Here is a 56,974-nt window from a genome sequence, read left to right as displayed (position 1 = left end):
ACCGGCCTTGATGAATGCCGGTTGTACCGCCAGCAGGCGCGCCTTGCCCTCCTTCACCGCGGTGAAGTCCAGGCCACGCTCATCGTGCTCGGCCTCGAACATGCGGCCCTTCATTTCGCCATCCAGCGCGGCGAACACCTGACGCAGGTTGGCGTCGCCGACCTTGACGTTGCCACGCCATTCATAGCCGTTGTAGAGGATCGCCGAACCGCTGCCATTGAACGGCGTGCCGTCGGCATAAGCGCCCTTGACCTCGACCTTGAAGGTGTCGCCCTGGTCAGGCGTGACGCTCATCACCCCGCGCACATCGCCCTTTGCCAGCATGTGGCCGCTGAATGCCCACTGGCCCGGCAGCGCATCGGCCTTGGGCCTGGCCTTCTGCCATTCGGCCCACGCCGCGCTTTCCAGCGGGTAGCGCTTGGCCAGGTCCGGCACCACCTGCTGCAGAGCGATCGGCAGCCAGTCGCGGTCACGCGCCTGGGCCTGGTATTCGAGGGACGGCCACTGGCCGAGATGGAAGTTGACCAGGTGTTCCCATTCCTTGGCCGGGCGCCGCTGCAAGGCGACGCGGGCACCGGAGTGGCAGCGGCCACAGGTTTCGCTGAGCTGGGTGTCGAACTGCTCGACGGTGTTCAGCCGGCGCTCCATGGCATAACGCACGCCATCGGTTTCGCTGGGCGCCAGGCCCTGCTTGTCGGCCAGGTACTTGACCAGGGTGCGGCGGTCGTCGTCGCTGATCTGCAACCCATGCATCACCTGCATGCGGGCGATGCTCATCAGCCAGCCTTCCGGCGTCTTGCGCTGGTGGCTGATACGGCTGTAGGTGTCGTTGCCTTCGGGGATATGGCACCCCATGCACTTGTTCTGCAACAGGCTCGGGCCCTGCTCGGCCGCCATGGCCTGGGTGCTCAGCAGCGCGGCGGCGACCAGCGCCAGTTTGCCCGCATGCCGCCGGAGTCGAGTCGTCTTCAAGGTCAGACCTCCACGGTTGTTGTTCTTATCGTTTTCGCACGCTTTGGTACAGCAGGTGTGCATGTGACGGTTGCGATACAGGAACTGTGCCAGGTNCTGTAAAAGCGTTTTCTTTCAACCTTTTAGCCGGTTTTCGGGCTTTGGCCAGCAGCAGGTATGGCCAATTGCAGCGTGCCATTTCGCGACAGGGTGTTTCATCCTGAGACAGGGCCTGCTGCGCAGGCCTTCGCGGGCTTGCCCGCTCCCACAGGAATTGCGCCGCCCCAGGGCCCAGCGCTGTACCTGTGGGAGCGGGCAAGCCCGCGAAGGGGCCGGAACAGCCACTGTTTCACCACCGTCTCACACCGTCTCAATGTGCAACAGCGCAACCCTGCAAGCCCAACCTTGCAGCAGGACAAAACCCAACCCGTTCAACGGCTTGCGGCCATCTACCCACCTTGGCACGCCCATTGCGCCTATGCCTGTCACATCCAATGACAAGAGGCACCGTCCCATGCTTTCCGAACTGCCCATCCTGCCCGCCACCCGCGCCTTTCTCGAACGCAAACTGAAGATGCGCATCGGCGCCGACTGGCAGGACGCCGCCAGCGGTCGCACCCTGTCGTTCCGCAACCCGGCCACTGGCCAGGTGCTGGGTGAAGTGCCCGCCGCCGAGGCCGAAGATGTCGACCGCGCCGTGCGCGCCGCACGCCAGGCCTTCGATGATTCGCCGTGGAGCCGCCTGCGCCCGCGCGAACGGCAGAACCTGCTGTGGCGCCTGGCCGACCTGATGGAGCGCGATGCCCGCCAGCTGGCCGAACTGGAATGCCTGAACAACGGCAAGAGTGCCGCCGTTGCCCAGGTAATGGACGTGCAACTGGCCATCGACTTCCTGCGCTACATGGCCGGCTGGGCCACCAAGATCGAGGGTAGCACCGTCGAAGCCTCGATGCCGTTGATGCCCAACGACCAGTTCCATGGTTTCGTGCGGCGCGAGGCAGTGGGCGTGGTCGGTGCCATCGTCGCCTGGAACTTCCCGTTGCTGCTGGCCTGCTGGAAGCTCGGCCCGGCCCTGGCTACCGGCTGCACCGTCGTGCTCAAGCCCGCCGACGAAACACCGCTGAGCGTGCTCAAGCTGGCTGAGCTGGTGGACGAAGCCGGCTACCCCGCCGGCGTGTTCAACGTGGTCACCGGCACCGGCCTGAACGCCGGCGCCGCGCTCAGCCGCCACCCAGGCGTGGACAAGCTGACCTTCACCGGCTCTACCGAGGTCGGCAAGCTGATCGGCAAGGCGGCCATGGACAACATGACCCGCGTCACCCTGGAACTCGGCGGCAAGTCGCCGACCATCGTCATGCCCGACGCCAACCTGCAGGAAGCCGCCGCCGGCGCCGCCACGGCGATCTTCTTCAACCAGGGGCAGGTGTGCTGCGCCGGGTCGCGCCTGTATGTGCACCGCAAGCACTTCGACAACGTGGTCGCCGACATCGCCGGCATCGCCAACGGCATGAAGCTGGGCAGCGGCCTGGACCCTGCGGTGCAGATGGGCCCGCTGATCTCGGCCAAGCAGCAGGACCGCGTCACCGGCTACATCGAGCTTGGCCGCGAACTGGGCGCAACCATCGCCTGCGGTGGCGAAGGCTTCGGGCCGGGCTACTTCGTCAAGCCGACAGTGATCGTCGATGTCGACCAGCGCCACCGCCTGGTGCAGGAAGAGATCTTCGGGCCGGTGCTGGTGGCAATGCCGTTCGATGACATCGACGAAGTGATCGGCATGGCCAACGACAACCCCTATGGCCTGGGTGCCAGCATCTGGTCCAACGACCTGGCTGCCGTGCACCGGATGATCCCGCGCATCAAGTCGGGGTCGGTGTGGGTCAACTGCCACAGCGCCCTCGACCCTGCCTTGCCTTTTGGTGGCTACAAAATGTCCGGCGTCGGCCGTGAGATGGGGGCGGCTGCCATAGAGCACTACACCGAGCTGAAGTCGGTGTTGATCAAGCTCTGACCTTCAGCCTGTACCGGCCCTTTCGCGGGTAAACCCGCTCCCACAGGATCACCACAGTTCTGAACATCGTGGGTTCCCTGTGGGAGCGGGTTCACCCGCGAAGAGGCCGGTACAGGCAACCCAAAAACAACAAAAACATGGAGCACACCATGAGGCACAAACTCGCCTGCACATTGGCCCTGCTGTTCGCCGCCCCGGTCACCCAGGCCTACGAGCTGTACAACCACGACGGCACCACCCTCAACGCCGACCTCGAAGCCCTGTTCGGCGCCTTCCACAGCGACGAAAGCTACAACCTGGCCGGCAACCGCAAGCCCGGCAGCAGCGCCTGGCAGGAGGGCTACATCAAGTATGGCCTCAGCGGCAGCCAGGCCCTGGCCGACAGCGGCGCGCTCTACGGCGCCTTCAACCTGCTCAGCTCCGCCACCTGGGGCGATGGCGATGCTGCCGGCCTGACCCTGGGTGACGAGCGCCGCACCGCCATCGAAGACCTGTACCTGGGCTGGCGCTCGGCCAACCTGTTCCCGGCCCTGGGCGAAGACGGCGTGGACATTTCCGGCGGCCGCCAGGTGGTGACCCTGGGCGACGGCTTCCTGATCCAGGGCGACCCGGTGAACTTGGGCAAGGTCGACCTTGGCGCCAACTTCGACCGCGGCGGTGCCTACTACCTGGCCGCACGCAAAGCCTTCGACCGCACGGCCGTGCTGCGTCTGGGCGGCAAGCAAGGCTGGCGCGGCGACCTGATGTGGCTGAAGTCCGACAACCACTACCAGGCCGACACCTCGCTGGCGGTGGCCAACCTGGAACACGTCGCCGACGCCGGTACCGTGGGCGTGAGCTGGATCCGCGGTCTCGATGTGGACCAGCGCTACGCACAGATCATGGGCCTGGAACACCGCGACGGCATGAACACCGCCAGCCTGCGCGGGCGTGGCAACCTGGGGGTGAAAAACCTGGAGCTGGCAGCCGAGTACGTGACCCAGGACAAAACCGGCGGGCGGGAGAACGCCTGGTATCTGGAGGGCAACTGGACCTTCTCCGAACTGCCCTGGTCACCCACCGCCACCTACCGCTACAGCCGCTTTTCCGAAGACTTCGACCCGCTGTTCTACGGCCTGAGCCGTGGCTATGGCACCTGGTTCCAGGGTGAAGTGGCGGCCAACTATGCCGGGCCGTTCAACAGCAACAGCCAGGTGCACCACGTGGCGCTGAAGGGCAAACCACGGGACAACCTGACTGTCGGGGCGCTGTACTTCGACTTCGATACGCTGGACACCGACCAAGGCAACCTGGGCGGGCGGGAGCTGGACCTGTATGTGGAATGGATGGTCAACGACCATCTGCTGATCAGCCCGCTGGTGGGGTTCTACAAGCCGGAGCGCAGTGCGGCCAATGGAGGGACGCAGCTCGGTGGCCGGGATACCGGGACCTACATGCAGTTGATCGTCGGGACTTTCTTCTGATTCGAGATCCCGGGGCTGCTGCGCAGCCCATCGCGACACAAGGCCGCTCCCACAGGTTCAGCATAAACCTTGAAGCTAGCGCTGTACCTGTGGGAGCGGCCTTGTGTCGCGAAAGGGCCGCACAGCGGCCCCGGCGATCTCAAACCAACCCCTGCTCCAACAGCCAACGCCGCACCATCATCTGCTGTTCACCCGCCAAGCCTGACAATACTGCCTCAACCGGCCTGCCACTACGCACTTCCCGCACCACCGGCGCCAGCTCCACCCCCTGCAAATGCCACACCCCCAGCGGCTGGTCCGCCGTCACTACAACTTCGGCCTCGTCCACCAGCCCGTCACGCAGTACAGGCCGCCGCTCGACCCGTACCGCGTGCCAATCCGCTGCCAGATGCAGTGGCTGCACATCCGGCCAGCCTTGGCGCTGATCCCAGAAAGGTTGACCCACGCGACCCTGCTCCTGACCATAGAAGTCCCGCCCAATCCTGGCAAAGCGCAAGAACAGCTGCTCAACCCGCTGCTGATGGAACTGCCGCGCCAACGCAGCCCGCTCGGGCTTGCGCAGCAACGTATTGATCACCACCGGCGCCTGCAACGCCGAAGACAGCGACTGGAAAATCCCGTTGCCCGAAAGCGGATCAACCGCCATCGCGGCATCACCCACGCGTATCCAGTCCTGCCCGACGCACTCACCGGCCAGAATCGCGGTACTGCTGCGCGCGTACACCTCAGCCGGCGCCAATGCCCTGGCATCGAACAGTTCGGCCACCAGCGCGCTGCCGGCTCGCCGCGCCGCGCAATAGTCCGCCAACCCGGCCTTGCCCGGCAGCCCGGCGGCGTCCAGGGTGACTTGCCAGTAGCAGCGGCCATCTTCCAGGCGCGCCATCCACGCCCAGCCATCCGCCAGGCTTTCCACCGCCGATGCTGGCGCCCCGGGGGCGGCCTGCCAGACATTCAGCAAGCTGACCGTTTCCGGCCCGCGCAGGCGGTCTGCAGCCAGCGGGGCCTGGCGGCCTCGGGCTTCGACCAGGAAATCGGCCTGCAGTACTTGCCCATCGTCCAGGCGGATACGATGGCCACCTTCGGGGACAACCTCACGCACCCGCCCCTCGACCACTCGCACACCCGCGAGTTGGAGGTCGTCGCGCAACGCCCGATCAAACCTTTGCCGATCCAGCAGAAACTCCTGGTTCAGGTGTAGCTGCTGGCCGTTCCAGTGCACTTGCCGAGTCGCCGGCATCGCCGCCTGGCGCAAGGCCCCACCAAGGCCGGCGTGGCGCAGACCATCCAGTACCCGTTGCGAAACCCCTTCGACCGCCGCGAACCGGCGCCACTCGGACACCACCGTGACCGCATAGCCCAGCCGCCGCAGGCCAATGGCCGTGGCCGCACCCGCAGGGCCTGCCCCCAACACGACAATGCGTGGTTCAGCCATGGCCGGCACCTCTTCGCTCAGGGCCGGTAAACGCCGCGTGTTGGCGCAACCAGTCATGAACCTGCTGGCGGCTCATGCCCGGCTTCTCACGCAGCAACGCGGCAATCCTGCCACTCAGGGCCGCGCAGCCGAGGCTCGCGCCCGCCCTGCCGCCCGCCCCCACATAACCGCCGAAGTCCGCCTGCCGGGTACCCAGCCAGGACCACTGGCCCGGCGCACACCGGGCATCGCCGGTGACCCGGATCACCCCGGGGTAGCTGGCCGGGTACACTGGCCCGCCCTGGGCCGGGCTGGAGGCGCACAACAGCACGCCCGCGGCCAAGGCCTCGGCGCAGGCCTGGGCCAGCACAGGCCGGTCCTGCTGCAAGCCAAGGCTGAGGTTGACCAGCGTAACCCCCGCCTCCACCAGCCACAGCAGCGCGGCCGCCACCTGCAGGGCGCTGGTGCTGGCCTGGGCGCCGAAAACCTGGGCCAGCAGCGCGGGCACCGGCCCGGCTTCCCGCTGCAAGCCGGCGAGCACCACACTGCCGTGCCCAAGCTGGTCGGGCAGCATTTCACCTTCGCGCAGCTGGCCGTCCTCCAGCCAGAAGCGACGCGCGCCCAGCAAGGCACTGGCCTGCTCCGGCGAGCAGCCACTGTCGATCACCCCAACGCGCAAGTCAGTGCCCATGCTTGCTCACCTCCTCGGGCAGCACCTGCAATTGGCCAGCGTGCAGCTGCAGGTGCAGGTCGGCATCGGCCAGGGTCGAAGCACGGTGGCTGATCAGGATGCGCGTGCGGCCGGCGAACAGCTGGTCGATGGCCGCGATCACTTCGCGCTCGGTGGCTTCGTCCACCGCCGATGTGGCCTCGTCCAGCACCAGGATCGCCGGTGCCTGCAGCACCGCGCGGGCGATGGCAATGCGTTGCTTCTGCCCGCCGGACAGCTGCTGACCACGCTCACCCAGCAGGCCGTCCAGGCCCAGCGGCAGGCTGTCGACCAGGCTGTCCAGCCGCGCCAGGCGCACCACCCGCTCCAGTTCCGCGCGGCTGGCCTCGGGCACGCCATAGGCCAGGTTCTGTGCCAGGGTGCCGCGGAACAGCACGATATCCTGGCTGACCACCGCAATGCGCCGGCGCAGCGCGGCCAGGTCCAGTTCGCGCAGGTCGGTGCCGTCCAGCAGGATGCGCCCGGCGTCCGGGTCGTAGAAGCGCTGCAGCAGGTCGATCAGGGTCGACTTGCCCACCCCCGAGGCACCGCTGATGGCCACCTTCAGGCCACCCGGCACGCACACCTGCACGTCGTTCAGCACCGCGCCCTGGCGCCCTTCATGGGCAAAGCTCACCCCCTCCAGGCGCAATTCACCCGGGCCGTCGGGCATCGGCTGCGGGTCGGCTGCCGGGCGCACGGCCACGGCCTCCTGCTTCAGCTCCATCACCCGCCCCAGGCTCACCGCCATGCGCTGCACCGCCACGTACAGGCCCAACAGGCTCTGCACCGGCCCTACCGCCATGCCCATATAGGTGGAAAAGGCGATCAGCGCACCCAACTGCCAGGTACCCTGAATCACCCACCAGCCGCCGACCAGGAACGCGCAGGCGCGGCACCAGGAGGTCAGCGTGCCGGGGATGGCCTGGGTGAAGAATTCGGTCACCTGCACCTTGAGCAACTGGCGCATGTAGCCCTGGCCCAGCTGGTCCAGGCGCCCCGCCTCGCGCCCTTGCTGGCCAGCCGCCTGGATGAACTTCATCGCCGGCAAAGTCTCGACCAAGAACGACGACACATCCGCCGAGCGTTCGCGCAGGTTGCGTACTTCGCGCTCCACCTTGCGCCGCATCCAGCGCAGCCACAGCACTTCGAGGGGCACCAGCAGCGCCAGCAGCAGCGACAGTTGCCACGACAGCATCAGCATCAACACCACCGCGCCCACCAAGCCGATCACTGCCGACACCGCCGAAAACAGCGAATCCACGGCAAAGCGCTGGATTTCCGCCACATCGCCGTCCAGCCGCGAAAGGATGTCGCCTATGCGCCGCCGCCCGTAGAACGTCGGCGACAGCTGCTGCAGGTGGCGGTAAAGGTCATCGCGCAGGGCAAACAGGATGCGCCCCGACAGGCGCGTGTGCAGGTAGCGGTTGACCCCGGCCAGCACGGTACCCAGCAGGCCCGCGCCGATCATGATCGCCGCCATGTGCCAGAGGGTCTGGTAATTCTTGGCCAGCAGCCCCTCGTCGATCAGCGTCTTGACCAGCCAGGGTTGCGCCAGGGCCAGCAACGAGGCGCCCAGCGACAAGCCGAGCAACAGGCCGATGGCGCGCCGGTGCGGGCGCACGAAACCATACAGCCAGGCCAGCGCCTGGCGCATGAGCACCGGGTCGCTGGATTCCACCAGCCGGGCGAACAGGCCGCCCACGTCAGCCGCGCAACTGCTTGAGCTTGCGGTACAGCGTCGCCCGGCTGATACCCAGCGCCTCGGCCGCTGCGGACACGTTGCCCTGATGGCGCGACAAGGCGCCACGGATCAGCTCCAGTTCGTTGTCCTTGAGGCTGCCGGAAGGCGTCGCGCTGCTGGCCAGTTCGTCCAGCAGGCAGTCGGTGAGGTGGTCGAGGGTCAGCACCTGCTCGCCGTCCTCGCGCATGGCTAGTGCAGTGCGTACCACCATTTCCAGCTGGCGGATGTTGCCCGGCCAGTCGAAGCCTTCGAGCAGCGCAGTCAGGGCCGGGTCCAGGGTCACGCCCCTGGCTTCGGACTTGTCCAGCAGGCCCTGGATGATCGTGGTCAGGTCATCCCGCTCGCGCAGCGCCGGCAAACGCAGCGACACGCCGTTGACCCGGTAGTACAAGTCTTCGCGGAAGTGTTGTTCGTGCACGAGGCGCTTGAGGTCCCGGTGGGTGGCGCAGATCAACGCCACGTCGATGTCTTGTTCGTCGCCTGCGCCCAGTGGCGCTACGCGGCGCTCCTGCAATACCCGCAACAGGCGCGCCTGCAAGGCCAGCGGCATGTCGCCGATTTCATCGAGGAACAGCGTGCCGCCGTGAGCCTGCATCAGCCGGCCGACCATGCCGCCCCGGCGTGAACCGGTGAAAGCGCCCTCGCGGTAGCCGAACAGCTCGGACTCGATCAGCCCTTCAGGGATGGCCGCGCAGTTGACCGCCACAAACGGTTTTTCAGCACGCGGGCTGGCCTGGTGCAGGGCCCGGGCGACCACTTCCTTGCCGGTACCGGTCTCACCCAGCAGCAATATCGGCAAGCCATTACCCAGCCCCTGGCGGGCCATACGCAGATTGCGCGCCAGGCGCGGGTCGCCCCCGGCCAGCGCATCGAGTGCAGGCGACTGCTTGCTCAGCGTCGGCTTACTGACCGGCGTGCTGCCATTGACCCGGCCATGGCGTGGCAGCTGCAAGGCGCGGAAGTAGAACTCGCCCTTGGCGGTCTGCACACTGCTCACCCCGCCCTGCCACAGGCGGGCGATGAAGGCCGGCGAACGTTCGCCCAGCAAGTCGCTGCTGCGCCGGCCCAACAGCTCATGGCGGGGGACCTGCAACAGCTGGCAGGCACTGTCGTTGGCAGCCAGCACTTCACCGTCCAGGCTCAGCGCCAGCAGGCCATGCCAGGCGCTGTTGAGGTATTGCGGGCGGCTGTGGAAGGCCAGCACCAATTGCTCCGGGTGACACAGGCCGAACATGCGGCTTTCGATGTTGCCGGCCGCCAGCATCAGTGTTGTCAGGCTGTCCTGTGGTTGCGCCATCACCCCTTCACGGGTGATGTCGAGCACGCCGATCACCTCGCCGCGCGGGTCGCGCAGGGGTACCGAAGTGCAGGAGAACGGGCTGAGGCGGTCGAGGTAATGTTCGCCGCAGTTGATCAAGGTCGGCCGGCCTTCCACCACTGCCGTGCCGATGGCGTTGGTGCCACGCAATGACTCGCTCCAGCAACTGCCCGGGTGCAGGTCGCGCAGGCCCTCGCGGCTGAGCACGTGGGTCTGGCCTTCGATGGCCAGCACGTTGGCCTGGGCATCGCCGAGGATGACGATGCCGGCCTTGCCCTGCCGCGTGACCAAGTAGTCCAGTTCGGGGGTAACGGCGTCGACCAGCAGGCGGTTGCGCTCCAGCAGCACACGCAGGTCGTGGCCCTGCTCCAGGCCCAGGCCGACTTGTTCGCCCTGCAGGCAGTCCAGGCCATGGCCCAGGCTGCGGCGCCAGGAGGCGTCGATCTCGTCGCGCAGCATGCCCAGCGGCAGCTCGCCTTCACTCGCCAGCTTGAGGCGGGCCTGGCGGGATTCGTGCAGCGGGTCGTGGGCGTTTGTTATGAGTTGTCGCGCCATTTTCTACTCCGGCTGTACCCCGCAAGATGGCGGGGAACGGGCTTGGGAATTTTCCGCAGTGTGCGGGAGAAATCCCTGGCCGTCATCAGGCTGCGGTAGAAGGTGGCATATGGTGACGTTTACGTAAAGGGACGCCCAGAAGCACTGTCTTGCTCAAGATCTGAAAGCTTGCGCAAGCTTTGTGGGAGCGGGCATGCCCGCGAACACCGGCAAAGCCGGTGCCATTCACCGCGTCCTCTGCTTCGCGGGCGCGCCCGCTCCCACAGGGACGGCGCGGGCTTCGAGTTGACGCAGAACCTATGGGAGCGGGTTCACCCGCGAAGAGGCCCTCAAGGTCAATCACGGCTTCCGCTTGATTTCAACAAAGCCCAGGTGCCCGCCAGACACTCGGCACCGGCCCATTCGCGGGTAAACCCGCTCCCATAGGGGCGGCGTCGTATTCGACATCCCACAGGTACTGCGCTGTCTTAGCCACCATAAAACGAAATAACCGGACATAAGGCCGCTCCTGCAGAAGCAGCGCACAACTTGCTCTCAACCAAATGGCCAACCCAACAACTAAGAAAAACACTAAGTTACAAGTTTCAGAAAGTTCCTACTTATATCCAAAAACAACGACACCCTGTTTATTTAAATCCCGCCGCAGCCCGCCTACCCTGCAACTCCCGCCATCGCCATCAACCTTACCCCAGGCCCTCTTTACACCAAGATTACGGCTGATACCGGAGCAATTCTTCACAAGGAAAAACACGCCATGTACCGACAATCTGATCTGCGCTTCAGCTTTCAACCCTTGGCTGGCGACATTCAGTTCGAGGTGCTTTCATTCGAACTCGACGAAGCCATCAGCGCACCATTCCAGTTGAAGCTGGAGCTGATCAGTCACGAAGATGAAGTTGACTTCGGTCAGTTGCTCGACAAGCCGGTACTGTTCACGATCTGGCAGCACGAACGCCCATTGCGCTACGTACACGGCGTGACAAGCAGCTTCAGCCAAGGTGAAACGGGCTTTTATCGCACCCGTTACCACGCCCTGGTCGAGCCCCTCCTGGCCCGCGGCAGGCTGCGTTCGAACTGGCGCATCTTCCAGCAGAAAACCGTGCCGCAGATTCTCGAAATCATGCTCAAGCGCCAGTGCATCCTTCATTTCGAGTTGCACATTTTTGGCGAGCACCAGGTGCGCGAGTTCTGCGTACAGGCCGGTGAAACGGACCTCGACTTCATCGCCCGCCTGGCGGGTGAAGAGGGTTTCGTCTATCGCTTCGAGCACACACCGAAACACCACCTGCTGGTCATCACCGACCGGGTGCTGGCGCTGGGGCAGATAAGCCGAGGAGCGATCAGGACCGAAGATTACGATGAAGGGCTTAATGAAGAGGACGACGTCGGCCCCGACCAGGTGCTGTACCGCGCCAACAGCGGTGGTGATCAGGCTAGGCCTTGCCTGCGGCGCCTGCGTTACAGCGAGCAGGTACGCACTGCTCGACAGGTACAGCGGGACTACACCTTCACCAACCCGCAGTACCGGCAAGAACACCGCGCAGATGAAAGTGGCATCACCCATCAGTCCCAGGACTATGAGCGCTTCGACTACCCCGGCCGCTACAAGCGCGATGTGGTCGGCGTGCCCTTCACCGCCACCCGCCTCACAGCCCTGCGCCATGACGCCCGTATTGCCGATGTCGAGGGTGACGATGTACGCCTGCAACCGGGGCTGAGCTTTACCCTAATCGAGCATCCGCGCAAAGACCTCAACGCCCATTGGCGCGTAATGCGTGTACATCATGAGGGTAGCCAGTTCACCAGCCTGCAAGAAGAAGCTGCCGGGGCCGAACAAGGAACGCGCTACTCGCAGGAAGCCGTGCTGGTGCCCGGCCGGATCGAATGGCGACCTGCGCCGCTGGACAAACCGCGCATCGATGGGCCGCACATGGCCACCGTCGTCGGTCCACCCGGCGAGGAGATCTATTGTGACGAATGGGGACGGGTCAAGGTCAGCTTCCCCTGGGATCGCGAGAGCAGAAACAACGAGTTCAGCTCCTGCTGGGTGCGTGTGTCGCAGGGCTGGGCAGGCGGCAGCTGGGGCTCGATGGCTATCCCACGCATCGGCCAGGACGTGATCATCCAGTACGTTAACGCCGACCCCGACCAGCCGATTATCACCGGGCGCACCTACTGCGGCGATCAACTGCCGCCCTACGAGCTGCCGGAACACAAGACGCGCATGACCATCAAGAGCCAGACCCACAAAGGCAATGGCTTCAACGAACTGCGTTTCGAAGATGAACTGGGTCGGCAGGAAGTGTACGTGCATGCCGAAAGGAACATGAATACCAAGGTCAAACACGACCAGACCCTGAACGTCGGCAATGATCGCGCCACTGCGACAGGCCGCGACCAAAACACCAGCATTGCGCGTGACGAGACTATCGATACGGGACGTGATCGCCGCGATCATGTGCACCAGGACCGATTCACCAGCATCGACCGCAACGATATCCACTCCATTGGCAACACAAGCCGCATCACCATTGCCGCCGACCACAGCCTGAGTATCGGCGGCAATCAGTCGCTCGTCATCGAAGGTACGCGCGCCATTGAAGCCCGTACCGCTCAGCGTCTGCTGACACGGTCCTACATGCTTCAGGGCACGGAACGTATTCACATCCGTGGCCCGAGCGGCAAGATCATCTTCGATGCCGACGGCATAACCATCGAAGCCCCCAACATCCGTTTCAAAGGCAATGTCACCTACCAAACACCTGTGCAGGCACAGGTCGAAGCCATCGAGGCCGCTATTCGAGAAGGCTCACCGCTGATCGAAGAATGCCCCTTTGCCGGGAAGGACGACGCATGAGCCTGCACCAGCAATTAAGCGAAGGCAGCCTGTACACGGGTGTCGTCAGTGCAAGCCTGTTCGTGCTTGCCGAAGCGTCGGCCAATCCGGGCCTGCTGGGCAGGCTCGAGTTTCATTCCACCCGACACCAATGCCTATGGCACCTGGACCATCACACCGGGCTGGAGAAGCATGCGCCATTACTGTTCCAGCTGACAGCAGGCAGCGAACTGGATGCCTGGCTTGGCAGCCTGGACGGGGCCTTCGCCTGTACTTTCGCCGAGACCACACTGCCCCTCGAAGCCCTCGCGCGGCACCTGCGCCGCTTTGGCAAAGTCCAGGAAGGACGACGTCGTTACTTCATGAGGCTTGGTGATCCTCGGTCGTTAAGCTTCTACGTCGGCTCACTGACGCAGCAGCCAGACACCCTGGCCCGGCTGTTCGATCACGGACGCATACGCAAACTCTACTTTCACGATTCACGAACCGGGCTTGCACTTGGCGCACAGCCGCTGTTCGAGCAAACAGAAAGCAGCATCGAACGGGAAGGCTGCCTGGCCTGGCTGCCATTGCGCCACGAGGTCCCTGCATGAGCCTGCCGAGTCTGAATCTGGGTGCGCTGCAAGCTGCCTCGCTACGGTCCACCAACCGTCGACTGTCCCGCTTCCTGCTGGGGACGTTGGACGGTTCGCTTGCGCGTTTTCATACCCGTCCCGAGGATGTTCCCCTGCTGGTAGCCAATGCGGGGGCTCTGGTCAGCAACAGGGGCTACACCTGCGGCAAGGAATACAGCTTGCTGGTGCTGAGCCACTTCTTGCTGGGTCTGGGCTGGTGGAACGACCCCGCAAGCGTATCGGTGTGGTCAATCCACCAGGTTCCCGGCCTTACCCAGGATGAGCGACTCGAAATGCTGACCGTGCGGGCAGTAGCCCACCGTATGCAGTGGGAGGGTCAACTTACCCTTATGCATGACGTCACACGGCAGATTTTGCGCCTGCCCGATGACGATTGCGACCACGACCGGCAGTGGCGATCGCTGGAGCAACTGATGACCCTGCGCGGCATACCAGCTGACGCGCAGCAGTCTTGCTACTGCTGCTATGAGTCGGATGCCAGCCGCCGCTATGCGCTGCCCGCCATCAACCACAAAGAGCTGAACGGCAACGAGATCCTCGCCTACCGCTATTACGGAAAACGGCTACCTCAGCCGTCCGATGACCTGTACAAGCTGCCCCCGTTGCCCCGCAGCCAAGTGCTGGTGCATGTGCTCCTGGCGATCGCGTTCGGTCGACACTTTTACCTCAACCCATTGTTCACCCCTTGGGTGAAGTTGCTTGAAGCCACCGACTCTCCCCGAGAGCGCTGCAGGGTGTTGGCAGATCAACTGGCAGCCCACCAACAAGCACTCAAGGAGCCGAGTCCGCATGGTTGAAGCATCAGCTTTACAAGCACTGGGGCAAGCCGCACTCAACGGCGCGCTGCCTGTCCCACCCGACATTTGCGTACCCTGCTCCCTGCCCGGCGCGCTGTTCTCCCTCGACGGCGGCGACGGTTGCGACCAGTTGCTAGGCATCCCCTCACAGAACGGCGTCGGCTCTGCCTGGTTTCGCAACAATCCCTGGATCCGCGACCAGGAACGCAACCACCGCGATACCTTCCTCCAGCAGGTGCTGGAGCATGCCGGCGACACGCTGGGCATTGCCTGGCTGGCTGAGTTCTATGCCTTTGCCGCCAGCGAAAAGTTGCAGCTGGTGTGCATCGACGACGAGATCCGCCTCGACGAACTCCCCCCGCCCGTACTCGACCATATGGGCGGGCGTAGCCAGCACGGTTATGGCTTCACCCTGCACAGCAATTTCTTCTTCACCGACCACAAGATCTATTTCGCCACCTTCACCCATGTGCAGTGGGCCGAGGCGCAACGGGAAGAGTACGTCGACGAGCACGGCACCCAGCGCATCAGCCCGCCCTACACCTGGCACACGCCCAGTGGCCTGTACCCGATCGAACAGGCCTGTGAACAGCTGGCCCGGCACTACGCCGAAGCCAAGGCCCGGGCTCGCTTCTGGCAAGGCGTCATTGGCGCGGGCGAATTCGCCCTCGGGGTGCTGGCGATGGTGCCAGTGGTCCGTGGCATCAAAGGCGCCGCAACCCTCGGCCGCTATGCCTTCGTCGCCTTGGAAGCCGCGCTGGCCGCCGATGCCATGGTCGACGGCAGCAGCCGCATGATCACTGGCGAAGGCCTGAGTATCGGCGAGCAGTTCTTCACCGACCTGGCGCGCCTGGCCAACCCCGACACTGCCGAGGCACGTGGCAAGCAGGTATTCATGGCCATCAACCTGGCCCTGCTGCTGCCGGCCGCCATCGGCGGCGCCCGTTGGCTGATGCACAAGTTGCAGCCCGGCAGCATGACCACCGTACGCCTCGACAACGCCGCGCTGTCGCAAGAGGAAGTCCGGCGCCTTGGCAACCGTAGCGCCGGCGAAGTCACCGTACTGGAAACCCGCATCCAGCGACGTCCCCGCGAGGGTGAGCTGCCGGTCACAGCACATGAACTGCACTCGGTGGAGCGCAATGCCAGCCTGGTCGCGCTCGATGTGGTCGGCGGCAAGGCCGACTACGCCTACATGGCCACCACCCTGCGCGACCGGCTGGTGGCCATGATCCAGCACAGCATCGGGCCGGTGCGCATGGGCGGCAGTCTGACCCGGGTCGTCGCCGATGCCGGCGAAGAAGCCCTGGCGGCGGCCCTGGTCAGCCACTGGAAGGTCAAGCCGGAGAACATCCTCGGCCTGAGCACCCACCCTTCCCGGCCCAGCCAGTTCGGTTTGAAGAACAACAGCGACCAGGGCATCGACATGCTGGTGTACGTACCACCACCGCCCTCGATGACGGTGCGTAATCCGACGACGCAGGAAATGCGGCATCACATTGATGGGCTGAAGGGGACGGCACCCGTGGAAGAGCTGCAGTTCAAGGCGGGTACGTTGTTGGTGATCGAAGTGAAGACGACTTTAGGGAAAAGCAAGACGCCTGCTTTTATCAACACCCAGAAAGCAGGAGGCAAAGCCAACCTTCAGCGCATACAGGACTTGATTCGCAGGAAAAGACAAGGTTGGGGAGAAGCCCTTACAAAAACTGACCCCGCCTTTATTACAAAGTACCAAGCAGTAGAGGACAGCTTGGATTCGCGAAAAGTCTCATTTCTTCATGCACAAGTATTCTTTGACTCGAAAGGTCACCCTAATAGCATTGCCGGTGACCGAAGCGGAATACAAATTAATCTCTGGAACCAACATGAATAGACAGGCAGAAGATCGACTCAAAGTCAGCTTGAAAAAAATACATGAATGGGCGAGAGAGGACCTACACGTGAGGTGCGACATGCTGACGTCTTACATCATGACTGGCGAAATCATCGGCATCGCTTGCAATCAGATATTCAAAGCTGGCATGAACAATATTGGAAAAGGTTTACAGCTTGCACCGCAGCACCCACATGGGCCAGCGTCATTGGATTTCGTTTCTGGCATTACACAGATGTTAATCGCTGAAGCAATCTTAATACAAAAACTCGCGGACACTAAAGAAAGTAGCATCGGCAATTTAGATGGGACCACTCACCTAATGTTGTGTGCACTGGCTACTGGCCGGTTTGAACTGGTTGAGCCCTTTCACCAAGCTATTTTCACAGGTATTCATAATGGCTACGGTGTCAGCGATGGCCACAATTTGCCAATCGGTACCACCTTACGCTACGCCGCTTTCGGCCTGACCATTATCGGCGATTGGCTCGGCAAACCGCTCGACCTCGACAAGCACGCCCTGCCTCGCGACCCTGCCTGGGGTCAATTGGTCGCCCATTGGCGCGAACCTGATCCCGATAAACTGGCGCCTGTTCTGGTGGCGGCCTGCGACACTCATGTCCAACGCATCGCCCTGACATCCCGCGAACTCGACTCCGGCAATTTCGAATTCGGCTCCCCCTTCGAGGCCGGCTACCCCGCCGAGATCCTGGCCATTCTCAACCTGCGCCGTTCGCTGGGCCTGCCGAACCCTTCCATCGACCACCCATTGATGAAAACACCCTACGCCAGGCTGACCTGCCCGCCTGGCATGCGCTTCGAGCCGGATGAACTGCTTATGCGCTTCCTCGCTGCCGCCTGCAAACACGATCCTGATGCCGTACCGACCGGCCTTTACGAAGCAATCATGCAAAACAGCGCAAAGGATTGAGCGATGTCCCGACAAGGTGCGATTCGAAAAGGTGATCCCCACAGCGGGGGTGGTCGGATGGGGGAAGGAAGCGGAGTTCTTGTCAACGGGCGGCAACAATGCGTTCTCGGAGATCGTGCGCCATGCGCGCTTCATGGAGGGACATTTGCATTGGTCTCTGGCGGTGACGGTAGTGTCTTGTTCAACGGTATTTCTTTGGTATTCGAGCCTGCGGAGCTTGCTTGTGGGTGCAAGGTTTCATCTACCTGTTCGGGACCTTATGCCAAAGAGGGCTGAACGACCTGAAGAACGTGGTTTCATGCATCGTCCTCTTCGCAGGCTTGCACGATTTGAACAGCGCTCGCGTTGTCTGTTTCGCGGGCGCGCCCGGTCCCACAGGGACGGCGCGGGCTTCGAGTTGACGCTGAACCTGTGGGAGCGGGCATGCCCGCGAACACCGGCAAAGCCGGTGCCATCCACCGCGTCGCCTTTTTCGCGGGCGCGCCCGCTCCCACTGGTACTGTGCTGGCTTCGAGTTGACGCTGAACCTGTGGGAGCGGGTTCACCCGCGAAGAGGCCCTCGAAGCCAATCACTGCTGCTCATTCTGGCTCAGATACTTGTCCACCGTAGCCTGCCCCTCCCCCGCATCCCCCGCAACCTGCCACAGCCGCCGTTCAATCCCCTGCGCCAGCAAGTGCCCCACCGCCGCCTCGATCGCCGACAGCACGCACAGTTGCGCCGGCTCATTGGTGGTATACCCCACCTCGGCCTCCAGCAGCTTCTTGAACTCGATGAACTTGAACACCCCGGCACTACGCCCGACCGAATAGATGGTCTTGCTGGTCATCACGTTGGCCAGCACCTGCCCGGTACGCACGTCCACCGCACGCAGGTTCACGGTCACCTGGTCGACGCGGTACTCGCGGGAGATGTCTATCCCTAAGTAGCGGGCGCCTTCGCCGCCGCTGCGCACGTTGGTGTCGTAGGCAATGATGCCGCCCTCCAGCATCAGGTTGGCGGCCTGCAGCGGTGGCAACTCGCCCATGATATTTTCCGGTACATCAGGCTTTTTCTGCGAAGCTCGGATGATCTTGCGCTCGGTCAGCAGGTTCTGCAGGCCTTCACGCTCCAGCACCACGAACCAGCCGCTGGCGTTCAGCGCGTCCATCAGCATGCTTGCCGCACCCTGGGTGACGCTGGTGGAGAACGAGCTGGCCGGGGTCGGCTTGTACTGCCCGGTCTGGTCGCGGAAGCCGTACACCACCGCCATCAACCGACCCTTGGGTCGTGGCATGTTGATCAGGTCGTAGTAGGTCGAGGCCCGGGGGGTCAGGGTCGGGGTTTCCGAGTCCTGTTCGGCGGGCATCGGTTCGCGCAGGCCACAACCGTGCAGACCCAGGGCGGTGAGGATCAGCAGCGTGCTCAGCAGACGTTTCATGGTGTTCTCTCCCCAACAAATAGCCTCTGCCCTCAAGGGTTCAGGCCGCTGACCTCAATGATCGAAATTTCTCCTGTGGCGCGATCGGTGACCTTGATACTCAAGGCCCCGGAATCGTCGATGACGTCGATGAGAAACGCATCGGTCGCCATGCTGCCGGTGTTGCCGTTACTGATGTTGTCCAGCAACTGCGACAACATCCGCGACTCCAGCTGGTTGCTGAAGCGCTCCAGGGCCGTGGTGCCGGTAAAGGCCGAGGAGCGGTCCTTGAGGTCGGGGTCGTCGTAGTCGTTCTGCGCCTGGGCGTTGTTCAGCAACCAGGTGCCATTGAGCGGGTTGCCGCCAAAGGCCGGGTTGACCGGGGTGTACACCAGCTCGGTGGCCTGGGCGGCACATGCGCTGGCAAACAGGCAGGCGGCGATGCAACGGGGTATGTGGTGCTTCATAGTTCGTCCCTCTCCAGATCGGTGGTGTCCTGCAGCAGGCGTTGCAACTTGCGTTGAATGATTTGCTGCTTGACTAGGTCGGCTGCTGCAACGGCCTCGTCCTTGAGCTCGGTGGTGTTCGGTGGCAGGAAGCGGCGGTACACCACCTCACGGTCGAATTCCACGGTTACCAGGCTGCCCCAGCGGGCATCCGGGCGTTCGCGCACCACCAGGTTGAAGTCCAGCCGGCTGGTGGCGCGCAGGCGGTCGGCGAAGTAGAAGTAGAAGTCGTGGCCGATGTGCGAGATGGTGTTGTCGACGATGAAGCCTTGCATCTCGTCCTCGTCCCCGGCCCGGGCCGAGGTGGCCAGCACTGCCACCAGCAGCAGACCCAGGCACAGCGCGGCCAGGCGGCTCATGGCGCGTCTCCCGGGCCGGCATGGGTCTGCACGCCACCGGCACTTTCGGTAAAGGCCTGTTCGGCGACGAACTGCCAGTCGCTGTAGTGCTCCAGCCCGTCGAAACCGCTCCATTCGGTACTGAAGCCACTGCGCTTGAACGGGGTGGCGTCCGAGCGGCTGTGCACGCCGGTAATGCGGCCATCGATCGAGCGCAGCAGGCCCCAATCGTCACTGTTGGTGATGGGGTCGGGGTACAGCTGGCGAATATGCCGCCTGGCCTGCGGGAAGCGGTTGTCCTGCAGCAGGTCGGCCAGGTCCTGCGGATACTGGGCCAGCCCCGGCGAGGCGCGGTAGTAGCTGCGCAGGGCCTGGGCATACTGGCCGCCCACCCACAACAGCTGGCGTTCGCGGTCACGCTGGGCAGCACTGGCCCAGAGCGTGCCGGTGGCGGCCAGGGCCACGCTGCTGACCGCAATCAGCAGCAACACGCCCAGGTAGGTGAAGCCGGCGTCGGCCTTACCATTCAGCGAACAGGCTGCCATCGCGCGCCCTCCCTGTGGCACCGCTCTTGATATCGGCCACGCCACCGGCCACGCCTTCGGGCGGTGGCACCAGCTGCCAGGCATCGCTGCGTTCGGTGATCGGGTCTACCGGGGTGTTGCGCAGGTAACGCTGCTCCACCAGTTGCTCCAGCGAGTCGGGATAGTGGCCGGTGTCGCCGTAGTAGTGGTCCAGCGCTTCGCGCAGCACCGCCAGGCTCTGGCGCAGGGTGGCTTCGCGGGAGCTCTCCAGGCTGTTGAAGTAGCGCGGCATGGCGATGGTCATCAGCGTGGCGATGATCGCCAGCACCACCAGCAGTTCGATCAGGGTGAAGCCTCGGCTGCGCTTCATGGCTGTCACCATTGCCCGTAGGGGATGTTGTTGAGGCCTTTGCCGCGGGCCTTGGAATACACGTCGAACACGTCTTCGCCTTCACGCGGGTTGTCGGGGCTGCTGTCGTAGGCGCGCAGCCCCCACCCGCCTTCGTCCTCCCCCTTGGCCGCCACCAGCGGGTCGTGCGGGATGCGCCGCAGGAAGTAGAACTTGGCACCTTTGGCGCTGCGCACATCGCGCACGCCGTCGACCAGCACCTGCAGGTTCGGCGGGTAACCACTGGCATCCAGGCGCTTCTCGATGTACCCGGCATCGAACGCTCGCTTGTAGGCGTCGATGGCGTCACGAATCTGGTACAGCGCCTCGCGCAGTTGCTGTTCCTTGCCGCGGCGCACCACGGTTTCGGTCAGCGGCGCGGCCATGCTGGCAAGCAGCCCGAGCAGCGCCAGGGTCAGCACCACTTCGATCAGGCTGAAGCCCTGCATGCGGCGCTGCGCGATCATGGCCGCGGGCTCCCTTTGGCCGGGGCGATAGCCATCTGGCTCTCCACCACCGGTGTATCGGTGGCCGGGGCATTGCCAGGCACGTCTGCCGGCGGCAGCGGCGCCATCTGCCGCACCTGCATGGCCGACTCGGTACCGGTGGCGAACTCCATGTCCGACGGGCTCTGGTACGGCAGGTTGCGCACGATGCGCGGGGTGATCGCCAGCACCAGCTCCGATTTGCTCATGTCGTCCTTGTTGCTGCCGAACAGCCGGCCCAGGCCGGGGATGTCGCCAAGGCCCGGGATCTTGTTGCCGCTGGCGTTGTGGTCGTTGCGCACCAGGCCGGCCAGCACCTGGGTTTCACCATCGTGCAGGCGCAGGGTGGTCTGGGCGTTGCGGGTGTCGACCTGGACCGGAATGGTGCCCTGACGCGTGGCCTCCAGTGGAGTGGCGTTGCTCACCTCCAGGGCTACCTTGATCGCCACTTCGTTGTTCAGGTGCACGGTGGGCTGCACTTCAAGCTTCAGGCCCACGTCCAGGTAGGTGACGCTTTCGGTGATCACCGGGCCCTGGGTGGACGGCACCGAGGTGGCGCTGATGATCGGCACCCGCTGGCCGATGTGGATACGTGCCTGCTCACGGTTGCTGACACGGATCACCGGGCTGGCCAGCGTGTTGATGTCCTTGTCCTGGGCGTTGATCTTGGCCTGCGGCGCCGGCGCGATGCTGATGCGGCTGGAGTCGATGCCCTTGAGTTGGTCGAGCACGCTCACCGGCTGGCCGTCGGAGCTCAGCACGCCGAAGGTGTTGGGCCATTGCAGGCCGAGGTCGAGGATGCGCGAAGTGGCTACCTCCATCACCTCCACTTCCAGCACCACCTCGGGGTTGGACTGGTCCTGCGATTGCAGCAGCTTCTCGGCCATGCGCACGGCATCGGGGGTGTCGCGCATGGTCAGGGTGTTGAGGCGTTCGTCGACGAACACATCCCGGGTCTTGAGCATGGTCTTGACCATGTTCAGCGCGGTGTTGGAGTCGATGCTGGTCAGGTAGAAGGTACGCATGACCAGTTCCTGGTAGTCCTTGGTCTTTTGCGGCGAGTCGGGGTAGATCATCAGGGTGTTTTCGTTGACGATCTTCTGCCGCAGCTGGTTCTGCTCCAGCAGCAGCGCCACGGCGTCCTCGATACGCAACTCGCGCACGAAGATGGTGGCCTTCATGTCCGGGCGCATGTCCTTGTCGAAGATGAAGTTGATGCCGGCAACCTGGGACAACACCTCGAAGATGGTCTTGAGGTTGGCATCGCGAAACTCCAGGGTCACCGGCCGCTCCAGCTTGCTGCGCAGCTGCGGGAACGGTTGCGCGGTGCGCGCCTGGACGTTCTCGATGTCGCTGCGCAGGGCCACGCCCTTCTGGTTCTGCGGGTCCAGGCGCAGCACTTCGCGCATGTAGCGCTCGGCACCGAACAGGTCGCCCTGGCGCAACGCCGCCTGGCCCAGCGCCACGCGCTCGTCGAGGGTGCGGATCAGCTCCAGCTGGCGAATGCCTTCCTGGGCGCGGCGGTTGTTCGGCTCCAGGGTCAGCACCCGGCCATAGCCCATGCGGGCGCCGGCGAAGTCGTGGCGGATGCGGTCGGCGTCGGCCTGGGTCAGCAGCGCCTCGACCGCGGCCTGGCGGCTGTGGGCCAGGGCGATGTTCAGCTCGGTGTCACGCGGGTCTTCGCGCAGGGCTTCTTCCAGGCTGGCGATGCCGGCTTCGTACTGGCCCTCCTTCATCAACTGTTCGCTGTCCTTGCGTACCGCACTGGAACCGCAGCCGGCAATGGCCACGCACAGCGCCACAAGCAGGAACGGAGCCGGTTTGCACAGCTTTGACGACTTCATGGTGCGCTCCCTACAGACAAAGTCTGCGACTGATGCAAAGGCAGGTAGACAAGGTGCAGTTCGCTGGCCGATACCCGCTCGAGGCGGTAGGTGTCTTCGATCACGTCGCCCTGGCGCACGACGTAGAGTTTTTCGCCGCTCTGCAGGAAGATCTGCAGGTCGTCGCGCTCGCCCATGCGGCCAATGAACTGGAATGGCAGGGCCGGGGCAGTCGGGGCTGAGGGGGCGACCGGGGCGGCGTTCACGGGTTGTTCGGTGACGGTGGCAAGGGCCTGGGGTTTGGTCCATTGCTGGGTTGGGAAGAGATCACCAGACGCCTGTTCCGGCCTATTCGCGGGTGAACCCGCTCCCACAGGGTCGGCGGCGCCCACGGGGCCTGTGGGAGCGGGTTCACCCGCGAAGGGGGCAACACTGTCTTCCTGGCCGAACCAATGGCCCGGGGCCCAGGCCAGCGCCGCGCTGACGCCGAGGAAGCCAACCCAGATGACAGCACGTTGTGTGTTCATCACGACCTCGACAGGTAAAGGGTCATGCGCAGGCGGGCGTTAAGCTCGCTGTCGCCAATGCGTTTGCGTTGCAGCTCCAGGTCTTCCAGCACCAGGGTCGGCAACTGCTTGAGCAGGCCCTTGAGAAAACCGCGAATCTGCGGGTAGCTGCCACGCACCGGCAGCACGATCTGGTAGCGCGCCAGTTGCGTTCTGGGGTCGACGCCCAGGGCATATTCGCCACGTGCCAGGCTGATATGTTCGGCGCTGGCCAGGTGATACAGGCGCTCGATCAGCTCGCTGGCCTGGGGCTGCCCCGGCAGTTGCTGGCGCAGGCTGTCGAGCGCCTGCTGCCCGGGCTTGACGGCGATCTTCAGCTCGCCACGCCTGACCCGCTCGACCTGCACGCTGGCGTCCGCTTCGGTGGCGCGCAGCTCGCGCAGGTTCTGCCATTGCGGCAACACCCCGGCGCACAGCACGCCCACGGCCAGCAGGCCCACCGCAACCGCCGCCAGGCCGACCGGGCCGACGCGACGCAGGTGCTCCTGGAGGATCAGGCTGTTCAGCGATTCATGGGCGCGCATGGCCGGTCTCCCAAGTGGCGGTGAGGGTGAAGCGCACCGGGCGCTCGGGCTGCGTGGCCAGTACCTCGTGGTTGAGCAGCGACACATCGCTGAGCTCGGCACTGGCTTCCAGGCGTTGGTGGTACTGCAGCATCGCTTCCAGGTTGCGCGCCTCGGCGGTGATGCGCAGTTGGCCTTTGCGCGCGTCGGGGGCCAGGCTGAGCAACGCCACGTTGTCCTGGGGCTGCGCTTCGAGCATGGCGAACAGCTGCTGCCAGGGCCGTTGCAGCTGCTGCGAGACGCTTTGCATCTGGGCCAGGCGCTCGGCCTGTTCGCGGCTGGCGGCGCTGCTCAGTGGCGCGACGGTGGCTGGGCGGCGGCCCAGTTGCTGCTCCAGGCTATGCACGCTGGTCTCCCGTTCGACCTGCTCGGCCTGCAAACTGTGTTGCAGCAGCACCAGGCCGGCGACCATGGCGCTCGCCACGGCCAGCAGCGACCAGGCCAACGGGCTGTTGCGCCGGGGCTGGAATTCCAGGTCGAGGCGGCGCATGTCAGGCCACCGCCCGCCACATGGCGCACAGCGGGTCGGCATCGCTGGCCGGCTGGCACAGTTGCACCGCCGCCAGTTGCGGCACCTCGCCCCGGCCCGGGGCATGCAGGTAGACCCGTGGCAGGTGCTCGCCGTACAGCTCGCAGGTGCGCTCGATCAGTGCTTGCAGGGCCTGATCGCTATCGGCGCAGCCTTGCGCCAGCACTTGCTGCCAGGCCCCGCCGGCAGCCAGCAGCAGCACGCTGCGGCGCGGTTCGGCCAGGACGAACAGGAAGTCGCCCTGCTCCAGCTGTGCCGAGCAGCGGTTGTAGGCGGCCATCAGGTACGGCTGCACCGAGCGCAGGCTCAGGTGGTTTTCCCGGCCCAGCGCCTGCAGCCGCTGCAGCAGGGCTTCGGGCAACGCCGTGGCGATGCGCGCGGCACCGGCCGGCTCGGGCGACAGCACGATGCGCCAGTCGTCCAGCGGCTGCCCGTAGAGGTTTTCGAAACAGGCCCGGGCGTAGGCGTCCAGCTCGCGCGGGTGGCTGATGGCATCACTCCAGGGCACCAGGCAGAAGCGGCTGTAGCGGGCCGACAGCAGCACCCGCAACTGGGCACCGCGCACGGCATGCTCGGTCAGCAGCGTGGCCAGGGCGTCGACGGCGGCCTCCCAGGCCGGTTGGGCGGCATCGCAGGTAAAGTCGCGGCTGCCCAGCCATTGATGGTGATTGGCGTGCCAGCTACCCAGGCCTGCACCTTCGGCGCCGAGCACGGCGCTGTATCTGTAAACGCCACGATCAGATGAATGTGACACGGTTGATCTCCTCGAGAGTGGTACGGCCATCACGGACCAAGTCCAGGGCCGAGGCCCGCAGCAGGCGCAGGCCGCGCTGGCAGGCGAGGTTCTTGATCTGCGACAGAGGGCGGCGCTCGACGATCATCTGCCGCAGGTCGTCGTCCAGGTGCAGCAGTTCGGCGATGGCGCTGCGGCCACGGTAGCCACTGCCGCGGCATTGGCCGCAGCCCTGGGCGCGGACGAACTTCCAGCCGGCCACGCCCTCGCGGGTCAGGCCCGCGCCGTACAGGGTGTCGTCGTCGACTTCGCACGGCGTGGCGCAGTGCGGGCAGGCCAGGCGGATCAGGCGCTGGGCCAGCACCGCATTGAGCGCGGAGACGAAGCTGTAGGGGTCGACCTGCATCTGGCTGAAGCGGCCGATCACATCGAACACGTTGTTGGCGTGGATGGTGGTGAACACCAGGTGGCCGGTAAGCGCCGACTGCACGGCGATTTGCGCGGTGTCCGGATCGCGGATTTCACCGACCAGGATCTTGTCCGGGTCGTGGCGCAGGATCGAGCGCAGGCCGCGGGCGAACGTCAGGCCCTTCTTCTCGTTGACCGGGATCTGCAGCACGCCGGGCAGCTGGTATTCGACCGGGTCCTCGATGGTGATGATCTTGTCCACGCCGTGGTTGATCTCGCTGATCATGGCGTACAGGGTGGTGGTCTTGCCGCTGCCGGTGGGGCCGGTGACCAGGATCATGCCGTAGGGTTCGGCAGCCAACCGGCGCAGGGCGCGCAGGGTTTCCTCGGCAAAGCCCAGGGCCTGCAGCTGCACGCCGCTGACCCGGTCGGACAGGTCCTGTTTGTCGAGCACCCGCAGCACCGCGTCTTCGCCGAAGATGCTGGGCATGATCGATACCCGGAAGTCGATTTGCCGGTCGCCCACGGCAACCTTGAAACGGCCGTCCTGGGGCACGCGTTTTTCGCCGATGTCCAACTCGGCCATCACCTTGATGCGCGAGATCACCTGGTCGGCGAAGGCGCTGCCGCTGGCCTTGCCGGCACCGTTGAGCACGCCGTCGATACGGTACTTGATGGTCAGGCCCTGGCCGGTCATGCCCAGGTGGATGTCACTGGCGTGCAGCTTCAGGGCGTCGTACAAGGTGGAGTTGACCAGCTTGACCACGCGGCTCTGGTCTTCGCTGATGCTGGCCAGCGACAGGCGCTGCAGCGGGTCGCTTTCGCTGCTGGCTTCGGCATCGTGGTCAAGAGCGTCCACGGCGTGGAAGCTTTCTTCGTGGCGGGCCAGGAAGGTGGCCAGGTCTGCAGCGTGGGCCAGGTAAAGCGGTGCGCCTTGCAGCACATCGTCGATCCAGGCCAGGCGGGCATGGTCGAAGGGGTCGGCGAACACGCCCAGCAGTTGGCCGCCCTGCTCGATCAGCACGAACTCGCGCTTCAGGCACATCGCCAGGCTGACCTTGTCGAAGCGTGGGGTGCTGGCCAGCAGGGTGTGGCTGTCCAGCACCGGGTAATGCAGGGTCAGGCCCAGGCGCTGGGTGAAGGTGTCGGGGGTGTCGCAGGCCAGTTGTTCCAGGCGAGTGAGCAGGCGTTCGTCGCTGGTTTGCAGGCGGGCCTGGGCCAAGAGGTCGCGGGGGTAGGCAGAATATGCTTTTACCTGTGCCGGCCCTTTCGCGGGTAAACCCGCTCCCACAGGATGTCCGAGGTCTTCAAGATTGCAGTGCCCCTGTGGGAGCGGGTTTACCCGCGAAGAGGCCGGTGCAGGCGGTAACGCTTCCTGTGATCCATCGAATGCTTCTGGCATGGCCTGCGACTCCGCTCAGGGGCGCGTCGCAGGCTGGCTCGGCCAGGGGTGCGGGCGCCGCTATTCCCCTGTGAGCAGTTGATCGTCGTCGGGCCCTGGAGGCTTGGCGCCGTTACGGCGGCGGTCGGCCAAAACCCAGCTTCCATCGTACAACTGCAGGGGGAACGATTCGTTCCTGTTCTGGCGTCGCTCGACGAACCCTTCAGCCGGGTTGTCCGTGGCCCTGCGCCGGCGCTCGATGCCCATCAGGTCGAAGACCGCACGGGCCAGTTCCACCAATGGGAACGGCTTGAACAGGACATGGCTCACCCCCAGTTCGGCGGCCCGCTCACGCACCTCGACAGTGGGGTGGGCGGTAATCAGCACGAAGTGGCACTGCCTGTTCCTGCGTACGGTCTCCAGAACCTGAAAACCCTCCATGTCGGGCAAGCGGTAATCCAGCACGATCACTTGCGGTGCCAGGCTTGCGGCCTGCTCGATACCACTGGCACCGTCGTGGGCAACATGAACTTCCAGGCCTTGCGCCTGCAGGTACGCTTGCAGGTTCTGCGCAAGAGTCTGTTCGTCATCGACTACCAATACTCTGTTCACCAAGGTCGACTCCCAAGAACTGCCCGGTAACCCGGTCTGCGAAGTGCGCCCCTGTACAGGCTTGAGCAGGCTTCGTGCCAGGCGTGAATAGTCATGCTGCACCACTGTAAGTCATTGATTTTCCGAGGACACTGTCCAACATACGCAACGCGACGGGCAGGCACGCCGGCCCCGTTCCCCACATGCGGGGAAACTGCTGGCACACTGCCAGATCGTTATTCCCCATCATTGGGGAAACGCCATCAGGGACCTCAGTCGGCGATCTCCACCGTAGCGGACGCACGCAAACGTTGGCGCACGGAGTGGCGCGCCTGCGCCTCCCGCTGTCCGATGAGCGTGGCCCTGGCCAGGACCAGGCCCTGTTCGCGTATGACCGAAGGCTCGTCACTTTGTTGCTGCGCTCCTTGCAGGGTTTCCCGGTTGGCATCATAGAATGCCTCCACTTCGGCCTGGCTGGGCGCGGCGACCGCACTGAGCTGGGCATACACCTGCTGCGCGGCCAGCTCACGCCGGGTGTACTCATTGTACTGTGCCCTATCGAAACCCGCTTCCGCCAGCCGCCGTTCGAAAATTGCCGGGCTGCCAAGCGCGGCCTCGACCTGGCCCACATGCGCCGACACCTGCTCGTCGCTGATGGCTATGCCGCGGTGCTGGGCCTCCTGCCACAACAGCTCTTTGTCGATCAGTTCCTCCAGGGCCTGGTCGCGCAGGCGCTGGTACAGGTTCGGGTTGCGGATACTGGCCACCGCGCGGCCCTGGGCGTCCAGGTATTCGCTGAAATAGCGCTCAAGGCGCATCGTCCCGATCTCCACACCGTTGACCCGCGCCGCCGGCATATCGGCCCAGCTTGCCTTGGCCAGTACCTGCAACAGGCACAACAACAAAACACGCATGGCAACCTCCGCTCAAGGGCTGTCCGGCAGCGGCCGGTACGGGGTGACTGCGGTAAAGCGCGGCCCGGGCAGGGCCACCGCCACCACATGGGCACCGGCCATGCCCTGGCGGCGACCGGGGCCGAAGCCCAAGGCCGGGGTCAGGCCGGTGGACACATCATGCAGGCCTTCCAGCGCGGCAATCAGCTGCTCGCGGCTGGTGTCACGGCCAGTCTGCTTCAACGCTTCGCTCAGCAGGCGCAGGGCGCACAGGGTATTGACCTGCAGCGACGCCTGGCGAGGGTCGAGGCCGTGGCGCTGCTGCAGACCGGCCAGCGTCGCCAAACCCTGCTCGGTCCAGTCCTCGGGCACGTAGGGATAAGCCAGGAACACCCGTTGCGACCAGAACTCGGGCAAGCGCGCCACGGCGCCGGTCACTTGGCTGGAGGCACCAAACAGGTACGGCTGGCGACCAGCGGCCTGCAACGCCGAGGCCAGTTCGGCAAAGGCCTGGGCACGGCCGAGGAAGACAATGCCCTGCCCGTCCACCGCCTGGCCAGCAAAGGCCTGGGCCGCAGGCGTTGCCCAGCCCTGCTGGAGCAGGCGCTCACGCACCTGCTCGGCCAACGCCGCTTGTTCATTGCCGGCATACACCACACGCAGGTCGCCCGCTTTCACGCCCAGCGCCGCTCGGGCGTGGCCGGCCAGGCTCAGCAATTGCGCGGGCAAGCCGGGCAACGGGTCGAAAATCTGTGGGCTGCCGCCGCTGTGTGGGGTGCTGCCGATCAGCGGTACATTGTGGAGTGCCAGCAAGGTTGCCAGGCGTTGGTCGAGCATGGGTGCCAATGGCGCGATCAGGGCGAACACCCGCTGCTGCTCCAGCAATTGCTGCAGGGCCCGTTCGGCGCTGGCCGGGTCGACACCTGGGTCGAGCACCACCAGTTCCAGGCGTCGCCCGTGGATGCCCCCTTGCTGGTTGAGTTGCGTCAGGCCGTCTTCCAGCACCGCACGCACCACCTGCCCGGCCTCGGCCAACGGGCCGGAGGCCGGCAGCAAGGTGCCCAGGCGCAACACGCCCTCTTCTACCCCGGGATCGCGTTCCTCGGCCAGGCGCTTGAGGTAGGCCGTGAGATTGCGCTGGTCGGCCAGGGTCAGCTCGAAGCGCGGCATGGCCGGATCCAGGCGATTGCCTGCCGGATCGAAGCCGTGCTGGATGGCCCGGGCCAGGCTACTGTCGGTGTAGGCCGGATAGCGTCGTCCGTTGACCTCGCGTTCGCCCTGGCCTTGCGTCAGGCGTTGCCAGTCGAGGCTGGGCGGGCGCACACCACCTTCGGCTCGGCCGCGGCCATCGTTGCCGTGGCAGCTGGCGCAGGGCAGCACGTTGGCGGGGACTGTCATGTCGCTGGCGCCGACCCGGGCTTGCAGTTGTGCGTCGCTGCTGGAGATGCCGAGGCGGTAGAGGTGTTTGCCGGCTTGTTCATGTTCGGTCAGGTCCAGGGCAAAGGCAGAAGAAAAGGGTGCCATGCTGACCACGAACGCCAACCAGACCGAAAGCCCTATGGGCGCCGCGCTTGTGAATGCGGCCCTTGTGGGAGCGGCCTTGCGTCGCGAAAGGGCTGCGCAGCAGCCCCAGCAATAGTTGCACCATCCCAGAAAACGGGGAGCGCTGCGCGCTCCTTTCGCGACGCAAGGCCGCTCCCACAAAGGGAATTCCCACGATGGCCGCTTCCGCAGGGATCGCATGATGCTCACCGCCCTGCCAAAGGCAGGGCCAGCAATTGCATGCGTTGGGCAATCGCCGCCGGCGGTGCATCCGGGCGGATCTTGCTCCAGCGCTTGCCGGCCACATCGCCGGCAATCAGCTGTGTCGAATGCTGCTCGGGGCTGGGCAGGAACTGGCCGATGCGCCCGAGCACCAGGTCGACATTGGCTTTGTCACCGGTCAGGAACAACCAGTTGGGCCCGTCCACGCCCTGCTTCCCGGCAAACGCCTTGAGCACCTCCGGGCTGTCATTGAGCGGGTCGCTGCTGATCGACACGAAGGTCACCTGGCTGGCCAGCTGCGGCCCCATGGTTTCGCGTACTTCGCGCAACTTGCGGGTAATCAGCGGGCAGGCGTCGGTGCAGTGGGTGAAGATCACGTTGAGCATCACCACCTTGTCCTTCAGCACATCGCTGTAGAAGCGCAGCTCGCGGCCGTTCTGGTCCTTGAGCACAGTGTCGGTGAACCAGGTCTGGGCATCACGGGTGCCGCCGCCACTGGTCATCGCCGGCGGGGCCGGCTGCGGTTCTGGCGCCTGCGCGGCATGGCCTTCATGGGCCAACGCCACCGAGGCGAGGATCCACAGGCAGCCCCCCAGCACCAGCCAGTCAAAACCGCGCATGCCTACGCGGCGGGAGCTTGTCTGGCTCATGGTTGCACCTCGTGATGGTCGGCAATCGCCGTGCTCTTGGCATGCACCCGGCGGGCGCCGAGGCGGTTGATTTCATCGATCAGCACTGCCGGGTCGGTGAAGCCGTAGTAGCGCGTCCAGTGCCCGGTGCGCCCGTCACCTACCAGAATCAGCGGCGGATGCTGAGTGAGGTCGGCGCTGAAACTGCCCAGGCCCTTGAGGGTTTCGCTGATAGCGTATGGCGTGCCGGTCAGCCAGCTCCAGCCCGGCCCCTTCTGGAAGGCCTTGGCGTAGTCCTGCAGGCGCCTGGCGTCGTCACGTTGCGGGTCGACGCTGATCGACACCAGATGAATGTCCTGCCCTACCCGGCCACCCAATTGCTGCTGGACCTTGCCCATGATCGATGACACCACCGGGCACACCGTGGTGCAGCTGGTGTAGATGAAGCCCATGACCACCAGATGGTCGCCCACCAGGTCTTTCTCCAGGCGTACCGGCATACCGTCCTGGTTCAGCAGCGAGACATCGGCAAAGCGCACGCTGGCCTTTTCCTGGTGCGCCGCCGGCGGCTGTGCGGCGTGGCCGTCATGATCGTGGCCGCCATGGGCCAGGGCCAGGTTGCCGGCAAAAGCCAGGCTCAGGGCCAACAGTTTGCAAGGATGCTTGGCGTTCATCGCAGGTTCCTCACATCATTCTCGGAAACGGTGGACGTGGCGGCCGGCAGGACGCGCAGGCTGGTGTAGTTTTCCTCGGCGAACCTGCGCCCAAGCGACGGCGATTGCACATGCAGGTACCAGGCGCCGGCTTCGGGCAGGGTCAGGGCCGCTTGGTAGATGCCCTCGCCCACCTCCTCCAGCTGCAGGTTGCGCGGCATCGACGAAGGCGCCAGGAAGTAGCGCAGGCTCAGGTCGCTCAGGCCCAGGCGCGGCTGGCCGTCGTCGCCGACGATGCGCACCCGTGCAGTAATGGCGCTGTGCTGCGACAACGGCCGGTCCAGGCCGATGAACTCGGCGTGCGCGCCCTTGCGCTTGCCGGTATTCGGCGCTGCGGCCACGTCGGTGCTGAAGCAGTGGATGATCTGCGGCTGGTTGAGCAGGAAGGCCACGTCGAACTTGCCGGCGGCGGGCATCTTCACCGTCGAGCCGTACACCCCCGGCGCCAGCTCGCGCAGGCTGCGGTCGACGACGATGGCGGCGCGAGCCTGGTGGCCACGGTTGTTGTAGCCGGACATCGGTGCGTTCATGCCTTCGGCGTAGAAGTAGGTGGTGTTGTCCACCGGGTTGACCACGAACACCGAATTGTCGTCGCGTGACACCGACAGGCCCTGAGCCAGCGGCAAGTCACCAGCCTGGCGTGGCGCCGCCGGGCCGGCCTCGAAGCCCTGGATGATCGGCGAGCGCCCTTCGCCCAGGCTGGCCAGGTTGATCATGCTCACCTTCGGCGACGCCAGGCCGCGTACGTAGGCATAGCCCTTGGTGAAGGTCAGCTGGTACGGTTCGGCCGCCACCGGGATGCGGTGGATCAGCCTGTCGGTACTGGCGTCGATCACCAGGGCCTGGTTCTCCAGGGTATTGAGCACGATGCCGTAGCGGCCATCGCTGCTGAAGCGCATCGGCCCCAGGCCCTGTTCGGCCTGGACGGTGTGGCGCAGCTGGTGGTTGCGGGCATCGAACACGCGCACGCTGCCCTCCTTGCCATCGACCACGTACACCGCCTGGGACAACGCCGAATAACTGACCGACAGCGGGTGCGGGCCAACCTTGATGGTCTTGGCCAGGCGCATTTCCGGGATGTCGATGACGCTCAGGGTGCCGCTGTCACGGTTGCTGACAAAGGCGTAGCGCGAGTCGGAACTGAAGGCGATTTCGTGGTGGCCGCCGCCGGTGTTGAAGGTTTTCAGGGTGTTACGCCCCGGTACATCGATCACCGTTACCCCGCCCTTGGCCGGGTCGCTGCTGTTGTTGCCTACCCACAGCCGGTGCTGGTCCGGCTGCAGGGCCACGCGCAGCGGCTGGTCGCCAGCGTCCAGGTCGGCCACGCGAGTGAAGGTTTCGGTGTCGATCACCGAGACCTTGCCGCGCTCGGGAATGGACACGAACACCTGCTTGTCGTCACCGGTTGCCACCCAGTCCATGGGCCGCCCAGGCAGGTCGATACGGGCCATGGTACTGGTCACGCCGCCCACTGAAACGGTGGGGTCGATCACCGTCAGGCTGGCGTCCTTGTTCATCATCAACAGGAAGTAGCTGTTCAGGTCGAGCAACGGACGGGCGCCGATACTGCTTTTGAGGAACAACGCGACACGGGCCTTGCAGCTCTGGTCGCGGTCCCCCTCCGGGGCCGACTGCGTCGGGTCGATCCACGCCCCCGGGGCCATGCCCGACAGCGGCTGGCCACTGGCCTGGTCGCTGACCTTGAAACGGATGTTGGCGAAGCTGCCCTCCTGCAGCTCGCCCCCCGCCAGCGGCCGCGCCTCGAACTCCACGGTCACGCCGTCCCGGCTGAGCCGGTGCAGGGCCTGCGGGTCGGCAGATTCCTGCAACAGCTCGCGCGGATCGCACCAGAGGCTTTCATAGGCCACGCCCAGGCCGATCAGCACAGCCCCCAGTGCTACCCCCATGTATCCAAGGCGGGTCTTCTTGTTCATTTTCGCGCCCCCATCCACTTCACTGCGCCGGTGCCGTTGCCGGTGGCGCTTCATTGGTCACCCGCAAGATCCCCCACAGCCCCGAGAGGTTGCCGTAGGCGGCGTAGTCGCGGAACAGGTAGTCACCCGCCACCGCGTTGGCGCCGCCGGCACTGGGCAGCATGAAGCTGAAGTGCGCAGCCGGCAGGACGCTTTCCTGGGCACCGATGTACATGGCCATCGGGTTGTAGCCGAAGCGCACCGAGCCGATGCCGGGCAGGCTCAGCGGGTAGCCGTCCACGTCGTTCTTCTCGGCCTGGTAGTTGTGCAGTGGCCACAAGTGGCCATCCAGCTGGTAGACCATGCCGCGGCTGCCGCCACTGGGCATCACGATATGGTTGCGCACCGGCTGGCCAGGCTTGGCGTACAGCACCGGGGTTTGCGGGTCGCCACCGACCAGGGCGTTGGCGTAGGCCATGTGGGCGTTGGGTACATCGCCAAAGCCCAGGCCGCCGGCGCGGCCGAAGGGTGAGTCGGGGGCCATGCCGAAGCGCAGCCACAGGGGTTCGGTCTTGTAGTTGACCGCCATGTTGCCGTTGTCCTGCGGATCGCCGGCGGCGCCGTTGCCTTCGGTATTGATCCCCTCCACCGGGCGGCCGTCGGCCCAGCGCATGTTCAGCGCACGCTGCCAGACCGTGACGAAGTCGCGGTAGTCCGGCTGGCCGCTGACTTTGACCGTGGCCTGGGCCCGCGTTGCGGTGTCTTCGGTCCAGGTGGCGGTTTGCGGCAGGATGCTCATGGCACCCACCAGGCCTTTCTGCGGCTGCTTGATGACGTCCGACGGGGTCAGGTTGAGGCCGCCGAACTCGATGGCGGTGCTGTTGATGTTGTCCACCGTGCGGCCCAGTTGCGACACCGGTTTGCCTTCACGCTCCAGGTGGCCCGCATAGTACTGGTAGGTCCGGGTTGGCCAGGCGCCACTGGTGCCGGCACGCGGGGGCACGGTCTGCACCGGGTTGAGGCCGACGTTGGCACCGTCCGACTTGGTGATGTCGTAGGCCAGCAGTTGGGCATGCAAGCCCACGTGGCTGGATGGCCGCATCAGGTTGTTGGCGAAGGCGGTGGCACCCTCGCTGTCGAAGCGGTCACGCTTGACCACGTTGTGCATCACCGCAGTGCTGGGCAGGTCTGGCATCACCAGTGGCAGGCGGTTTTCCAAGGTAATGCTGATGCACTCGCCGGCATTGGCGCGCAGCACCAGCGGCTCCACGGGCACCCCCGCCTTGAGCTTGCCGGTGGTGGCGTCCAGGTCGGCCTTGCGCACATACAGGATGGCGGTCGGGTCGTGCAGCGGCGCGCTGTGGCCACCAATGGTGAAGGGTTCCCCATCTTCGGGGTCTACCCCACTGACCAGCGGGATGGCGGTCTTGCGGCTATTGAACACCAGGGTGCCGCCGTTGGCCTTGAGCGGGCCACCGACATGCTGGCCGACACCAGCCGGGTCGCTGATGCTGACGCCGTTGCGGTTCTCGAGAATGTCGTTGGCCAGTGCCGCGACGATCTCGTAGTTGCGCTTGACCGTGGGGCGGCTGCCGATGCCGTTGGGGTTGGCCGTGGTTTTCGGGCAGATGCCGTCGAAGTTCACGGTGTTGCGCATGGCCACCGGTTGCGGGTTGTTGGGCACCGGGAACAGGTCGGCACGTTGCGCGGTGTAGTTGCGCATGATGCCCCAGATGCCGTTCCAGTAGCCCTCCAGGGCCGCATCCAGCGAATACAGGTAGTCACCGTTGGTGGCCGCCGAACTCGATATCATCGACACAGGTGCCATGAAGCCCAGCTGTTCGGAAATACCGATCATCTGCGATGCCTTCCAGCCGGAGTTGGAGCTGTTGCCGTAGCCGGTGCCGTTCTGCAGCCACTTCACGCCGTGCAAGGTGACGTTGTGCTCCTCCTCATGGCCGCCGGCGTGCATGCGCAGGCGTACGTTGTCACCGGAATAGGTGCGCAGCATCGGGGTGAACGGGTCGCCGGGTTCGCTGCCGGCCGTGTTGATGTGCGGCGGGAACAGCGTGGTGCCACCGGTGGGACCGACCGCCGAGGTGATCGCCGAGGGCGCCAGGTTCAGTGCCGGAATGGCGCGGTCGGTACGGGTTTGCAAGGCATGGCTGAGGTCGCCGGCCAGGCCGTCGGCCTGCATGCCACGCTTGCCGTCCGGGCCGACCTTGTTCGGGTCGTACACACGCAGGGCCAGGGGCTCGTTGCGGTAGTTGACGACGAACATACCCGGGTCATCCACCGAGATCGCCTGCGGGCAAGGCCGGCTTGGGCAACCCGGGTTGATGCCGCCGCGTTCCTCGACGATGGCCTCCAGCAGGTTAGACGCCTTGCCGCGCACCGGCGGGTTGATGGCGTAGCGGAAGCTGTCGGCGGTGGCCGGGTACGACTGGGCATTGGGGATGCCGTCCGGCCCGGCGCCGACGTACACACCGGCCTCGTAGGCGTGCTGGAAGTCGCTGTATTCCAGGAAGAACTCGCGATAACTGTCGTTCTTGCCGTCGCCATCATGGTCACCGGTCTGGATCACCGCCTGCCACGAGGTCGGGCCACCGTCCTGGCGCGTGGCCGGGTTGTACAGTTTCTCGCCGGTTTCGGCGTGGTACCAGGTGGAGTTGGCCGGTTCGGCCAATACGGTGGCATACAGCCCAAGCTGCTGGTGGGTCGATGGGCCAAGGTGGTCGTGAGTGAAGATGGTGCCCAGGCCACGGTCGACGTTGTACACGTTCACCAGTGGGTCGGCGAACCAGCGCTGCATGGCCGTGCGTGCGCCCAGCCAGTCGGCCCGGCCGAAGCGGCCGAAGTACGGGTGCTGCCGGGCTTGCGGGCAGGCGGCGGTGCCGTCGCGGCTATCGCCCTGGGTGCAGCCGTTGTAGGCACGAATGGCTTGCACCCGCTCGACCACGCTGCCGGGCGAGAGGATACCGTCTTCGTAGTTCCAGCCGTTGGCCGAGCCGTCGGCGGCGGTCAGGTCCCACTTGGGCAGGTGGATGTGCTGGCCGATCACGTCGGTCGGGGTGCGCACCTGGTAGTCGTCCATCTCGTAGATGTTCGGGATCAGGTTGGTGTGCTGGTACATGGTGCAGTCGAAGGTGTTCATGCGCATCACCAGCGGCTCTGGCGGGCGCTGCTTGGTGATCACTGGCCAGGCGTCCTCCCACAGAGCAATGATGCGGGCTTGCGGGAAGTGGTAGCCGACCTTGTTGTACACCGCGTCGAACTGGATGTTGGCGCCCTTGTAGATGCGTGGGCGGTCGGCGGTGAAGGCCGAGGCGCCACGGAAGTTCAGGCCCGACAGGCTTTCGCCGCTGAAGAACTCGCCTGCCCCGGAAGACTGGGTCAGGCGCTTGCCCCGGTCATCCATGCACGGCTCGTAGAACGGCGCGCCGGCAGTCGGCAAGGCGCCGTTGGTGCGGAACGCCTTGGCCACCGGCTCGCTGCCGGGGATCAGGGCAAAGCTTGGGTGTTCGGCCAGGGCGTGGAACTGCATGGCCGCCTGCTCGACATCGGTGCCCTCTTCAGGCAGGTAGATCGGCTTGGCCTTGTGTACCACCTTGGTGAAATCGAGCTTGGTGGTGGTGGTTTCGGCCTCACCGCCAGCGGATACGCCGTCCAGCGCGTGGCGCCCCAGGCCGCCGTCCCAGCCATCGACCTGGTTCGGGTCGAGGTTGGCCCACAGTGCCTTGCCGCTTTCCTTGAGCTGGCGTGCCATGGCAGGGTCGAGCATATCCAGTGGCGGGGTTGGTGGGCGGTTGCCCACGCTGCTTTCCATGCCGCCGATCCAGAACGGATAGCCAGGGTTCTTCAAGGTGCCGTCGGCGTTGCGGTTGGCGTCGCTGCGGTCGACCAGCGCCAGCGAGCCAATGGCCTTGCGTACCGGCGCCTGGTTGGCTGGCTCGTCATCCTCCTCCTCTTCCTCGGGCTCATCGTCATTACTGGCGGCAACCAGTTCTTCGGACAGCTTCGGTACCACCACCACCTTGCCTGGCATCGGCGCCATGGCTTTGCCGGGCAGTGGCACGATGGCCGGGATCGGCGTGCCGGCAACGATCTCGCCATCGGGCAGCGCCCGGGCGCCAACCGCCGGTTTGCCGCTGCGCAGGGCGAACGGAGTGCTGTGAAAGCCGTTCTCGCCCTGCCCGCTCACCGCAAGGCGGGTGCCTTCCTCGAACACGTCGTGCACCCGCCACATGGCCCACATGCCTTGGGCGAAGTGCGGGTAGAAGTGGCAATGGTAAATGGCATCGCCCGCTACCCGGTTGCGGTTGCCCGCACCGCCGTTGGCGATTTCGTAGGTGTAGCCGACCCCCGCGCCGATACCCTGGGCATCGATGTAGTCGGAATTGTCGTCATTGGGGTTGAACAGCCACTGGTGGCCGTGCAGGTGGAAGATGTGCTGCTCATGGCCGTTGTGGGTGTTGCGGAACTTGGTGAAGTCACCAATGTAGCTGTGGTGCACGTTGGCCGGTTCGGCCGGGAACAGGGCCATGCTGGCCTTGACCCCGACGGCGTTGGCCGGTGGCACTTCGCCAGGGCGGATGTGCTCCAGGCCGACGTTGGCCGGCACATCCACCAGGGTCCCGACATCACCGACAGTATGTGCACTGAGGAAGAACTCCTCATAGGCGCACGACAGGCAGTCGTGCATCGGCCCCACGCCCAGGCGGTTGGCCACCACTTCCGCGCCCATGCCACCGGAACCGTAGTTGATCATGAATGAGTCACGGGTGGGTTCCAGCACGTGGCCCATCACCGGGTCGGCCCAATAGCCAGGGAATGCCTGGGTGCCGGCTACCTCGTCGGCGAACTGCGAGGCGAAGTCACGGAACGCCTCCAGGCGGTTGGGTAGCGCCGGGTTGCGCTTGCCCAGGGTTTCCAGCGGGTAGGTGGATTTGGGGAAGCTGCCATCGGGGTTGGGGCCCATGACGATGGCATCGGTTTCGCTGTTGATGATCTGGTTGCCGTCGACCATGGCAATGATCGGTTTGCCGGCCTTGCCTTCGGCGATCCAGGGCTGCATTTGCGGGTAGCGCGCTTCGTAGTCGATCACCGGCTGGCCGGTGGCGGTACGGCCGGTGGTGGCCAGGCGCATTTCTTCTTCGGTAAGGGTATTGCGGTAGGTGCGGCCGAGTTTGGGCACCACCACTACCTGGCCGAACAGGCCGTTGGCAACGTTGCCCGCAGTACCCTCGCCGCCGAAAGTGGCGGCTTTGCTGGTAGCGGCGAAAGCGCCTTCGCGTTCGGCGTACAAGGTATAGCTGCGGGTGCTACCGGGGCTGACGAAGAAGTTGCCGTTACGCCCGGTGTAGGCAGAGATGTCGGCGATGCTGTTGACCGCCTGCATGCCATTGACCTGGAAGCCGACCATGCGCTCGGCCACCTGCTCGTCGGCGACGAAGCCTTCGGCGGCTTCATTTTCGAGCTCCGGCCCCTCCTCTTCGCCCTCGGGCTCTTCAGCCTCGATGCCGTGCTTGTTGGGGTTGGCCTTGTAGTCGAGCAGGTTGGTCAGGTTGACCGTAAGGCATTCACCGGCGGCTACCCGCAGCACGATGGGCCGCGGGCGCTTGTCCGGGCGCAAGGTGACCTTGCCCGGGACCGCCGCCCCGCCGCTGCTGAGGGGGACCATCTTGTCGTCCACCACATCCTCGCGCAGGGCGAACATCATGCCGTTGGCGTTTTGCGCGCCAAGGCGGTTGAACATCAGTGGCTGGTCCAGTGCCACCACATTGGCGACCAGGGTGCGCTGGCACTGCACGGCGGCCTCGCTGGTCGACGCCCAGCCGAGCAAGGCCAGAACGAGTGATGACAGGATGGGGCCTTTGAGTGGTGTAGACATGCCGCACCTCCGGGACACAGGATCTCTGCGTGGAGGTGGAGCAAGGTGTATGCCAGGTGAAAATTGCTATTGTTATCAGCTGGTTGCGTTGGCAAGCGAAACAGATTGGGGAGGAATCCCCAGCGGTATTCCCCGAAACGGGGGGTGGGTTGCAAGTGTTCGTAACAAGATTTTCGGGGATATCACCTGGCATTGAAGTAGAGTCGACTGGCCTCACCGCCGGCAAGCCAGCTCTCATAGAGCTGCACATAACTCATCGAATTAGCAGGGACTCTGTGAGAGCGGCTTCAGCCGCGAACACCGGCGCAGCCGGTGCCATGCACCGCGTTGGATTCTTCGCGGCTAAAGCCGCTCCCACAGGGTACGCGGGCCGCTTGCGAATTCAGTTTTCTACGCGACAGCGCAGCCCAAAGGGCTGGGCAATCTCCCACAGGTACAGCATTGCTCTCGAGGTTGTCGCAGTACCTGTGGGAGCGGCCTTGTGTCGCGAAAGGGCCGCAACGCGGCCCCAGGGTTGATGCGCAACAGTTGAAATTGCTGGGGCTGCTTTGCAGCCCTTTCGCGACACAAGGCCGCTCCCACAGGGATCGCGCCAGCTTTTAAATTTGAGCAAGACAGTTCCACAGGGATCTGCGCTGGCTTCCAGGTCTGCGTTTGCCGTCAACCAACCAAGGCGCGTACGCAGAAGTACAGGATCGACGGGCCCATCAGGCAGCCCAACCCGGTATGGAAGGTGGCTGTCAGCGCCCCGTACGGCACCAGGCGCCGATCGGTCGCCGCCAGCCCGGCCGTCACCCCCGACACCGTCCCCGCCAACCCGCCGAACACCATCGCCGAACGTGGGTTGTCCAGCGCCAGCAGGCGCGCTGACACCGGGGTGAATACCATCACCAGGATCGCCTTGATCAGCCCGGTGGCAATCGACAGCGCCATCACGTCCGAGCTGGCCCCCAGCGCCGCCCCGGTCACCGGCCCGACGATGTAGGTCACCGCACCCGCACCGATGGTGGTCATGCTCACCGCATCACGGTAACCGAAGGCGTAGGCCACCGCCGCGCCGACGATGAACGGCAGCACCGTACCAAGCAGCAGCGCCACTGCACCGATCATCCCGGCCCTGCGCGCCTCGGTGGCCTGCACCTCGAAGGCGGTGGCAACAATGGCGAAGTCACGCAACATGGCCCCGCCCATCAGGCCGATGCCGGAGAACAGCGCCATGTCGGCCAGGCCTTTCTGGCCACCGGTAATGGTGCCACCGACCCAGGCCAGCACCAGGCCGATGACGATGGCGATGGCCGAGCCGTGCACGCGGCCGAAGGTCAGGTACTTCGACAGCACCACCGACAACCACATGATCGCGCCCACCACCGCGAAGGCAGTGATCAAACCGTTATGTTCCAGGGCATTGTCAATGATCGGCCACATGATCAACGCCCTCCTGCAGGGGCGGCCTGCACATTGTTTTCGGGGCCGGCCTCCAGCGCCGGCAGCGGTTCGCCACGGTGGCTGCGGCTGATCAGGGCAATGGTCGCACCGCACACCAGTACCGCCCCCACTGCCGCCAGCAGCGCCACCGGCCCGCCGTGCAGGGCGGTGACCACGTTCTGCTGCGCGGCCATGGCCACCACCACCGGGATGTACATGGCCCCCCAGAAGCCCACGCCGAACTCGCATTCCTTGCTCATGCCGCCGTTGCGGTGCATGTACAGGCGTGCACAGATCAGCAGGATCATGGCGATGCCGACCCCGCCCACATTGGATTTGACGCCCAGCAGCACGCCCAGGAAGTCGCCGACGATAACGCCGGCAAGCGTGCAGACCGCCAGCAGTGCCACACCATAGATGATCATTGTTGTTGTCCTCAGGTAGTGTCGAAGTTGCTTGTTGTTGTTCTTCGTAAACACACTTTTGTGCGGCTTTTGCCCCCATGGAACTGAACGCTGTGGGAGCGGCTTTAGCCGCGAACACCGGCGCAGCCGGTGCCATGCACCGCGTTGGATTCTTCGCGGCTAAAGCCGCTCCCACAGGGATCGCCATCCGCCGCGGTGTTGCTGTCATCGATCGTTGGTCACCTCCTGACGCAGCAGCGCATCCAGGGTGTCCCAGCGGGTGCCTTCAACAGCAACCACCCTGCCCTGTTCGAACACTGGCCGGGCCAGCCCGCTGAGCACGTTGCCGGGCGGTAGTTCCAGGTGCAGACGCACGCCGCGCTCATAGGCGTTGCGCAACGTAGCACGCCAGTCGACCACCCGCGCCATGTTGCCGGCCAGGTCGTCGCGCAGGCGTTGTGGGTCGAATACCGGCCGTGCGCTGCTGCCGCTGAGGTAGGTGATTCGCGGTCGCTGCAACTCGACCGTGGCGAAGGCACTGGCCAGTTCGGCCGCCGGGCCATCCAGCAGCGGGCAATGCGACGGCACGCTGACCGCCAGGCGCCGGGCCACGCCCTGGCCAAGGCGGCGTGCCCTGGCGGCAACCGCAGCCATCGCGGTATCGCTGCCGGCGATGACGATCTGGTTGTCGCTGTTGAGGTTGGCGACATACACCTCGTCGTCCGTATCGTTCAACAAGCGTTCGACACTGGCCAGGTCCAGCCCGCTGAGTGCGGTCATGCCATAGCCTTGCGGATAGGCGCGCTGCATCAGGTCGCCACGCAGGGCAACCAGGCGCACGGCATCGGCAAAGCCCAGGGCGCCCGCCGTGACCGCCGCAGGATAGGCGCCAATCGACAAGCCCGCTACGTAATCCGGCGCGGGGCTGCGCTGCATCAGCCAGCGCGCCCAGGCCACGCCAGCCAGCAACAGGCACAGCTGCACGGCACGGGTCGTCTGCAGGGCCTGCTGGCTGTCCAGCGCCAGGGCCTGCTGGCCAAGGGTGTCACTGGCTTCTTCCAGCAACAGCCCGGCACCCTCAGGCAGGCGCTGCAGCATGCCTACCTGCTGGGCGCCCTGGCCGGGGAAGGCGAACAGGCTGCTCATGCTGCACGCTCCATCGCTGCCCATGGGTCACTGACCAGGCGTGGGCCATGGGCCGACTTGAGCAGCACGCGGCGGGCGAAGCCGGCCCACTCACGCAGGGCGACCGCACCCGCCGGGGTTTCCAGCTGCAGGTCGATGCGACAAGGCGCGCAATCGAGGATATCCAGCAACTCACGCGCCTGCGCCCGGGCCAGCGGTTGTGGCGTGCGCAGCAGCAAGTCCAGGTCGCTGTCGGCGTGTACCACCTCAATGCCAGTGGCGATCTGGTACCCCACCCCACCTGTCGGCCCCCACGCCATCCCGCTGGCATCCAGTACCGGGGTGACCGAGGCCAGGGCCTGCAATGCAGGCCAAGGGCTTTCAGCTTGCCAGCGCAGCGTTTCGGGGCCTTGCTGACACTGGATAGCGGCCAGCCGCATCAGTACACCCGACCGCTGCGCCCTGCCCTGGCCACGCAGCCCCACCGCCACCCAGCCATCCGCACAGGTGGCACGGCGCACCACCACCGGCTGGCCGCTCAGCAGTACATCCTGCGCCCACCGCGGGGCATCAACAGGCAGGCCCGATACGGGCATGCCCCAGAGCAGGTCGTGCGGCCTTGGCACGTTCATCTCAAGCACCCTGCCACTGGCGGCGCAGCTGTTCGCGCACCTGGCGCGAGGCGCTGCGGTGTTCGCCCGCCAGCCGCGACGACAGGTCGCTCGAGCTGCCGATGTCGCGCACCGCATCAGCCAGGCAGGCCCGTACCTGGGCGATATCGGCGCTACTCGGCGTCTCGGCGTTGTCCACCGTCAGGCGGCGCCATAGCAGGCCCAGCGAAGCGTAGCTGGCAAGGTCGTAGGCCATCGGCGGCACCTCGGCGGCCAGGGCTTCCAGTTGCTCGACGCTGCGCAGGGTGATGCGCGCCGCTGCCGCCTTGCCCATGGCATGCACCATGACCCCGGCATCGTCCAGGGCGATCAGGCGCTGGGCCTGGTAACCGTGGGCCAGGAAGGCGCCTGACATGGCCTTGCCGATCAGCAGGCCGATCACCGGGTGCCCGGCCAGCCGTGCCTGGGCATAGGCCTGCACCGCAGCGGCCAAAGCCTGATGAATGCCCAACGCCTCCTCACGGCGGCCATAGGCCTGGCTGGGCACATCGATCACCGCGACGATGGCGCGCTTCTGGCCATGGCGGTCAGCCTCGACCGCTTCGCTCACGGCCTTGGCCAAGCCCCAGCCTTCCAGCAGGCCGACTTCGCCCGAGCGCGCACGGGGGAACGGGTTGTCGGCGTCCGGCACCACGGTAATGAAGCGCGCCAGACGGTTGTCCAGTTCACCATCGATTACCCGCAGCGACGCAGGGTAGCCGGGTAAGGCCTGCCCGCCGGCCAGGCCTGGCAGCCAGTTCAAGGCACGGTTCATTTGGCTTCTCCTTGGTAAAGGTCACGCACGGCAGCGGCATCCAGTTGCGGGCAGCCATCACCCAGCCGGGCCAGGCGTTCGAGGAACCAGGCGTGTTGACCGGCGCGATCCGTTGAAGGCTCGTCGAGCAATTGCAGCAGGCGTTCGCGCAAAGCCTCGATGTCGTCGGCCACACAGGCATCGACCAGGCCGCTGGCGTGGCGCTGCTCGCCGCCGGTCAAGCTCCAGATCAAGGGGCGGTCCTTGGCGTCGTACTCACTGATGCCCGCTTCCTGCTCGATCACCTGCGGGCCGTTGAGGCCCAGGCGGGCTTCGCGGGTGACCAGCAAGTGGCTGCACAGGCCGGCAGCGATGGACATGCCGCCGAAACAGCCGACCGAACCTGCGACCAGGCCAACCACCGGCTGCCAGGCGCGCAGTTCGACAATCGCCGCCTGTATTTCGGCAATCGCAGCCAGGCCCAGGTTGGCTTCCTGCAGGCGTACACCGCCGGTTTCCAGCAGTAACACAGCGCAGGTGGGAATGCCGTTGCGGTTGTCTTCGATCGCCAGTTCCAGCGCACCGGCGATCTTGGCACCACCCACCTCGCCCATGCTGCCGCCCTGGAAACCGCCTTCGATGGCGGCCACCACGGCGTTGCGCCCGTTCAGCAGGCCCTTGGCGATGACCACGCCATCATCGGCCTGGGGCACGATGCCCTGGCGCGGCAGCCACGGTGACATCAGCCGGTCGAACGGGCCCAGCAGTTCACGGAAGCTGCCCGGGTCGAGCACAGCGCGGGCGCGCTGGCGGGCGCCCAGCTCGACAAAGCTGCGGCTGTGCAGCAGGCGTGCGGTATCAGTCATGGGCGATCTCCTCGAAGCCTTGCTCCAGGCGCAGGCGCACCACGCCTGGGGTGGCGCCGAAATCATGGATGTCGATGTTCATGGCCGGCCAGCTGCGGCCTTCGAACAGGCGCTGAAACAGCTGCGCCCAGCGGGCAGCGCTGCCGTTGACCGAAGTCACTACCTGGATTTGCAAGCTGCCGGCGGTGCCAGGCTCGATCAGCACCTCAAGGTCGCCGGAGCTGACGCAGCCCACCAGCGTGCGGCCACGCCCAGGTGCAGCGGCGGGGAATTGAAAGGTCAGGGTTTCCATGTCACAGGCTCCCGGCTTTGTCGAGGAACAGGCAGGCGGCCAGCAGATCGGCGGCGCCGCCCGGTGAGGCATTCAGATGCAGCAGGTGCTGGTCCAGCCGGCGCAGCTGCCGGCGCCCGGCCAGCGTGGCGCTGCCGCCGTCGCTCAGCACGCTACGGGCGCCGTGCTGGACGGCAGCCAGCCCGGTCGGGCCGCTGCGCCAGAGCACGCAGGTATCGTTGAGCACGGCCATGATCGCCAGAAGCGCGTCGAGCCGGGCGTGCGGCTCGCTGGCACCAGCGGCGCGGCTGCGCTGCAGTTGCGGCAGGCCGTGGGCGATAACCGCTGGGAAACCTTGTTGCGCCTGTTCGCGGGCGCCGCCAGTGCCGTAGCGGCGGCGTACTTGCAGGCCGTGGCTGTCTTGCGAGGGTGTGGCTGGGTCATCAAGCAGTGCGATGCGCCCGGCGCGGGCGGCCAATGTGGTGGCTTGCGCCTGGGGGTCGAGAGCCTTGGATGCTACCAGCAGGCCGAGGGCCCAGATTGCGCCGCGGTGGGTGTTGACCCCGCCGGTGGCGGCCAGCATCGCCACTTCGCCTTCGCGGCCGAGCTGCCCCAGTGTGGCGCGCAGGAGGGGGCTGATTGCGCCGATGGTCAGGGCGGCTTCGGCCATCTGCCGCAGACATGGCCACAAGGCCAGGGCCGAGGCGTGCATCAGGGCCAGAGACATGTCGGGGTGGGCGCCGTTGCCACGTCGGTCGACCAGGCCGGGTTTGGGGGACAGGTCGGCTTCGTCGATCAAGGCTTCCACGGCTAGGTCGGCCAGGTGGTCGGCCAGGGGCAATTCGGTTGCCTGTGCTGGCCTCTTCGCGGGTAAACCCGCTCCCACAGGGGCCGCGCCTGGTTTGGGCTCAGCGTCAGGCCTCTTCGCGGGCATGCCCGCTCCCACAGGGGCCGCGCCTGGTTTGGGCTCGGCGTCAGGCCTTTTCGCGGGCATGCCCGCTCCCACAGGGACCGCGCCTGGTTTGGGCTCGGAGCCAGGCCTCTTCGCGGGCATGCCCGCTCCCACAGGGACCGCGCCTGGTTTGGGCTCGGCGTCAGGCCTTTTCGCGGGCATGCCCGCTCCCACAGGGACCGCGCCTGGTTTGGGCTCGGAGCCAGGCCTCTTCGCGGGCATGCCCGCTCCCACAGCGAACGCGCCTGGTTTGGGCTCGGAGCCAGGCCTCTTCGCGGGCATGCCCGCTCCCACAGGGATGGTGCAAATTTCGAGTGCGTCACTTTTCCTGTGGGAGCGGGCGTGCCCGCGAAGAAGCTCATGCGGTTGCAAGTCGAGTGCTTTCATCACCAGCTCCTGAACCGTGCAGGCGGGTTGTAGAGGCCGCCGGACCATTCGACCAGGTCGGCGATGCTGCGCGCAGCCAGCAGTTCGCGGCTGGCGTCGGTGCGGCGGATGCCGAGGTCCTCGGGCAAGGCGACCAGGCCTTGCTGGCGCAGGCGCAAGGTGTCCCTGGGGTCGTGCCGCAGGCCGATGGCGGTAACCCCGGCCACGGCGGCGATCATCTGCTGGCGTTCTTCCAGGCTGCGGGCCTTGTACAGGTAGGCAATGCCCTCCTCGGTCAGCAGGTGGGTGACGTCGTCGCCATAGATCATCACCGGCGCCAGCGGCATGCCGGCTTTCCTGGCCACCTCCACGGCATCGAGGGTTTCCACGAAGGTGGGCTTGCCGCCCTCCTGGAAGGTCTCGACCATCTGCACCACCAGCTTGCGACCGCGCTCGAGCATGGTTTCCGGCACGGTCATGTCCAGCCAGGCCGGGGTCGCGTGGCGCCGGCCACGGGGGTCGTGGCCCATGTTCGGCGCTCCACCGAAGCCCGCCAGGCGGCCGCGGGTCACGGTCGAGGAATGACCATCGCCATCCACCTGCAGGGTGGCGCCGATGAACAGGTCGACGGCGTACTGCCCGGCCAGCTGGCACATCATGCGGTTGGAACGCAGCGAACCATCACGGCCGGTGAAGAACACGTCCGGGCGCTGGGCGATGTAGTCTTCCATGCCCAACTCGGTGCCGAAGCAGTGCACGCTTTCCACCCAGCCGGTCTCAATGGCCGGGATCAGCGTCGGGTGCGGGTTGAGTGTCCAGTTGCGGCAGATCTTGCCCTTCAGGCCCAGGGACTCGCCATAGGTAGGCAGGATCAGCTCGATGGCGGCGGTGTTGAAGCCTATGCCATGGTTCAGGGACTGCACCTGGTGCTTTTCGTAGATGCCGCGAATGGCCATCATCGCCATCAGCACGTGCACCGGCTTGATATGGCGCGGGTCGCGGGTGAACAGCGGCTCTATATAGAAAGGCTGGTCGGCCACCACCACGAAATCGACCCAGGACGCCGGGATATCGACCCGCGGCAGGTCATCAACGCGGTCCACCAGCTGGTTGACCTGGGCGATGACGATGCCGTCGCTGAAAGCGGCCGGCTCCACCAGCGCCGGGGTGTCTTCGGTGCTGGGGCCGGTGTAGAGGTTGCCGTCGCGGTCGGCCATGAAGCCTGCCACCAGGGTGACGTTGGGGATCAGGTCGACCAGCAGCCGCGAGTACAGCTCGATGTAGGTGTGGATGGCACCGACTTCGAGCAGGCCGTCTTCCAGCAGCTGGCCAATGCGCAGGCTCTGCGGGCCGGCGAAGGAGAAGTCGAGCTTGCGGGCGATACCACGTTCGAACAGGTCCAGGTGCTCGGCGCGGCTGACGCTGGGCATGATCATGTGCAGGTCGTGCAGGCGCCCAGGGTCGACCTTGGCCAGCGCGCGGGAGAGGAAGTCGGCCTGCTTCTGGTTGTTGCCTTCGAGCACTACCCGGTCGCCGGGCGCCAGCAGCAGTTCCAGGGCTTCGACGATACGCTCGGTGGGCAGCACCACGCCGTCGGCGAGGTGGCGGACCCGGTCAAGGCGACGCTGCTTTTCGGCGCGCCGCCGCGACCATTGCGGCGGTGGATTCTTGGTTGTTGTCATGGTGACTCCACGGGTTCGCTGTCGTGGGGTCACCTTAGGGCCGGGGTCGCTGGCTATCAATCAAGCTTCTGGCACTTTCATTACTGTCAGGTTAATGATTCAAGGGCGTCCTGCTTTTTTTCTAGGAGCAGCCTTGTGCTGCGAAGAGGCCCTGGGGGCCATAGAATGTCTTCAGCCTGCCAGCGCTTTCGCAGCACAAGGCTGCTCCTACAGGGAGCGCGTTACCCTCGGGCAGGGCAAAAATGCACGATGCCCTTGCACAATTGTCGATTGTGCAAGGCAAATTCGCATGACAGGATCCTGCGATCCTCCAGCGAATTCCAGACTTCACTTGGAAAATCAATAACAAAGCAGGGAGAACGCAATGACTGCGCACGCTCATACCTCGGCAACCGACCATGTGCTGGCCGAGGTCCGCAACCAGATCGGCCATCTGACCCTGAACCGCCCCGCCGGCCTCAATGCCCTGACCCTGGACATGGTCCGCAGCCTGCGCCAGCACCTCGACCTGTGGGCCGAAGACCCCCAAGTACATGCCGTGGTGCTGCGCGGCCAGGGCCCCAAGGGTTTCTGCGCCGGTGGTGATATCCGCTCGCTGCACGACAGCTTCAAGGCCGGCGAAACGCTGCATGAAACCTTCTTCGTCGAGGAATACGCCCTTGACCTCGCCATCCACCGCTACCGCAAGCCGATACTGGTGCTGATGGACGGCTTCACCCTCGGTGGCGGCATGGGCCTGGCCCAGGGCTGCGACCTGCGCGTAGTCACCGAACGCAGCCGCCTGGGCATGCCCGAAGTGGGCATCGGTTACTTCCCGGATGTGGGTGGCAGCTACTTCCTGTCGCGCATCCCTGGCGAGCTGGGCATCTACCTGGGCGTCAGCGGCACCCAGATCCATGCCGCCGATGCGCTGTACTGCGGCCTGGCCGACTGGTACCTGGCCAGCGACCAGCTTGCAGCCCTCGACCAGGGCCTGGACCAGCTACGCTTTGGCGACCACCCACTCAAGGACCTGCAGAACCTGCTGGCCAGGCTCGGCACCCAGGTGCTCGACAATGCGCCACTGGAAAAACTGCGCCCGGTCATCGACCACTACTTCGCCCTGCCCGACGTGCCTGCCATTGTCGAGCAACTGCGTGCGGTGAGCATTGGTGACAGCCACGCCTGGGCCGTGGCCACCGCCGACCAGCTGGAAAGCCGTTCGCCGCTGGCCATGGCGGTTACTCTGGAAATGCTGCGCCGGGGTCGCCAGCTGGACCTTGACGACTGCTTTGCCATGGAGCTGCACCTGGACCGCCAATGGTTCCAGCACGGCGACATCATCGAAGGCGTGCGCGCGCTGATCATCGACAAGGACAAGCAGCCACGCTGGAACCCGCCGACCCTGGCCGCGCTGCAACGCCAGCGGGTCGACCAATTCTTCGAAGGCCTGTGAGCCCGGGAGTACACAGATGCAAGACCTGGAACTGAGCGAAGAACAGATCATGATCCGCGACATGGCCCGGGACTTTGCCCGTGGCGAGATCGCCCCGCATGCCCAAGCCTGGGAAAAGGCCGGCTGGATCGACGATGGCGTGGTGCGCAAGATGGGCGAACTGGGCCTGCTGGGCATGGTGGTGCCGGAAGACTTCGGCGGCAGCTACACCGACTACGTCGCCTACGCCCTGGCGGTGGAAGAAATCGCCGCCGGCTGCGGCGCCACCGGGGCGATGATGAGCATCCACAACTCGGTGGGCTGCGGCCCGCTGCTGGCCTACGGCACGGCCGAACAGCAACAGCAGTGGTTGCCACGCCTGGCCACCGGTGAGGTGATCGGCTGCTTCTGCCTGACCGAGCCACAGGCCGGTTCCGAGGCGCACAACCTGCGCACCCGCGCCGAGCTGGTGGATGGCCAGTGGGTAATCAACGGCGCCAAGCAGTTTGTCAGCAACGCCCGCCGCGCCGGCCTGGCCATCGTCTTCGCGGTGACCGACCCGGACCTGGGCAAAAAGGGCCTGTCAGCGTTCCTGGTGCCCACCGACAACCCGGGCTTCAAGGTCGATCGCAGCGAGCACAAGATGGGCATCCGCGCCTCCGACACCTGCGCGGTCACCTTCGACAACTGCCGCATCCCCGCCGCCAACATTCTCGGTGAGCGTGGCAAGGGCCTGGCCATCGCCCTGTCCAACCTCGAGGGCGGCCGTATCGGCATTGCTGCCCAGGCGCTGGGTATCGCACGCGCCGCGTTCGAGGCGGCGTTGGCCTACTCGCGTGATCGGGTACAGTTCGGCAAGCCGATCAACGAGCACCAGAGCATCGCCAACCTGCTGGCCGACATGCAGGTGCAGATCAACGCCGCTCGCCTGCTGATCCTGCATGCCGCACGCCTGCGCAGCGCCGGCAAGCCGTGCCTGTCGGAGGCCTCGCAGGCCAAGCTGTTCGCCTCGGAAATGGCCGAGCGGGTGTGCTCGATGGCAATCCAGGTGCACGGCGGGTATGGCTACCTGGAGGATTACCCGGTAGAGCGCTATTACCGCGATGCGCGGATCACGCAGATCTATGAAGGGTCGAGCGAGATCCAGCGGATGCTGATTGCGCGGGAGTTGAAGCACTACCCGCTGTAACTAGCTGGAATATTGGGGCCGCTGTGCGGCCCATCGCCGGCAAGCCAGCTCCCACAGGTACTGCGCCGCTCTCAGGACATGTGATGAACCTGTGGGAGCTGGCTTGCCGGCGATAGGGCCAGTAAAGGCAGCGCAAGAAATTGCCTCCAAAAGCAGATCAGCGCTTCAACGCCAATACCGCGAATCATCCACCACCCTCGCATGCCCCTCGAACAGCGCCGGCAGCTGCTCCTTGAGGTAGTCGATCCAGGTGCGCACCTTGGCATCCAGGTAATGCCGTGACGGGTAGATCGCATACAGCGCGCTTTCGCGCAGGCGATACGGCGCCAGCAACCGGCACAACCGCCCCTGTTCGATCGCCTGGCTGGCGGTATAGAACGGCAGCAGGCCAATGCCCATGCCCAGCTCGCTGGCTACCAGCATGGCGTCGGCGACGTTGGTGGAAAAACTGTCGTTCGGTGTGATCACACACTGGTCCACCCCTTGCGGGAACACCCAGTCACCTTCGTACACCGGATAAGCCATGCGCAGGCAACGGTGCTGGTGCAGGTCTTCCGGGCGTTCTGGCACGCCGTGGGCCACCAGGTAGCTCGGCGCCGCGCAGGGGATGCTGAAGATGTTGCCCAGCGGCACGGCGATCAGCTGCGAATCCGGCAACGCCCCGTCCACGGTAATCACCACGTCATGCCCTTCGGCCAGCGGGTCCGGGTTGCGCTGGGACAGGGTCAGCTCGATCAGCACCTCCGGGCACAATGCGTTGTAGCCCGCCACCAGCGGCATCAGCAACAAGCCCAGCCCGTGCGGGCAATGCAGGCGCAGGCGGCCGCGGGGCGTGAGGTGCGCGCCACGGGCCTCACCCACCGCCTCTTCGGTCAGCAACATGATCTGCCGCGAGCGCTCGAGAAACCGCTCGCCCGCCTCGCTCATGCGCAAACGCCGCGTGGTGCGGTGCAGCAGGCGGGTCTGCAGCTGGTTTTCCAGCTCGGCAACGATGCGCGAAACCTGCGCCGCGGAAATGTCCAGGGCATTGGCGGCCGCAGCGAAGCTGCCGCATTCCACCACACGGGCGAAGGTACGCATGGCATGCAGCATGTCCATGAAGGTGTGCTCCTTGTCTGGTCTTATTCTTGCGTTACAGGCAGGAATCTATCACGGGTTAGCCCATTTATTGTGGATGACCAATGAATAGATCATTAGTCACACATTGAAAAAAAGGAGCCTGCCATGAAACGTTCGATCGCTGTCCTTGCCGTTGCCGCTGCTCTCGCGTCGTTCGGTGCCCTTGCCGACACCGCCAGCAACCAGCCGGTCAGCAGCAACTACGAATACGGCATGCCACTGGATGTGGCCAAGGTCATCTCCATCACCCCGGCCAGCAACGCCGCCGACTGCCAGGTTGGCACCGCGCACATGGTGTACGTCGACCACCAGGGCCAGAAGCACGAAATCGACTACCGGGAAATGGGCAACTGCTCGCAGCAGTGAGTCAGGCCAGCACCTCGGTGATCCAGCCGACCTGTTGCCTGAAGTCGTCGATTTTCGCCTGAGGCACCGCACCGCGGGCCCGCTCGAAGTTGGCCAGGGTCTGCTGCTTCTGGCGCAGCATGCGCCGCCACTTGACCAGGAACGCCTCGCTTTTCTCCTGCACCAGCACCGGGCCGAAGTACAGCTGTTCAGCGGTGTACGCCGCCCCGCCAGGCTCGGCGACGATGATCTCGTAGTCGAAGCGGTTTTCCCGTAGCAGTTCTTCGCTGACGATCCGGTAACCATTGCCCACCAGCCACTGGCGCAGTTCGCGCTCGGCGCCATTGGGCTGCAGCACCAGGCGGGTGACGCCAGCCAGGCGCTGCTTGCCGGCCTCGAGGATCTCGCACATGGTGTCGCCACCCATGCCGCAGATGCTGACCACCGAGATTCGATCTTCCGGCTCGACCGCCGCCAGGCCATCGGCCAGGCGCACGCTGACCCGGCCTTTCAGGCCGTTCCTGCGCACGTTGCGCTGGGCCGAGGCGAACGGCGTCTGCGCCACCTCGCCCGCTACCGCCGCATCCAGCACGCCGCGCAGCATCAGGGCTACCGGCAGGTAGCCATGGTCCGAGCCAATGTCGGCCAGGCGCGCGCCTTGCGGTACTTGTGCAGCCACGCGCTCCAGGCGCCTGGACAATGTCTGTTCGTTCAACGTAAACCCCTGCTTTGCAATCGGCCGCGATTCTGACGGTGAACGCCGCGCATTTCAAACTTCGCCACCCTGGGCCGGCCACCCTCGACCGGGCCGGCCGGCTCGCGTAGGCTTGCCGCTTTCCTTCCGTAGCAAGGCAAAACACACAATGGCACAAGCAGACATCATCTACACCCCTGACCCGGACGCCGAGTCGATTTCCTCCGACGTTGCCGAATTCAACGGCGTGCTGGTCACCACGCAGATCCCGACCCACGCCGATGGCAGCCTGGAGCTGGGCGGCATCGTCGAGCAGAGCGAGTGCACCCTGCAGGCGTTGAAAGTGGCGCTGGAGAAGGCCGGCAGCGGCATGGACCGAGTACTGCACCTGACCATCTACCTCACCGACATGGCCGACCGCGCGGCATTCAACGAGGTGTACCAGCGCTTCTTCAGCAAGCCCTGGCCGGTACGCGCCGCAGTGGGTGTGGCCGCGCTGGCGTTCGAAGGCATGCGTGTGGAAGTGACCGCAATGGCTGCCAAGCGCTGATTTTCGCGCAATACGCAATCCTGTAGGAGCGGCCTTGTGTCGCGATTGGGGTGCGCAGCGCCCCCAGATTCTCAGCTCCGCAGCAGATATTGCCGGGGCCGCGTTGCGGCCCTTCGCGACACAAGGCCGCTCCTACAAGCACCCCGATGATGCCGCCAGCCCGTTTCGCCGCTACAATGCCCGCCTAAACCGTGACAGCCCGAACCTATAACGACATGTCCCTTCCAAAGAATCACCTGGAACTGCTCAGCCCTGCCCGTGACGTGGCCATCGCCCGCGAAGCGATCCTGCACGGCGCAGACGCCATCTACATCGGTGGCCCGAGCTTCGGCGCGCGCCATAACGCCTGCAACGAAGTCAGCGATATCGCCGAACTGGTCGAGTTCGCCCATCGCTACCATGCACGCGTGTTCACCACCATCAACACCATCCTCCACGACAACGAGCTGGAGCCCGCGCGCAAGCTCATCCACCAGCTGTATGACGCCGGTGTCGACGCGCTGATCGTGCAGGACCTGGGGGTGATGGAGCTGGACATTCCGCCGATCGAGCTGCACGCCAGCACCCAGACCGACATCCGCACCCTGGAACGGGCCAGGTTCCTCGACCAGGCCGGCTTCTCCCAGCTGGTGCTGGCACGCGAGCTGAACCTGCAGCAGATCCGCACCATCGCCGCCGAAACCGACGCTGCCATCGAGTTCTTCATCCACGGTGCGCTGTGCGTGGCCTTCTCCGGCCAGTGCAACATCTCCCATGCGCAGACCGGCCGCAGCGCCAACCGTGGCGACTGCTCGCAAGCCTGCCGCCTGCCCTACACCCTGAAGGATGACCAGGGCCGCGTGGTCGCGTTCGAGAAGCACCTGCTGTCGATGAAAGACAACAACCAGACCGCCAACCTGGCTGACCTGGTCGATGCCGGCGTGCGCTCGTTCAAGATCGAAGGCCGCTACAAGGATGTGGCCTATGTGAAGAACATCACCGCCCACTACCGCAAGGAACTCGACGCCATCCTCGAAGGCCGTCCGGAGCTGGCCCGCGCCTCCAGCGGCCGCACCGAGCACTTCTTCGTACCCGACCCGGACAAGACCTTCCACCGTGGCAGCACCGACTACTTCGTCACCGACCGCAAGGTCGACATCGGCGCCTTCGACTCGCCAACCTTCACCGGCCTGCCGGTGGGCGTGGTGGAAAAGGTCGGCAAGCGTGACATGCAGGTGGTTACCGAAGTGCCGCTGACCAACGGCGACGGCCTCAATGTGCTGGTAAAACGCGAAGTGGTGGGCTTCCGTGCCAACATCGCCGAACCGCGTGGCGAGTTCGAGGAAGACGGCGAGAAGCGCTACCGCTACCGCGTCGAGCCCAACGAAATGCCCGAAGGCCTGCACAAGCTGCGGCCCAACCACCCGCTGTCGCGCAACCTCGACCACAACTGGCAGCAAGCCCTGCAACGCACTTCGGCCGAGCGCCGCATCGGCGTGCAATGGCAGGCGGTACTGCGCGAGCAACGCCTGGCGCTGACCGTCACCAGCGAGGAAGGCGTGAGCGTGCAAGTGGCACTGGACGGCCCGTTCGGCCCGGCCAACAAGCCGCAGCAGGCGCTGGACCAGTTGCACGACCTGCTCGGCCAGCTGGGTACCACCATGTACCATGCCGACAGCATCGAGCTGGACGCACCGCAGGCGTACTTCGTCCCCAACTCGCAGCTCAAGGCCCTGCGCCGCGAAGCCATCGAGGCGTTGACAGCAGCACGGGTTCAGGCGCACCCGCGTGGCGGGCGCAAGGCCGAGACCACGCCACCGCCGGTATACCCCGAGTCGCACCTGTCGTTCCTGGCCAACGTGTACAACCAGAAGGCTCGCGACTTCTACCACCGCCACGGCGTGCAGCTGATCGACGCGGCCTACGAGGCCCATGAAGAACACGGCGAAGTGCCGGTGATGATCACCAAGCACTGCCTGCGCTTCTCCTTCAACCTGTGCCCCAAGCAGGCCAAGGGCGTGACCGGCGTGCGCACCAAGGTGGCGCCGATGCAGCTGATCCAGGGTGATGAAGTGCTGACCCTGAAGTTCGACTGCAAGCCGTGCGAAATGCATGTGATCGGCAAGATGAAAAGCCACATCATTGACCTGCCCACCCCGGGCAGCGCGGTAGCCCAGGTGGTTGGGCATATCAGCCCGGAAGACCTGCTGAAGACCATTCCGCGCGGGCCGCATTGATCGTTAGCCTGTAAGGGCCTCTTCGCGGACATGCCCGCTCCCACAGGAACTGCGCCAATACCTGTGGGAGCGGGTTTACCCGCGAACACCGGCGTAGCCGGTGCCATCCACCGCGGCGCCCGGTTCGCGGGTGAACCCGCTCCCACAGGGATCAGCGCATCTGATGCTTGTGCAGCAACCGATAGAAAGTCGGCCGCGAAATACCTAGCACCTTGGCCGCCACGCTCAGGTTGTTACTGTGCCTGCTGAGTACATCACACAGCGCCTGGCGCTCGGCCCGGTGCTTGTACTCCTCCAGCGTGCCCAGTGGTTGATGTACCTGGTCCAGGGTCTGCAACCCCAGGTCCTGCGCCTCGATTTGTCGGCCTTCGGCCAGCACCAGCCCGCGTCGCACCCGGTTGGCCAACTCACGGACATTGCCCGGCCAGTCATGCCGGCCCATGGCCGCCAAGGCATGGTCGCTGAACGAGCGCGGCCTGCGCCCGGTTTCCAGGCTGTAGAAATGAGCAAAATGATTGGCCAGCATCGACAGGTCGCCATGCCGGTCGCGCAAAGGCGCGGTCACTACCTGCAACACGTTCAGGCGGTAATACAGGTCTTCGCGAAACCGCCCTTGCTCGATGGCCCTTTCCAGGTCCACGTGGGTAGCCGCCAGAACGCGCACATCCACCGGGATCGGCTGGCTGCCACCCACGCGCTCGATGTGCTTTTCCTGTAGAAAGCGCAGCAGATTGGCCTGCAACTCCAGCGGCAAGTCACCAATTTCGTCGAGGAACAACGTGCCACCATGAGCCGCTTCGATGCGCCCGGCCTTGCGCTGATGAGCACCGGTGAAAGCGCCCTTCTCATGGCCGAACAGTTCCGACTGGATCAAGTGCTCGGGAATGGCCCCGCAGTTGATGGCAACGAACGGCTGCTCGCTGCGTTGCGACTGGCGGTGCAGGGTACGGGCCACCAGTTCCTTGCCGGTGCCGCTTTCACCGCGGATCAGCACCGGCGATTCAGTGGGCGCCAGCTTGCCCAGCAGCTTGCGCAGATCGCGGATCGGGCGGCTATCACCGAGCAGCTCGTGGCTCGTTTCATCTACCCTCGCTACCCCTTTGTCGCGCAGGCGCGCCATGCCGAACGCCCGGCCCAGGGTAACCTGCACGCGGGAAACGTCGAATGGCAAAGTGTGGAAATCGAAGAACCATTCACAAACGAAATCGCCCACCGCCGGCATGCGCAGCTGTTCTGCGCTGAGCACCGCAATCCATTCGGTATGGCTGCGCTTGATCAAATCCTTGACCCCGTCCGGGCGCCTAAGGTGGGACGCCTGCAAGCGCAACAGGCCCACATCGCAAGGATGGTCCAGCGCGGCACCGAGCATGCAGCTATGTACATCCCAGCCTGCGCTGCGCAAGCCAGGCAACAAACGGTGACAGTCATCGCAGGGGTCGACGATGAGCAAACGGCGTTGGGCGGCAGGCTGCTGCATGACCAATCCTTGGCGCCAGTTTTCGGTTTTTTGAAATAAAACAGTAAGTTGTGGCGCCCGATTAACAGTAGCAACGAAGTTGACGGTTCCCAGTACCGTCTGTCTGCCGAATCAATTTTTTACAATACGTGACGGGAATTTTCGCACTTTATCGACATCACATGGCGGCATGGCCAAGAACGGATTCGACCTTGGCAATTTTTTTTACAA

The 56,974-nt window shown here is 65.1% G+C and carries 49 protein-coding genes (1 of these 49 cut by a window edge); 13 read left to right on the top strand and 36 right to left on the bottom strand.

Annotation, left to right across the window (positions count from 1 at the left end; all coding sequences use genetic code 11):
* A protein-coding gene (gene peaA / locus JV551A3_RS14605) for a quinohemoprotein amine dehydrogenase subunit alpha (RefSeq protein ID WP_133972146.1) crosses the window boundary here: on the bottom strand, positions 1 to 972 show its 5' portion. Its footprint begins 594 nt before the window's first position; the window shows 972 of its 1,566 coding nt (coding positions 1-972); the start codon lies at positions 970 to 972; its stop codon lies beyond the left edge, outside the window.
* Between the two features lie 493 nt (positions 973 to 1,465).
* Between peaA and JV551A3_RS14600 the strand changes: the two genes are divergently transcribed.
* Together JV551A3_RS14600 and JV551A3_RS14595 are read left to right on the top strand one after the other, a co-directional pair.
* On the top strand, positions 1,466 to 2,959 hold the full coding sequence (locus JV551A3_RS14600) for an aldehyde dehydrogenase family protein (RefSeq protein WP_133972144.1): 1,494 nt from the start codon (positions 1,466 to 1,468) through the stop codon (positions 2,957 to 2,959).
* Positions 2,960 to 3,108: 149 nt separating this feature from the next.
* The gene (locus tag JV551A3_RS14595) at positions 3,109 to 4,422 is read left to right on the top strand and encodes an alginate export family protein (RefSeq protein ID WP_133972142.1); all 1,314 of its coding nucleotides are present in this window, start codon (positions 3,109 to 3,111) and stop codon (positions 4,420 to 4,422) included.
* A gap of 139 nt (positions 4,423 to 4,561) precedes the next feature.
* Here JV551A3_RS14595 and qhpG read toward each other — a convergent pair whose 3' ends face one another.
* The 4 genes from qhpG to JV551A3_RS14575 are packed head-to-tail and all read right to left on the bottom strand — an operon-like array spanning position 4,562 to position 10,159.
* On the bottom strand, positions 4,562 to 5,854 hold the full coding sequence (qhpG, locus tag JV551A3_RS14590; protein WP_133972140.1) for a flavin-dependent monooxygenase QhpG: 1,293 nt from the start codon (positions 5,852 to 5,854) through the stop codon (positions 4,562 to 4,564).
* Positions 5,847 to 6,524 carry a subtilisin-like serine protease QhpE gene (gene qhpE / locus JV551A3_RS14585; protein ID WP_133972138.1) on the bottom strand — a complete coding sequence of 226 codons (678 nt, stop codon included), beginning with the start codon at positions 6,522 to 6,524 and terminating at the stop codon, positions 5,847 to 5,849. The genes qhpG and qhpE overlap by 8 nt, the downstream gene beginning before the upstream one ends.
* Positions 6,514 to 8,247, bottom strand: a complete 1,734-nt coding sequence (locus JV551A3_RS14580; protein WP_133972136.1) for an ABC transporter ATP-binding protein — start codon at positions 8,245 to 8,247, stop codon at positions 6,514 to 6,516. The genes qhpE and JV551A3_RS14580 overlap by 11 nt, the downstream gene beginning before the upstream one ends.
* Before the next feature lies 1 nt (position 8,248).
* Positions 8,249 to 10,159 (bottom strand): sigma-54-dependent Fis family transcriptional regulator, encoded by a 1,911-nt coding sequence (locus JV551A3_RS14575; RefSeq protein WP_133972134.1) that lies wholly within the window; start codon positions 10,157 to 10,159, stop codon positions 8,249 to 8,251.
* Positions 10,160 to 10,913: 754 nt separating this feature from the next.
* Between JV551A3_RS14575 and JV551A3_RS14570 the strand changes: the two genes are divergently transcribed.
* The 6 genes from JV551A3_RS14570 (at position 10,914) to JV551A3_RS14545 (ending at position 17,507) form a co-directional block, all read left to right on the top strand.
* Entirely contained in the window at positions 10,914 to 13,016 is a 2,103-nt protein-coding gene (locus tag JV551A3_RS14570; protein ID WP_133972132.1) for a type VI secretion system Vgr family protein, read from the top strand.
* A complete protein-coding gene (locus tag JV551A3_RS14565; protein WP_133972130.1) occupies positions 13,013 to 13,588 on the top strand; it encodes a DUF4123 domain-containing protein in 576 nt (191 codons plus the stop codon). Before JV551A3_RS14570 ends, JV551A3_RS14565 begins: the two co-directional genes overlap by 4 nt.
* The gene (locus JV551A3_RS14560) at positions 13,585 to 14,427 is read left to right on the top strand and encodes a hypothetical protein (protein ID WP_133972128.1); all 843 of its coding nucleotides are present in this window, start codon (positions 13,585 to 13,587) and stop codon (positions 14,425 to 14,427) included. Before JV551A3_RS14565 ends, JV551A3_RS14560 begins: the two co-directional genes overlap by 4 nt.
* Positions 14,420 to 16,300 (top strand): hypothetical protein, encoded by a 1,881-nt coding sequence (locus JV551A3_RS30985; protein ID WP_235874578.1) that lies wholly within the window; start codon positions 14,420 to 14,422, stop codon positions 16,298 to 16,300. Before JV551A3_RS14560 ends, JV551A3_RS30985 begins: the two co-directional genes overlap by 8 nt.
* A 79-nt stretch (positions 16,301 to 16,379) precedes the next feature.
* Positions 16,380 to 17,231, top strand: a complete 852-nt coding sequence (locus JV551A3_RS14550; protein WP_235874577.1) for a hypothetical protein — start codon at positions 16,380 to 16,382, stop codon at positions 17,229 to 17,231.
* A gap of 3 nt (positions 17,232 to 17,234) precedes the next feature.
* Positions 17,235 to 17,507 carry a PAAR domain-containing protein gene (locus tag JV551A3_RS14545; protein ID WP_080604882.1) on the top strand — a complete coding sequence of 91 codons (273 nt, stop codon included), beginning with the start codon at positions 17,235 to 17,237 and terminating at the stop codon, positions 17,505 to 17,507.
* A gap of 293 nt (positions 17,508 to 17,800) precedes the next feature.
* Here JV551A3_RS14545 and JV551A3_RS14535 read toward each other — a convergent pair whose 3' ends face one another.
* The 28 genes from JV551A3_RS14535 to mdcA form a co-directional block, all read right to left on the bottom strand.
* A complete protein-coding gene (locus JV551A3_RS14535) occupies positions 17,801 to 18,649 on the bottom strand; it encodes a CsgG/HfaB family protein (protein ID WP_133972124.1) in 849 nt (282 codons plus the stop codon).
* Positions 18,650 to 18,681: 32 nt separating this feature from the next.
* Positions 18,682 to 19,095 (bottom strand): curli assembly protein CsgF, encoded by a 414-nt coding sequence (locus tag JV551A3_RS14530; RefSeq protein WP_133972122.1) that lies wholly within the window; start codon positions 19,093 to 19,095, stop codon positions 18,682 to 18,684.
* The gene (gene csgE, locus JV551A3_RS14525; RefSeq protein ID WP_133972120.1) at positions 19,092 to 19,493 is read right to left on the bottom strand and encodes a curli production assembly/transport protein CsgE; all 402 of its coding nucleotides are present in this window, start codon (positions 19,491 to 19,493) and stop codon (positions 19,092 to 19,094) included. Before csgE ends, JV551A3_RS14530 begins: the two co-directional genes overlap by 4 nt.
* Entirely contained in the window at positions 19,490 to 20,017 is a 528-nt protein-coding gene (locus JV551A3_RS14520; protein WP_133972118.1) for a type II secretion system protein, read from the bottom strand. The genes csgE and JV551A3_RS14520 overlap by 4 nt, the downstream gene beginning before the upstream one ends.
* Positions 19,992 to 20,366: a type II secretion system protein gene (locus JV551A3_RS14515; RefSeq protein ID WP_133972116.1), complete on the bottom strand. Its 375-nt coding sequence runs from the start codon at positions 20,364 to 20,366 to the stop codon at positions 19,992 to 19,994. Before JV551A3_RS14515 ends, JV551A3_RS14520 begins: the two co-directional genes overlap by 26 nt.
* A gap of 5 nt (positions 20,367 to 20,371) precedes the next feature.
* The gene (locus JV551A3_RS14510; protein WP_015270589.1) at positions 20,372 to 20,851 is read right to left on the bottom strand and encodes a type II secretion system protein; all 480 of its coding nucleotides are present in this window, start codon (positions 20,849 to 20,851) and stop codon (positions 20,372 to 20,374) included.
* On the bottom strand, positions 20,848 to 22,713 hold the full coding sequence (locus JV551A3_RS14505; RefSeq protein WP_133972114.1) for a secretin N-terminal domain-containing protein: 1,866 nt from the start codon (positions 22,711 to 22,713) through the stop codon (positions 20,848 to 20,850). The genes JV551A3_RS14510 and JV551A3_RS14505 overlap by 4 nt, the downstream gene beginning before the upstream one ends.
* Positions 22,710 to 23,219: a hypothetical protein gene (locus JV551A3_RS14500; protein WP_133972112.1), complete on the bottom strand. Its 510-nt coding sequence runs from the start codon at positions 23,217 to 23,219 to the stop codon at positions 22,710 to 22,712. Before JV551A3_RS14500 ends, JV551A3_RS14505 begins: the two co-directional genes overlap by 4 nt.
* Positions 23,219 to 23,782: a type 4a pilus biogenesis protein PilO gene (gene pilO, locus JV551A3_RS14495; protein WP_133972110.1), complete on the bottom strand. Its 564-nt coding sequence runs from the start codon at positions 23,780 to 23,782 to the stop codon at positions 23,219 to 23,221. The genes JV551A3_RS14500 and pilO overlap by 1 nt, the downstream gene beginning before the upstream one ends.
* Positions 23,769 to 24,311 carry a PilN domain-containing protein gene (locus JV551A3_RS14490; protein WP_133972108.1) on the bottom strand — a complete coding sequence of 181 codons (543 nt, stop codon included), beginning with the start codon at positions 24,309 to 24,311 and terminating at the stop codon, positions 23,769 to 23,771. Before JV551A3_RS14490 ends, pilO begins: the two co-directional genes overlap by 14 nt.
* Before the next feature lies 1 nt (position 24,312).
* The gene (locus tag JV551A3_RS14485) at positions 24,313 to 25,104 is read right to left on the bottom strand and encodes a hypothetical protein (RefSeq protein WP_133972106.1); all 792 of its coding nucleotides are present in this window, start codon (positions 25,102 to 25,104) and stop codon (positions 24,313 to 24,315) included.
* Complete coding sequence (locus tag JV551A3_RS14480) at positions 25,088 to 26,893, bottom strand: GspE/PulE family protein (protein ID WP_235874576.1); 1,806 nt, start codon at positions 26,891 to 26,893, stop codon at positions 25,088 to 25,090. Before JV551A3_RS14480 ends, JV551A3_RS14485 begins: the two co-directional genes overlap by 17 nt.
* 60 nt (positions 26,894 to 26,953) lie before the next feature.
* On the bottom strand, positions 26,954 to 27,487 hold the full coding sequence (locus JV551A3_RS14470; RefSeq protein WP_031325917.1) for a response regulator: 534 nt from the start codon (positions 27,485 to 27,487) through the stop codon (positions 26,954 to 26,956).
* 248 nt (positions 27,488 to 27,735) lie between these two features.
* Positions 27,736 to 28,377, bottom strand: coding sequence for a SurA N-terminal domain-containing protein (locus JV551A3_RS14465; protein ID WP_133978844.1), 642 nt, complete (start codon positions 28,375 to 28,377; stop codon positions 27,736 to 27,738).
* A gap of 12 nt (positions 28,378 to 28,389) precedes the next feature.
* Entirely contained in the window at positions 28,390 to 29,880 is a 1,491-nt protein-coding gene (locus JV551A3_RS14460) for a cytochrome c/ABC transporter substrate-binding protein (protein ID WP_133972098.1), read from the bottom strand.
* A 224-nt stretch (positions 29,881 to 30,104) separates the two neighbouring features.
* Positions 30,105 to 30,770 carry an SCO family protein gene (locus JV551A3_RS14455; RefSeq protein ID WP_133972096.1) on the bottom strand — a complete coding sequence of 222 codons (666 nt, stop codon included), beginning with the start codon at positions 30,768 to 30,770 and terminating at the stop codon, positions 30,105 to 30,107.
* Entirely contained in the window at positions 30,767 to 31,423 is a 657-nt protein-coding gene (locus JV551A3_RS14450) for an SCO family protein (protein WP_133972094.1), read from the bottom strand. The genes JV551A3_RS14455 and JV551A3_RS14450 overlap by 4 nt, the downstream gene beginning before the upstream one ends.
* A complete protein-coding gene (locus JV551A3_RS14445; RefSeq protein WP_133972092.1) occupies positions 31,420 to 33,396 on the bottom strand; it encodes a cytochrome D1 domain-containing protein in 1,977 nt (658 codons plus the stop codon). Before JV551A3_RS14445 ends, JV551A3_RS14450 begins: the two co-directional genes overlap by 4 nt.
* 19 nt (positions 33,397 to 33,415) lie before the next feature.
* Positions 33,416 to 39,265, bottom strand: a complete 5,850-nt coding sequence (gene mnxG, locus JV551A3_RS14440; RefSeq protein WP_133972090.1) for a manganese-oxidizing multicopper oxidase MnxG — start codon at positions 39,263 to 39,265, stop codon at positions 33,416 to 33,418.
* A gap of 660 nt (positions 39,266 to 39,925) precedes the next feature.
* Positions 39,926 to 40,690 (bottom strand): malonate transporter subunit MadM, encoded by a 765-nt coding sequence (madM, locus tag JV551A3_RS14430; protein WP_024087229.1) that lies wholly within the window; start codon positions 40,688 to 40,690, stop codon positions 39,926 to 39,928.
* Between the two features lie 2 nt (positions 40,691 to 40,692).
* The gene (gene madL / locus JV551A3_RS14425; protein WP_133972086.1) at positions 40,693 to 41,115 is read right to left on the bottom strand and encodes a malonate transporter subunit MadL; all 423 of its coding nucleotides are present in this window, start codon (positions 41,113 to 41,115) and stop codon (positions 40,693 to 40,695) included.
* A gap of 204 nt (positions 41,116 to 41,319) precedes the next feature.
* Complete coding sequence (mdcH, locus tag JV551A3_RS14420) at positions 41,320 to 42,240, bottom strand: malonate decarboxylase subunit epsilon (RefSeq protein ID WP_133972084.1); 921 nt, start codon at positions 42,238 to 42,240, stop codon at positions 41,320 to 41,322.
* Positions 42,237 to 42,851, bottom strand: a complete 615-nt coding sequence (locus tag JV551A3_RS14415; protein WP_133972082.1) for a malonate decarboxylase holo-ACP synthase — start codon at positions 42,849 to 42,851, stop codon at positions 42,237 to 42,239. The genes mdcH and JV551A3_RS14415 overlap by 4 nt, the downstream gene beginning before the upstream one ends.
* A 1-nt stretch (position 42,852) precedes the next feature.
* Complete coding sequence (gene mdcE / locus JV551A3_RS14410) at positions 42,853 to 43,644, bottom strand: biotin-independent malonate decarboxylase subunit gamma (protein WP_133972080.1); 792 nt, start codon at positions 43,642 to 43,644, stop codon at positions 42,853 to 42,855.
* On the bottom strand, positions 43,641 to 44,489 hold the full coding sequence (locus tag JV551A3_RS14405) for a biotin-independent malonate decarboxylase subunit beta (protein WP_133972078.1): 849 nt from the start codon (positions 44,487 to 44,489) through the stop codon (positions 43,641 to 43,643). Before JV551A3_RS14405 ends, mdcE begins: the two co-directional genes overlap by 4 nt.
* Positions 44,482 to 44,781, bottom strand: a complete 300-nt coding sequence (locus tag JV551A3_RS14400; protein WP_112254048.1) for a malonate decarboxylase subunit delta — start codon at positions 44,779 to 44,781, stop codon at positions 44,482 to 44,484. Before JV551A3_RS14400 ends, JV551A3_RS14405 begins: the two co-directional genes overlap by 8 nt.
* Position 44,782: 1 nt before the next feature.
* Positions 44,783 to 45,694 carry a triphosphoribosyl-dephospho-CoA synthase gene (locus tag JV551A3_RS14395; protein WP_133972570.1) on the bottom strand — a complete coding sequence of 304 codons (912 nt, stop codon included), beginning with the start codon at positions 45,692 to 45,694 and terminating at the stop codon, positions 44,783 to 44,785.
* Positions 45,695 to 46,098: 404 nt separating this feature from the next.
* Positions 46,099 to 47,760 (bottom strand): malonate decarboxylase subunit alpha, encoded by a 1,662-nt coding sequence (mdcA, locus tag JV551A3_RS14385; protein ID WP_133972076.1) that lies wholly within the window; start codon positions 47,758 to 47,760, stop codon positions 46,099 to 46,101.
* Between the two features lie 364 nt (positions 47,761 to 48,124).
* Here mdcA and JV551A3_RS14380 point away from each other — a divergent pair, with 364 nt between their 5' ends.
* Both JV551A3_RS14380 and JV551A3_RS14375 read left to right on the top strand, forming a co-directional pair.
* Positions 48,125 to 49,195 (top strand): enoyl-CoA hydratase/isomerase family protein, encoded by a 1,071-nt coding sequence (locus JV551A3_RS14380; RefSeq protein ID WP_133972074.1) that lies wholly within the window; start codon positions 48,125 to 48,127, stop codon positions 49,193 to 49,195.
* A gap of 16 nt (positions 49,196 to 49,211) precedes the next feature.
* Entirely contained in the window at positions 49,212 to 50,363 is a 1,152-nt protein-coding gene (locus tag JV551A3_RS14375; RefSeq protein ID WP_133972072.1) for an acyl-CoA dehydrogenase family protein, read from the top strand.
* A gap of 165 nt (positions 50,364 to 50,528) precedes the next feature.
* Here JV551A3_RS14375 and JV551A3_RS14370 read toward each other — a convergent pair whose 3' ends face one another.
* Complete coding sequence (locus JV551A3_RS14370; RefSeq protein WP_112254052.1) at positions 50,529 to 51,461, bottom strand: LysR family transcriptional regulator; 933 nt, start codon at positions 51,459 to 51,461, stop codon at positions 50,529 to 50,531.
* A 126-nt stretch (positions 51,462 to 51,587) separates the two neighbouring features.
* On the opposite strand from JV551A3_RS14370, the gene JV551A3_RS14365 reads away from it, so the two are divergent.
* Positions 51,588 to 51,848 (top strand): DUF2790 domain-containing protein, encoded by a 261-nt coding sequence (locus tag JV551A3_RS14365; RefSeq protein ID WP_133972069.1) that lies wholly within the window; start codon positions 51,588 to 51,590, stop codon positions 51,846 to 51,848.
* 1 nt (position 51,849) lies between these two features.
* Here the strand turns inward: JV551A3_RS14365 and JV551A3_RS14360 are convergent, their stop codons facing one another.
* Positions 51,850 to 52,542 carry a tRNA (adenine(22)-N(1))-methyltransferase gene (locus JV551A3_RS14360; protein ID WP_133972067.1) on the bottom strand — a complete coding sequence of 231 codons (693 nt, stop codon included), beginning with the start codon at positions 52,540 to 52,542 and terminating at the stop codon, positions 51,850 to 51,852.
* A gap of 148 nt (positions 52,543 to 52,690) precedes the next feature.
* Here JV551A3_RS14360 and JV551A3_RS14355 point away from each other — a divergent pair, with 148 nt between their 5' ends.
* Positions 52,691 to 53,071 (top strand): RidA family protein, encoded by a 381-nt coding sequence (locus JV551A3_RS14355; RefSeq protein WP_112254055.1) that lies wholly within the window; start codon positions 52,691 to 52,693, stop codon positions 53,069 to 53,071.
* 215 nt (positions 53,072 to 53,286) lie between these two features.
* Positions 53,287 to 55,287, top strand: a complete 2,001-nt coding sequence (locus JV551A3_RS14350) for a peptidase U32 family protein (protein ID WP_133972064.1) — start codon at positions 53,287 to 53,289, stop codon at positions 55,285 to 55,287.
* Between the two features lie 151 nt (positions 55,288 to 55,438).
* Here the strand turns inward: JV551A3_RS14350 and JV551A3_RS14345 are convergent, their stop codons facing one another.
* Complete coding sequence (locus JV551A3_RS14345) at positions 55,439 to 56,764, bottom strand: sigma-54 dependent transcriptional regulator (RefSeq protein WP_133978842.1); 1,326 nt, start codon at positions 56,762 to 56,764, stop codon at positions 55,439 to 55,441.
* Positions 56,765 to 56,974 lie beyond the last annotated feature (210 nt).

The sequence above is a fragment of the Pseudomonas inefficax genome (genome assembly GCF_900277125.1).
In the GTDB taxonomy this organism is placed as follows: domain Bacteria; phylum Pseudomonadota; class Gammaproteobacteria; order Pseudomonadales; family Pseudomonadaceae; genus Aquipseudomonas; species Aquipseudomonas inefficax.
This window is presented reverse-complemented; position numbering and strand designations above follow the sequence as displayed.

Excerpts from the sequence above, each read along its gene's own strand:
- JV551A3_RS14600 (WP_133972144.1), top strand. The coding sequence starts at position 1,466 with ATGCTTTCCGAACTGCCCATCCTGCCCGCCACCCGCGCCTTTCTCGAA.
- JV551A3_RS14595 (WP_133972142.1), top strand. The coding sequence starts at position 3,109 with ATGAGGCACAAACTCGCCTGCACATTGGCCCTGCTGTTCGCCGCCCCG.
- qhpG (WP_133972140.1), bottom strand. The coding sequence starts at position 5,854 with ATGGCTGAACCACGCATTGTCGTGTTGGGGGCAGGCCCTGCGGGTGCG.
- qhpE (WP_133972138.1), bottom strand. The coding sequence starts at position 6,524 with ATGGGCACTGACTTGCGCGTTGGGGTGATCGACAGTGGCTGCTCGCCG.
- JV551A3_RS14575 (WP_133972134.1), bottom strand. The coding sequence starts at position 10,159 with ATGGCGCGACAACTCATAACAAACGCCCACGACCCGCTGCACGAATCC.
- JV551A3_RS14570 (WP_133972132.1), top strand. The coding sequence starts at position 10,914 with ATGTACCGACAATCTGATCTGCGCTTCAGCTTTCAACCCTTGGCTGGC.
- JV551A3_RS14565 (WP_133972130.1), top strand. The coding sequence starts at position 13,013 with ATGAGCCTGCACCAGCAATTAAGCGAAGGCAGCCTGTACACGGGTGTC.
- JV551A3_RS14560 (WP_133972128.1), top strand. The coding sequence starts at position 13,585 with ATGAGCCTGCCGAGTCTGAATCTGGGTGCGCTGCAAGCTGCCTCGCTA.
- JV551A3_RS30985 (WP_235874578.1), top strand. The coding sequence starts at position 14,420 with ATGGTTGAAGCATCAGCTTTACAAGCACTGGGGCAAGCCGCACTCAAC.
- JV551A3_RS14550 (WP_235874577.1), top strand. The coding sequence starts at position 16,380 with ATGCTGACGTCTTACATCATGACTGGCGAAATCATCGGCATCGCTTGC.
- JV551A3_RS14545 (WP_080604882.1), top strand. The coding sequence starts at position 17,235 with ATGTCCCGACAAGGTGCGATTCGAAAAGGTGATCCCCACAGCGGGGGT.
- JV551A3_RS14535 (WP_133972124.1), bottom strand. The coding sequence starts at position 18,649 with ATGAAACGTCTGCTGAGCACGCTGCTGATCCTCACCGCCCTGGGTCTG.
- JV551A3_RS14530 (WP_133972122.1), bottom strand. The coding sequence starts at position 19,095 with ATGAAGCACCACATACCCCGTTGCATCGCCGCCTGCCTGTTTGCCAGC.
- csgE (WP_133972120.1), bottom strand. The coding sequence starts at position 19,493 with ATGAGCCGCCTGGCCGCGCTGTGCCTGGGTCTGCTGCTGGTGGCAGTG.
- JV551A3_RS14520 (WP_133972118.1), bottom strand. The coding sequence starts at position 20,017 with ATGGCAGCCTGTTCGCTGAATGGTAAGGCCGACGCCGGCTTCACCTAC.
- JV551A3_RS14515 (WP_133972116.1), bottom strand. The coding sequence starts at position 20,366 with ATGAAGCGCAGCCGAGGCTTCACCCTGATCGAACTGCTGGTGGTGCTG.
- JV551A3_RS14510 (WP_015270589.1), bottom strand. The coding sequence starts at position 20,851 with ATGATCGCGCAGCGCCGCATGCAGGGCTTCAGCCTGATCGAAGTGGTG.
- JV551A3_RS14505 (WP_133972114.1), bottom strand. The coding sequence starts at position 22,713 with ATGAAGTCGTCAAAGCTGTGCAAACCGGCTCCGTTCCTGCTTGTGGCG.
- JV551A3_RS14500 (WP_133972112.1), bottom strand. The coding sequence starts at position 23,219 with ATGAACACACAACGTGCTGTCATCTGGGTTGGCTTCCTCGGCGTCAGC.
- pilO (WP_133972110.1), bottom strand. The coding sequence starts at position 23,782 with ATGCGCGCCCATGAATCGCTGAACAGCCTGATCCTCCAGGAGCACCTG.
- JV551A3_RS14490 (WP_133972108.1), bottom strand. The coding sequence starts at position 24,311 with ATGCGCCGCCTCGACCTGGAATTCCAGCCCCGGCGCAACAGCCCGTTG.
- JV551A3_RS14480 (WP_235874576.1), bottom strand. The coding sequence starts at position 26,893 with ATGCCAGAAGCATTCGATGGATCACAGGAAGCGTTACCGCCTGCACCG.
- JV551A3_RS14465 (WP_133978844.1), bottom strand. The coding sequence starts at position 28,377 with ATGCGTGTTTTGTTGTTGTGCCTGTTGCAGGTACTGGCCAAGGCAAGC.
- JV551A3_RS14460 (WP_133972098.1), bottom strand. The coding sequence starts at position 29,880 with ATGGCACCCTTTTCTTCTGCCTTTGCCCTGGACCTGACCGAACATGAA.
- JV551A3_RS14455 (WP_133972096.1), bottom strand. The coding sequence starts at position 30,770 with ATGAGCCAGACAAGCTCCCGCCGCGTAGGCATGCGCGGTTTTGACTGG.
- JV551A3_RS14450 (WP_133972094.1), bottom strand. The coding sequence starts at position 31,423 with ATGAACGCCAAGCATCCTTGCAAACTGTTGGCCCTGAGCCTGGCTTTT.
- JV551A3_RS14445 (WP_133972092.1), bottom strand. The coding sequence starts at position 33,396 with ATGAACAAGAAGACCCGCCTTGGATACATGGGGGTAGCACTGGGGGCT.
- mnxG (WP_133972090.1), bottom strand. The coding sequence starts at position 39,265 with ATGTCTACACCACTCAAAGGCCCCATCCTGTCATCACTCGTTCTGGCC.
- madM (WP_024087229.1), bottom strand. The coding sequence starts at position 40,690 with ATGTGGCCGATCATTGACAATGCCCTGGAACATAACGGTTTGATCACT.
- madL (WP_133972086.1), bottom strand. The coding sequence starts at position 41,115 with ATGATCATCTATGGTGTGGCACTGCTGGCGGTCTGCACGCTTGCCGGC.
- mdcH (WP_133972084.1), bottom strand. The coding sequence starts at position 42,240 with ATGAGCAGCCTGTTCGCCTTCCCCGGCCAGGGCGCCCAGCAGGTAGGC.
- JV551A3_RS14415 (WP_133972082.1), bottom strand. The coding sequence starts at position 42,851 with ATGAACGTGCCAAGGCCGCACGACCTGCTCTGGGGCATGCCCGTATCG.
- mdcE (WP_133972080.1), bottom strand. The coding sequence starts at position 43,644 with ATGAACCGTGCCTTGAACTGGCTGCCAGGCCTGGCCGGCGGGCAGGCC.
- JV551A3_RS14405 (WP_133972078.1), bottom strand. The coding sequence starts at position 44,489 with ATGACTGATACCGCACGCCTGCTGCACAGCCGCAGCTTTGTCGAGCTG.
- JV551A3_RS14400 (WP_112254048.1), bottom strand. The coding sequence starts at position 44,781 with ATGGAAACCCTGACCTTTCAATTCCCCGCCGCTGCACCTGGGCGTGGC.
- JV551A3_RS14395 (WP_133972570.1), bottom strand. The coding sequence starts at position 45,694 with ATGCCCGCGAAGAGGCCTGACGCTGAGCCCAAACCAGGCGCGGCCCCT.
- mdcA (WP_133972076.1), bottom strand. The coding sequence starts at position 47,760 with ATGACAACAACCAAGAATCCACCGCCGCAATGGTCGCGGCGGCGCGCC.
- JV551A3_RS14380 (WP_133972074.1), top strand. The coding sequence starts at position 48,125 with ATGACTGCGCACGCTCATACCTCGGCAACCGACCATGTGCTGGCCGAG.
- JV551A3_RS14375 (WP_133972072.1), top strand. The coding sequence starts at position 49,212 with ATGCAAGACCTGGAACTGAGCGAAGAACAGATCATGATCCGCGACATG.
- JV551A3_RS14370 (WP_112254052.1), bottom strand. The coding sequence starts at position 51,461 with ATGGACATGCTGCATGCCATGCGTACCTTCGCCCGTGTGGTGGAATGC.
- JV551A3_RS14365 (WP_133972069.1), top strand. The coding sequence starts at position 51,588 with ATGAAACGTTCGATCGCTGTCCTTGCCGTTGCCGCTGCTCTCGCGTCG.
- JV551A3_RS14355 (WP_112254055.1), top strand. The coding sequence starts at position 52,691 with ATGGCACAAGCAGACATCATCTACACCCCTGACCCGGACGCCGAGTCG.
- JV551A3_RS14350 (WP_133972064.1), top strand. The coding sequence starts at position 53,287 with ATGTCCCTTCCAAAGAATCACCTGGAACTGCTCAGCCCTGCCCGTGAC.
- JV551A3_RS14345 (WP_133978842.1), bottom strand. The coding sequence starts at position 56,764 with ATGCAGCAGCCTGCCGCCCAACGCCGTTTGCTCATCGTCGACCCCTGC.